This window comes from Pseudomonas arabinosi, assembly GCF_047758675.1.
GTDB lineage: Bacteria > Pseudomonadota > Gammaproteobacteria > Pseudomonadales > Pseudomonadaceae > Aquipseudomonas > Aquipseudomonas arabinosi.
On record NZ_CP180480.1, the window covers coordinates 2,955,351 to 3,007,729 of the forward strand.

Below are 52,379 nucleotides of genomic sequence, written 5' to 3' on the forward strand. Positions count from 1 at the left end.
AGCAGTTGGTTCGCGACGTGCGCATCACCCAGATCTACGAAGGCACCAACGGTATCCAGTCACTGGACCTGGCCGGGCGCAAAATCGTCGGCAGCGGCGGGGCGCTGTACCGGCTGTTCGCTTCGGAAATCCGCAACTTTACCGCCAATGCCTGCGCTGACCTCGGTGAGTTCACCAAACCGTTGAACGCCGCCGTCGACACCCTCGACGAACTGACCGCATGGCTGCTGGACCGAGCCCAGAACAACCCGAATGAAATCGGCGCGGCCTCGGTCGAGTACCTGCACGTGTTCGGTTACACCGCGTACGCCTACATGTGGGCGCGAATGGCCAAAACCGCCATGAGCACGCATTCCAAGGACGCTTTCTATGCCAGCAAACTGGCTACCGCGCGCTTCTACTTCGCCCGTCTGCTGCCACGTATCCACTCGTTGAGCGCGTCGGCCAAGGCTGGCAGCGAATGCCTCTATCAATTGGATGCAGAGCAGTTCTGAGCCCACGTAATAAGGACCGGGAACCACAACCATGATGGCGACAAAAATTATTCCGCCCGCCGACGGCGCCTATGCCTATCCCTTGTTGATCAAGCAACTGTTGCTGTCCGGCGTGCGCTACGAGCCAGGCCGGGAAATCGTGTATGCCGACAAACTGCGCTACAGCTACCAGACGCTCAACCAGCGGATCCGCCGGCTGGCCAACGCCTTGACCGCTGCCGGCGTCAAGGCCGGGGATACGGTGGCCCTGCTCGACTGGGACAGCCATCGTTACCTGGAATGCTTCTTTGCCGTACCGATGATCGGCGCGGTGCTGCACACCGTGAACATCCGTCTTTCGCCAGATCAGGTGCTCTTCACCATGAACCACGCCGAGGACGACCTGGTGCTGGTGCATGACGATTTTCTACCTCTGGTTGAACAGATTCAGGGGCAGCTCAAAACCGTCAAAGGCTACCTGCAGCTTACGGACGACACAGCCACTCACACGTCGTTACCGGTGCTGGGGGAATATGAAAATCTGTTGGCCGGGTCGGCCGACCAGTACGACTTTCCCGATTTCGATGAAAACTCCGTCGCGACCCTTTTCTACACGACGGGCACTACTGGCGCCCCCAAAGGCGTGTATTTCACCCACCGCCAATTGGTCTTGCACACCTTGAATGCCGTCGGCACTTTGGGCGTCTATCAGGGGTTGCCGCTGCTGCGCTCCGATGATGTCTACATGCCGATCACGCCGATGTTTCACGTGCACGCCTGGGGTGTGCCCTATGTCGCCACCCTGATGGGGATCAAACAGGTGTACCCCGGCCGCTACGAGCCCAACAGCCTGGTCAGGCTGTATCGAGAGGAGAAGGTCACGTTCTCCCATTGTGTGCCGACCATTTTGCAAATGATCCTGAATTGCGAGGAAGCGCAACGGACTCGTTTCGATGGCTGGAAAATGCTCCTGGGCGGCAGCGCGCTGACATTAGGTATTGCCAGCGAAGCGAGCGCCAAAGGGATTCAGGTGCACAGCGGTTACGGCATGTCGGAAACCTGCCCATTGCTGTGCCTGACTTACCTGCGTGACGAAGACCTCGATCAATCGACGAAAACCCAACTGGCCACCCGCATCAAGACGGGCACGCCAGTGCCGATGGTCGACCTGAAAATCATCGATGCCAATGGCAATGACGTTGCCCATGACGGCGAGTCCTTGGGCGAGATTGTGGTGCGCGCGCCCTGGCTGACCCAAGGCTATTTGAAGGAACCCGAAAAGGGCGCCGAGTTGTGGCACAACGGCTGGCTGCACACCGGCGACATGGCCTCTATCGACCCGTTGGGTGGAGTGGAAATCAAGGATCGCATCAAGGATGTGATCAAGACGGGCGGGGAGTGGATCAGCTCCCTGGAGCTGGAAAGCCTGATCAGCGAACACTCGGCCGTCATGTCGGTCGCGGTGGTGGGCATTGCGGACGAGCAATGGGGCGAACGGCCGATGGCGCTGGTAGTGTGCGAGCCTGGGCAGTATCTCGACCGCAAGATCCTGGAGACGCACCTTCAAGGATTTGTCGAGCGTGGCCGCATCAACAAATGGGCGATCCCCAAGCAGTTCAAGTTCGTCGCCGAGATTCCTAAAACCAGCGTCGGGAAGATTAATAAGAAGCTGATACGGGAAAGTGAACTGGGCTGAAAAAGGTGCGGCAGGTGCTACGTCAGCCCTGCCCACAGAGACAACTCATTACAGAAACCATATATGCGTTCCCGCAGATGCTCGAAAAGTCTCGGTAAGCAACTTACCCACCTTACGCCATAGTTAAGGGCTTTTATTGAAGGTTGGCGGTGGAGTCCAATCCCCAAAGCATTCTCGATCAGCCGCACAAGGATCTGCGTCGGGCGCGGGCGTCCGGGATGAGTCTGATACCAACCAGTACCGGCTCGGCCACCGCCATCGCCGAAATCTTTCCAGAGCTGCGTGGGCGCCTGAATGGTCACGCGGTACGGGTGCCGTTGGCCAACGCCTCGCTGACTGACTGTGTTTTCGAGGTCGAGCGAGCCACTACTGTCGAAGAGGTGAATCAACTCCTCAAGGACGCTTGCGAGAACGAGCTCAAAGACATCCTCGGTTTCGAGGAGCGTCCTTTGGTGTCCATCGACTACCGTACCGACCCGCGTTCATCAATCATTGATGCACTGTCGACCATGGTCATCAACGGTACCCAGGTCAAAGTACGACAACGAATGGGGCTATGCCAACCGCACCGTCGAACTGGCAAAAATGGTCGGTCTGGCAGACTAAGGAGCGGTCATGAAAGCGTTGTCGGCCCTTGCGCTGGAAGTGCGGCAGTACCTGCTCGTTACGGGCAACTACTGGGCCTTCACCCTCACCGATGGCGCTTTGCGCATGTTGGTGGTGCTGCACTTTCACGCGTTGGGCTACAGCCCGCTTCAAATCGCGGCATTGTTTTTGTTTTACGAACTCTTTGGTGTGATCACCAATTTAGTGGGTGGCTACCTCGGCGCCCGGCTGGGGCTGAACCGAACCATGAACATCGGGCTTGGCATCCAGGTCGTGGCGCTGCTGATGCTGACGGTTCCTGTCGCTTGGCTGACTATCCCTTGGGTGATGGGCGCGCAGGCACTGTCAGGAATTGCCAAAGACCTGAACAAGATGAGCGCGAAAAGCTCCATCAAGCTTTTGGTTCCTGATGGGCAGCAGGGCAAACTCTACAAGTGGGTGGCGATTCTCACCGGCTCGAAGAACGCGCTCAAGGGTGTCGGCTTCTTTCTTGGCGGAGCCTTGCTGGCATTGATCGGCTTCAAAGGCGCCTTGCTGGCCATGGCGGGTGTTCTGGCGCTGATCTGGATCAGCAGCTTGATCCTGTTAAAGAAGGACCTGGGTAAAGCGAAAGCCAAGCCCTGGTTTCGCGACATCCTTTCCAAAAGCCGGGCGATCAACATCCTCTCAGCAGCGCGGATGTTCCTGTTCGGCGCTCGCGATGTCTGGTTTGTGGTGGCCTTGCCGGTGTACCTGAGCAGCGTGTTCGGCTGGGACTTCTGGAAGGTCGGTGGATTTCTCGCAGCCTGGGTGATCGGCTACGGCATCGTGCAATCGTTCGCGCCGCGAATCACCGGCAAGAAAAGGGGGCATGTTCCTGACGGCCGCGCTGCGCTTCTGTGGGCGCTTGCTCTGGCAGGCCTGCCTGCAGCAATTGCTTTGGGACTGAACACCGGGTTGTCGCAACAAGGGGTGCTGTTAGGCGGATTGATGGTCTTCGGTGCGCTGTTTGCGGTGAACTCCTCGCTGCACAGCTACCTGATTGTGTCCTACGCCAAGGAAGACGGCGTATCGCTGGATGTGGGGTTTTATTACATGTCGAACGCTATGGGAAGGTTGATAGGCACGCTGCTTTCTGGCTGGGTTTATCAGGTGTATGGGCTGGAGGTTTGCTTGTGGATATCGAGCGCCTTCGTGCTGCTCGCAGCGCTGATTTCCGTTGCGTTGCCTCGGCACGCAACTCGCGATGGCCGTGTACATCAATAACGCGCCGACGGCTGCTTTTGGCCCTAGTCAATAACAGAGCCGGCGCTCGCAATATCACTCCCCATACGACTACTGTCTGTGCCAACAGCGCCTTGGGCTGCTGGCAAGGTTTGACTTTGGCTACTCGGTACATTTCTGATACGAAGGATATCTTCAAGTACCTCCTTGAAAATCGGAGCTGCAATCGCTCCCCCGAAGTAACCCTTGGCGGAGGGCTCATCTACCAATACAGCCATAATGAACTCAGGTGCGTTGGCCGGAGCGATACCCACGAACATGGCTCTGTAGGTATTGCTTTGATATCCGCCACCGGATGCCTTGCGAGAGGTCCCGCTTTTACCCGCAATGACATAACCTTCGATTGCTGCGCGTTTTCCGCCTGCTCCAGGTCCATCGACTGCTTGCACCAGCATGTCCAGAATACTGTTGGCGACTTCCGGGCTTATGACATTGCGGGGTGGCTGTGCCTCACCTTTGATTATCGATAATGGAACCAGGTTTCCATCATTTGCAAAGACGGTGTAAGCCTGAGCAAGTTGAGCCAGATTGACCGATAAACTGTATCCGTATGAAAGGCTTGCTGTGGCGATATCTGACCATACCCTTCTGGTTGGAACAGTCCCCACACTTTCCCCCGGAAAGTAGATCGAGGTGTTATCTCCGAATCCCAACTCAATCAGTAATCGCGAAATGGCTGCTCCTCCTGTCGGAATCGCGACCTTACTCATACCAACATTAGAAGAGCGCCGGATAATGCCCGGCAGGTCTAACTGATTGTCCCTGCCTACATCTCGAATCGTATGTCCATCAATTTTGACGAGGCCTGGTGCTATTTGAATGATGGCGTTCTTGTCAACTATGCCTGCTGTCAGAACGGCGGCCATGCTGAATGGCTTTATCACTGAGCCGGGTTCATATACATCAGTAAATACGCGGTTTCGGATGGCGTCCGCGCTAAAGCTTTTACGCGCATTTGGATTGAATGAGGGCATCGTGGACAATGCTAAAACCTCCCCTGTTTTGGCGTGTATAAGAATGGCACTTACCGACCGGGCTGCATTCTCCTTAAGTCCTTTCAATAATGCTTTTTCAACGTAGTACTGAAGAGTGGAGTCAATTGTTAAATATAGATCATCTCCAGGAATGATGGGCTTGTGCACAAGGATTTCGCTGGTGACTTGCTTGTGTAAGTTTAAGGTCAGTTCTTCTAGGCCGGCCCTGCCGGACAGTTGATGGTTATACAGTAACTCGATACCTTCAATGCCTTTCTGGTCAATGTTGGTAAAGCCTAATGTCTGAGCTAACATCGAAGACTGCGGGTAAAATCGTTTGTATTCCTGGCGCTCATAAATGCCGGGAATAGATAATTTTACTATCTTGCTTGCGACCTGCGGATCAACCCTTCTGGCTAGATAAGCGAAGGACTTGCCTTGGGTGTTCAAGCTCAAATGGTCAATCAGCGAGGCATCAATATCAAGATGTTCATTTAATATTATTGCCTGCTGCTTAGTTGGGGTGAACTGTTTAGGGTTTACCCACAAGGTGCTGACGGGTGTGGAAACCGCCAAGGGCTTATTGAACCGGTCAAATACAGTGCCACGGATGGGGGTGGTTTCAATAAGTCGCGTTGAGCGTTTGCGACCTTCGTTATTCAGAAATTCATGAGAGAAAATCGCAAGGTAAGTAATTCTCGCCGTAAGCACCATTGAAAGGGAGCAAAAAATAACTAAAACAATCGTAAATCTTGGATTTTGCCCTAGGAGACTCATACAACTTTCCTAATTTATACGTGCGGCAAAAAACCAGCTTAACTAACTTGGTATTATTTTGCTTGGTAATATCAAGAAACGATTTTTCATATACGGATTGATCTTCCTTACTACTTCGTAATGCCGTTCTCGCAGTCTGAATGAGGTCGGGGAGTCACGGCACGCCTCACTCAGAAGCGAGGGCATCCAGCACTGCATTCCACGGGTCGCGTCCTTCGGCGATCACGACTGACTCTTGGTGGAATCCTCACTGGTTCGTGTGAATTGATGCCTTGATCGGCCGTTTCCTAATGAGTAACGGCGCAAAAATTTTACGTTTTTTTTACGGTGATTTTTGTTACTCGCAACGATACTGGCCCGCGAAATTGACAATGATTTTATGCCTCGCAACCCTCACTTTCCTCGGTTTACCCTCAGATTTCCTTGGGCTGATCAATGCTGCTTTTTGGGGGAGTAGAAGGTAGTGCGGGTCGGTCGCAGGCCCTTCAGAAGGAGTGATCACTTGGCTGTGCAAGGACTACTGTCTTTATTACTCATTTGAATCTGATGGCAGTTTCAGTGAAGTCCACAACGGCCTTGAAATCTCACGGAATGCGTTTTCGGCCCTCAATATTCGAGACGTAGAAAGTGAGCGAAACAGCGACCCATGCAATTGAAGAACCCCATCGCAAAACCTCAGCGGTAGGACTGCTCGTCGCTGCTGTTGGGGTGGTGTACGGAGATATTGGCACCAGCCCCCTGTATACGCTTAAGGAAGTGTTTTCCGGTCACTACGGTGTTCAGGCCAACCACGATGGCGTGCTGGGCATTCTGTCGTTGATCTTCTGGTCGTTGATCTGGGTTGTCTCGATCAAGTACGTGCTGTTCATTCTCCGCGCCAACAACCAGGGCGAAGGCGGGATCATGGCGCTGACGGCATTGGCCCGTCGGGCGGCCGCCCCATATCCGTACATGAGTAAAGTACTCGTTCTGCTTGGCTTGTTCGGTGCGGCACTTTTTTACGGGGACAGCATGATCACCCCGGCTATTTCAGTGCTCTCTGCGGTTGAAGGACTACAGTTGGCGTTTGACGGAATAGAGCACTGGGTGGTGCCCTTGTCAGTGATCGTGCTGGTGGCGCTGTTCTTGATACAGAAACACGGCACGGCTCGCATCGGTATCCTGTTCGGCCCAGTGATGGTGCTGTGGTTTGTAGTGTTAGGTGCGCTGGGGATCTATGGCATTTTGCAGCGCCCGGAAGTACTGCAAGCGCTCAATCCATACTGGGGAGCGCATTTTTTTATCGCTCATCCGGGAGTCGGTGTGGCCATTCTTGGTGCGGTGGTGCTCGCGTTGACGGGTGCCGAAGCACTGTATGCCGACATGGGCCACTTCGGTCGCAAGCCCATTGCCCGCGCCTGGTTCATTTTGGTGTTGCCGGGGCTGGTACTCAATTATTTTGGCCAGGGCGCCTTGATCCTGGAGAACCCGGAGGCTGTGCGCAACCCGTTCTACCTGCTCGCGCCTGAATGGGCACTGTTGCCGATGGTCGCGCTCTCCACCCTGGCCACCATCATTGCTTCTCAAGCCGTGATCTCCGGCGCCTTCTCCCTGACCCACCAGGCCATCCAGCTTGGGTATGTCCCTCGCATGTTTATCCAGCACACTTCCAGCCAAGAGCAGGGGCAGATTTACATCGGCACGGTTAACTGGGCGTTGATGGTCGGTGTTGTGCTCCTAGTGATTGGCTTCGAATCGTCCAGTGCGTTGGCCGCCGCCTATGGGGTCGCTGTGACAGGCACTATGCTGATCACAACCATCCTGTCCTCGGCTGTCGTCCTGCTGTTATGGAAAACGCCGCGCTGGCTGGCCATTCCGATGCTGCTCGGTTTTCTGCTGGTAGACAGCCTGTACTTTGCGGCCAATGCACCGAAGATCTTCCAAGGCGGTGCGTTTCCGGTGATTGCTGGTATTGGCCTGTTCATTTTGATGACCACCTGGAAACGGGGCCGGAAGATCATGGTTGAACGGTTGGACGAAACTGCACTACCTCTACCACTGTTCATCAGTAGTATTCGTACGCAGCCTCCTCATCGCGTACAAGGCACGGCGGTGTTTCTGACGGCCAGGGCTGACGCTGTTCCGCATGCACTACTGCACAACCTGCTGCATAACCAGGTTTTGCATGAACAAGTGGTATTGCTCACCGTGGTGTCTGAAGACAGCCCTCGCGTGAGTGCTGAACGGCGGTTCGAGGTTGAAGCCTATGGTGAAGGCTTCTTCCGGGTCAGTCTGCACTTTGGTTTTATCGAGGAGCCCGATGTTCCTTTGGCGCTGAGTCTCTGTCACTTGTCTGAGCTGGATTTCAGTCCAATGCGAACGACCTATTTCCTCAGTCGAGAGACGGTGATTCCGACCAAACGCATAGGTATGGCCCGTTGGCGAGAGAGCCTGTTCGCGTTTTTGCTGAAGAACGCCAACAGCAACTTGAAATACTTCAAGTTGCCGCTGAATCGGGTGATTGAGTTGGGCACACAGGTCGAGATGTAGCGGTCACAGGCCGCTTACTCCGGTAACCCTATACTCAAGGAATAAAACGATACCCCACACCGGTTTCGGTGATGAGGTGTCGCGGCTGGGAAGGGTCTGCTTCGACTTTTTTACGCAGGCCTCCCATGAATACGCGAAGGTATGGCGTATCGGTGGTGTGCGATGGGCCCCACACAGCCTTGAGCAGTTGCTGATGCGTCAGGACGCGGTTCGGGTGTGAGCAAAGATGGACCAGCAGGCGATACTCCAGCGGTGTCAAATGCAGTGGGGCGCCGGAGCGCTCTACGACACGCCGCTCCATATCAATCCGCACCTCGCCAAAGGCCAGGATCGCATGGTTCTCGGTATCTTTTACGTGTCTGCGTAGCATTGCGCGGACACGAGCCAGCAGTTCTCCGGTGCCAAAAGGTTTCACCAGATAGTCATCGGCGCCGGTGTCCAGTGCGAGGATCTTGTCCGACTCCGCACCACGGGCAGACAACACAATAATCGGCACCTCTGACCAACTCCGTACATCCCGAATAAGGTCAACACCGTCGCCGTCGGGCAGTCCGAGGTCGAGCACGATCAGGTCCGGATGACGTGTCCCTGCATCGATAAGGCCTCGGTGAAAGGTATCGGCTTCATGCACCTCCAGGCCTTCGGCTTGCAGGGCCATTCGTACGAAACGTCGTATTTCCTTCTCATCTTCAATGATCAGGACGTGCAGCACCGATTCGGTCATGGTTGCTCCTCGCCTGTTTGCTCAGCAAAGGGATCAATGGGTGGTGGCTCCTCACGGGGTAGACGCAACGTGAAGCACGCACCGCCCTCTGGGCGTGTGACACCCAAAATGGTTCCTCCATGAGCCTTTGCGATGGCGCGACAGATGGCCAGGCCCAGCCCGACGCCGGGTATCGAGCTTTCCTTCTTGCCGCGCATGAATTTGCTGAAGATTGCCTCTTCGTGACCGTGCGGTAAACCGGGTCCTTCGTCGGCGACCCACAATTCGAAGTTGTCGGGCGTGGCCCTGGCGCCCAGTCCGATGGTGGTGCCTTGCGGTGTGTACTTGACGGCATTCTCGATCAGGTTGATGAGGACGCGTTCGATCAGTACCGCGTCGATCTGTACGGGAGGTAAATCATCGTCCAGAGCGACCTGCACCGAACGCCCGCCCAGAATCGGTTGGATGGCTCGCAGGGCGCTGCCCACCACGTCTTCGATGGGTTGCCACTGCCGATTCAACACCACTTTGCCGGATTCGAGGCGCGCCATGTCCAGCAGGTTGTTGACCAGCGTATTCATGCGCAGAGCCGATTCACCCACCGCCGTGGCGATCTCGGCGGCTTCGCCGGTCAGGGGGGGCTTGGTCAGTTTAAGCGCTTCGGCAAGCCCTACCAAAACGGATAATGGTGTTCTCAGGTCGTGGGAGATGGCCGAGAGCAGCGAGTTACGCAAGCGCTCGGACTCCATCTGCACGGTCGTGTCCTGGGCAATGTGGATGTAGTGAATCCGTTCGAGCGAGATGGCCAGCAATGACGCACAAGTGTCGAGCAGGCGTCGCTGTTCCGGCACCACCAGCCGGCTTGTGTCTCGCGGTTGCACGGCCAGTACTCCGCGTACCCGCATGGGAGCTGACAAGGGCAGATAAAGTGTTGAGCTTGAGGGCAGGGTATCGGTGCCATAGCCAGCTGGCTCGGTTTTATCGAAGGACCACTGGGCAATGGCAACATCCACTTGCGGTGCATCCCCGTTGATCAGCGGAGCTTGCAGTTTATTGTTGTCGTCAGCGACCAGCAGCGCTGACCTTGCACCAAACTCGGCGGAGAGGAAGTGTGCACTGATGTCGGCGACTTGCTCGGTCATCAGTGCGGCCGACAACAGGCGCGACATGTCGTACAGCGCCCGCATGCGGTCTTCGCGCCGTTGCGCCACACGTGCCTGGTAAGTCAGGCCGGCTGTCATTTGTCCGATGACCAGGGCCACCACGAGCATGACGCTGAAAGTCACCAGGTACTGGATATCGGCGAAGGCGAACGAAAAGCGCGGCGCCACAAAAAAGAAGTCAAATGCGGCCACTGACAAAAAAGCCGCCAGAATCGCTGGGCCGCGGCCAAAACGAACGGCGACAGCGACGACGGCCAGCAGGAATATCATGACGATATTGGCCTGTTCCAGAACGTGAGCCAGGGGCATGACCAGCAAGGTCGTCACCGTACAGAGGGCTACGCTCCAGAGATAGGACCGCCACATCACCGGAGTCTCGGTCTTCGTGACACTGGGCTCGGTTTGTGTTCGCTGGTCGGTTGGAAGAGAGACTTGAATCACGTCCAGGTCAGCGCCCTGAGCACCAATTTGATCCGCGAGTACCCGCTGCCAGAAACGACGACGAGGGTGTTCGTCGCGGCCCAGCACGACTTTGGAGAGATTGTGCTGCCGTGCGTACTTGACCAGCGTTTCGGCGATGTCCTGACCGGCCAGGGTCGAGATCTGCGCCCCCATGTCCTGGGCCAGCTTCAGGGTCGCCAGAACGCGACGGCGCTTCGTCTCGGGCAGACGCTGCAAGGCGGGGGTCTCGACATACACGGCATGCCAGGGCACGTTGAGCTGAGCGGCCAGACGAGCTGTCGAACGTACGGTTTTTTCGCCTTTTTCATGTGGGCCGATGCAGGCGAGCAGCGAATCGCGGGTGCCCCAGACGGGTTTGACTGCGCTGCTGATGCGGTATTGCAGCATCTCGCTGTCGACACGGTCGGCGGTACGACGCAGTGCCAGCTCACGCAAGGCGATGAGGTTGCCTTTGCGAAAGAAGTTCTGCACCGCGCGTTCGGCCTGATGGGCCAGATAGACTTTGCCTTCTTTGAGGCGTTGCAGCAGGTCGTCAGGCGGCAAGTCAACAATGACTACTTCATCCGCTGTGTCGAACACATGGTCGGGTACGGTCTCCCAGACGCGGATCCCGGTAATGCCGCCGACGATGTCATTCAGGCTTTCAAGATGTTGAACATTCATGGTGGACCAGACGTCGATACCGGCGCTGAGCAGCTCTTCTACGTCCTGCCAGCGTTTTGGATGGCGGGAACCGATGATGTTGGAGTGCGCCAGCTCGTCGATCAGGATCAGCTCGGGTTTGTGCAACAGCGCAGCGTCCAGATCGAATTCGGTCAGTGTACGGTTCTTGTCGATGACCTGTTTGAGCGGCAATTGTTCAAGCCCCGAGGTCAGCGCCTGGGTCTCGGAGCGACCATGGGTTTCGATCACGCCGATCAGTACATGGATGTTCTGTTGTTTCGCCGTTTGCGCGGCAACCAGCATCGCGTAAGTCTTGCCGACACCGGCACTGGCCCCGAAAAAAATCTTTAACCGACCGCGATTGGCTTGCGCTTCTGCTTCACGAATCTGGGCCAGTAGCTGGTCCGGATCAGGACGTTGTTCGGCCATCAAGCCCACCGTGTGTGAGTTGGTGCTCAGTGCGTGGCGTCGAGTGCCAGGTTCAGTTCCAGGACGTTGACGCGAGGCTCGCCAAGGAACCCAAACAGCATGCCTTCAGAGTGTTCGGCGATCAGTTGATGAACGCGTTCAATGGGCAGGCTGCGCACCCGCGAAATTCGACCCGCCTGATACAGGGCTGCGGCGATGCTGATATGCGGATCAAGACCGCTAGCCGAACTGTAGACCAGGTCGGCGGGCACCGTGGCGGTGTTCCCGGGATCGGCCGCACGCAAAGCCTCGAGGCGGCCCTTGATGGCGTCCGCCAGTGCCGGGTTCATAGGCCCCAGATTTGACCCCGATGATGCTGCCGCGTTGTAGGGCATGGGGCTGGTGGCAGACGGGCGACTCCAGAAATGCCGGGGATCGCTGAAGCCCTGACCGATCAACGACGAACCCACGGTTTTGCCATCCTTTTCGATCAGGCTGCCCGCGGCCTGAGAGGGGAACACCAGCCTGGCGATGCCGGTCGTGACCAGTGGATAGGCCAGGCCCGTGATCAACGACAGTGCAATCAGCAGGGTCAACGCCGGACGCAGCAGAGAAGCCATGACAGTGCTCCTTTAAGTCAGACCGACAGCAAACAGCACCATGTCGATCACTTTGATGCCGATGAATGGAACGATCACGCCACCCAGCCCATAGATCAGCAGGTTGCGGCGCAACAGCAGGGCCGCACCGACCGGGCGATACTTGACGCCTTTGAGCGCCAGGGGGATCAGGAAGATGATGATCAACGCGTTGAAGATTACCGCTGACAACACCGCTGAGTTCGGGCTGGTGAGGCCCATGATGTTGAGTGCCGCGAGCTGCGGGTACGTGGTGACGAAGGCTGCCGGTACGATGGCGAAATATTTGGCGATGTCGTTGGCAATCGAGAAGGTGGTCAGCGAACCACGGGTCATCAGCATTTGTTTGCCGGTTTCCACGACTTCGATCAACTTCGTCGGGTTGCTGTCCAGATCCACCATGTTGCCGGCTTCCTTGGCAGCCTGAGTTCCCGAGTTCATGGCTACGGCGACATCGGCCTGAGCCAGTGCCGGGGCGTCGTTGGTGCCGTCGCCAGTCATGGCAACCAGCCGACCTTCGGCCTGATAGCTGCGGATCAGTTCGAGCTTTTGTTCGGGCGTCGCCTCGGCCAGAAAGTCATCGACACCCGCTTCGGCGGCGATGGCCGCAGCGGTGACCCGGTTATCGCCGGTCACCATCACCGTCTTGATCCCCATGCGGCGCAGTTCGACGAAGCGCTCCTTGATGCCGCCCTTGACGATGTCCTTGAGTTCGATTACGCCCAGTACATTGGCCCCGTCGGCAACCACCAGTGGGGTGCTGCCCCGGCGCGCGACCTCTTCAATGCTGGTTTGCACCGCCTCGGGAAAGCTGCCGCCCAGACCCTGGACATGCTTGAGGATCGCCTCGCCAGCGCCCTTGCGTATTTGCCGCTCGCCCATGTTGACCCCGCTCATGCGCGTTTGCGCCGAAAAGTGCACGAAGTGGGCGTCCAGTGCGCCAATGTCGCGTTCCCGCAGATTGAAACGCTGCTTGGCCAATACGACGATGCTGCGTCCTTCGGGGGTTTCGTCGGCCAGGGAGGCCAATTGCGCCACATCCGCCAATTCGGCCTCCTTGTGCCCCGGCGCCGGTATAAATGCTGAGGCGTGACGGTTGCCCAGGGTGATCGTCCCGGTTTTGTCGAGCAACAGAACATCGACATCTCCGGCAGCTTCCACGGCTCGCCCGGACGTGGCGATGACGTTGGCCTCCATCATGCGGCTCATGCCTGCCACACCTACGGCCGACAACAATCCGGCAATGGTGGTTGGAATCAGGCATACCAGCAGTGAGATCAGGACAGTGATCGAAACCGGCATGCCGGCCTTCGTCACGGCCACACCAAACAACGAGAAGGGCAGCAGGGTTACTGTCACGCCGAGGAACACGATCGTCAGTGCGACCAATAAAATCGACAGGGCGATTTCATTCGGAGTCTTTTGCCGCTTGGCGTTCTCGACCATGGCAATCATGCGGTCGACGAAGGTTTCGCCGGGATTGGTGGTCACGCGGATGACGATCCAGTCCGACAGGACCCGAGTCCCGCCAGTCACCGCTGAGAAGTCGCCACCACATTCGCGTATCACCGGGGCAGACTCACCAGTGATGGCGGACTCATCCACCGAGGCGGCACCCTCAATCACCTCGCCGTCGGCGGGGATCACCGAGTCCGCCAAGTCGCCGGCTTCAACCACCACCACGTCGCCCTTGCACAGGTCGCTCGACTGAGCCAATTGCCACTCGGCGCCGTAATGAGGCTCGCGCAGTTTCTTGGCCCAGGTTTCCTTTTTCAGGTCGCGCAAAGACGCAGCTTGAGCCTTGCTTCGGCCTTCGGCCAGGGCCTCGGCAAAATTGGCGAACAACACGGTGAACCAGAGCCATAGGGCAATCGCAAGAATGAACCCGGTGCTGGCCTCACCCTTGCCGCTAAGGGCTTGTGCCCACAGAGCGGTGGTGATGATGGCGCCGATATAGACGACGAACATCACCGGGTTACGCCACTGGGTCCTGGGACTGAGTTTGCGCATGGATTCAACCATCGCAGGTCGTATGAGTTGGGGGTCGAACAAGGAGAACGCCTTGCGTGTCATGTTCGTGATCTCACTTGATCATGATGAAGTGTTCAACGACGGGACCCAGCGCGAGCGCCGGAACGTAGTTCAACAAGCCGACCAGCAACACGGTGCCGATCAGCAGCACCACGAACAGCATCCCGTGGGTGGGCATCGTGCCTCCGGTAACCGCCAGACGTTTCTTGGCGGCCAGGCTGCCGGCGACCGCAAGCACTGGCACGATGACGCCGAACCGGCCAAACCAGGTCATTAGGGCCAGCATCGTGTTGTAGAACGGTGTGTTGGCCGACAGGCCGGCGAACGCACTGCCGTTGTTGTTGGCCGCTGAGGTGAAGGCGTAGAGAATTTCCGAAAAGCCATGGACACCGGGATTGGCGATCCCCAGCCTGCCGGCCTCGGCCATGACGGCAATGGCTGTACCAAACAGCACCAGCAATGGCGTCACCAGAATCGCGATGGCGACCATCTTCATCTCGTAGGCTTCGATTTTCTTGCCCAGATACTCTGGCGTGCGGCCGATCATCAGGCCGGCGATAAACACTGCGAGGATGGCGAACACCAACATGCCGTAAAGGCCTGAGCCGGTGCCGCCGAACACCACCTCGCCCAGTTGCATGAGTATCAGCGGCACCGCACCGCCCAGCGGCGTAAACGAATCATGCATTGCGATAACAGCGCCGCACGACGCCGCCGTTGTCACCGCCGCAAACAGACTGGATGCACTGATGCCGAAGCGCAGTTCCTTGCCCTCCATGTTGCCCGCCGCCGTGTCGATACCCAGCGCCGAAAACTGCGGGTTGCCGAGTTGTTCGTAATGGGTGACCGCCACTACCGCGATCACGAAGATGATCGTCATGGTCGCCAGCAGCGCCCAGCCTTGGCGTATGTCACCGACGATGTGGCCGAAGACGAAACACAGCGCCGTCGGGATCAGGAAGATCGCCAGCAGCTGAAAGAAGTTCGTGACGGCGGAGGGGTTTTCATAAGGATGAGCCGAGTTGGCGTTGAAGAAACCGCCACCATTGGTGCCTAGCATCTTGATGGCTTCTTGTGAGGCTACAGGCCCCATGGCAATTGTCTGCTTGTCGGTACTGGCGGCCTTGGTCACCGGATTGCCCTGGGCATCGAGGACCGGCTGGCCGGCATCATTGAGTACCGGAGCCTGGTACTGCATGACCTCCAGCGTCGTGACTTCCTTGTACGGGTCAAGATTCTGGATCACGCCCTGGCTAACCAGAAACAGCGCAGAAATCAGCGACAGCGGAAGCAACACCCACAACGTGATGCGCGTGAGGTCGGTCCAGGCATTGCCGATGCTGTCCGCGCTGTGGCGCGCGAACCCGCGAATCAAGGCAACGGCCACCACTATGCCGGTGGCGGCAGACAGGAAGTTCTGAACCGTCAGCGCGAGCATCTGGGTCAGGTAACTCATCGTGGCTTCGCCGCTGTAGCCTTGCCAGTTGGTATTGGTGACGAAACTGGCGGCGGTATTGAACGAGGAATCTGGCGTTATGGCGCCAAACCCTTGGGGGTTAAATGGCAGAACACCTTGCAGCCGTTGCAGGGCATAAACGACCAGCAATCCCAGTGCGTTGAACAGCAGCAAGGCCAGGGCATACTGGAGCCAACTCATCTGCGTTTCAGGCTTGACGCCGGCCAAGCGATACAGCGGCGACTCAATGCGCGCACCGACGGTAAACCGGCCTTCCATCACGCGGGTTAGCCAAAGGCCAAGGGGCCAGGCCAGAATGCCGAGCGTCAGAAGAAAAGCCCCAAGCAGGACCCAGGCTTGAATAGTCACAGGAAGTCCTCCGGAAACAGCAGCGCGCAGACGAGATAAACCAGCAGCCCGGCCGCTATCAGGCTGCCAAATAGATAGAAGCCCGTCATGACCGCCTCCTGTTCAGCGCCGCACAGCCGCGCGCCAGTCCCACCAGGCTGATAAAAAATAGCGCTCCGAGTACTAAAAAGATGAAGTCCATGGCATTCCCTCCAGCAATGAAGGAAGCCTAGTTTGATGGCTAGTAAATTGTTAAAAGGATTGGGGGCGAAAGAATAAAGATCTTATAAAGACTCAGGATAGTGCGGTTAGATCAGATGTGTTGTTTAGTAATGGGCATTTTTCTTGGGCAGGTCTTCTCTTTGTCTCTTTTCTATAGGGTGTCTCTGCTTATTGATTTTGGTTGAGTGGTTGCTGCTCAAATACTCAAAAACAAAAGATGCAAATCCGAACAATCCAATAATTGAAATGATCATAATGCCCAAGTCCGAGCTGCTCATAATATTCTCCCGTCGAAATTTGTTTCGGAGGATAAGATATCTTTTGCAAAACTCAAGGTTCTCTACAGTTTCTTTACGTATTTATTATGAGTTATACGCAAATATACGGGTGCTTGGTTTGGCGCGTCTTTTGTATGTGTTTGGTCAATGTCGCAACTGGCCGGCTGACCCAAAGGGACACAGGCTCGCAGCTTGCTGTCGATGGCCATGTCGAATAGAGCAAGATCGCGGGTTCGCTCCGCAATCTGGTGCCTTACCCGGAAAGCCCAAATGTCTCTAAGCCGGAGTGGGGCTTTTTGCCCGACCAGCTTTCCCTTATTCCAAGGTTGGTGGCTGTAGGTAGCAGTAGTGTTGATAGCGTGTTCTCCATGTAAGGGAGCACGACGTTTTACCAGGGCGAGATGAGCTGCATTATTGAGCCGACAGTTATATCCATCGCGCTGAGCCTCCCGGCCGAGTGCAGGGACGTTGATGCAGCGATGAGAACTCGCTGGCCGGACGTACCGCGCGCGACGCTCTTTGCGGCGGACGCCGACCTGGTTCAGAGGAGCAATCATCTCGAAAAATCAGGCAGCGATGCTATTATCAAGTCTTGGCCTTATCGTTGCTTAATATCGGGCGTAGTCGCTGATGCTTATCTTTGAAGCCACGACCGGGTTTTGCCCGTTGCCAGTTACTTGTATTAAATAAGTCGAGAGACGGACGGCGAAATTTACAGTAGCCGCTAACAGCCCTGTGAGATTGAAACCTCCCGTTGCGACTAAGTTCGCTACGTCCAGTCATCGACCCGATGATGCCCGCCGCTCGACAGAAGTCGCAATTTGATCCCGAGCAATCTTGTCATTTTCCAAGGCTTAGGGCAGGGTCGATACCACTGACATCTCTGCCAAAGGAGTCACCCCATGTCAAAGCTATATCCCAGTATCGATCCTGAGGGGCTGGTCGAGTACTCAGTGGTCTACACCGACCGCTCGCTCAACCACATGTCGCAGTCATTTCAAGCCGTGATGAAGAACATTTCCAGGACCCTGAAACAGGTGTACAACGCCCAAGCTGTTGCGGTGGTCCCGGGCAGCGGCACATTCGGCATGGAAGCGGTGGCGCGACAGTTTGCCACCGACCAGCAATGCCTGGTGATACGCAACGGCTGGTTCAGTTATCGCTGGAGCCAGATCCTTGAGATGGGGAAAATCCCGGCGGCCACCACGGTGCTGAAAGCCCGACCGGTCGACACGGGTCGCCAGGCTGCCTACGCGCCACCCCCTCTGGACGAAGTGCTGGCAGCCATTGCGGCGCAGAAGCCGCAGATTGTCTTCGCCCCCCACGTTGAAACATCATCAGGGATTATCCTGCCCGACGAGTACCTGCGGGCCGTCGGCGACGCCGTGCATGCGGTAGGTGGTCTGTTCGTGCTGGACTGCATCGCCTCAGGCACGCTTTGGGTTGATATGCAGAAATGCGCAGTCGACCTGCTGATCAGCGCACCGCAGAAAGGCTGGAGCTCCTCTCCTTGCTGCGCCCTGGTGATGCTCAGTTCTTTGGCCCTCGAGCGCATCGAACAGACGCATAGCAGCAGCTTCGCCTGCGACCTGAAAAAGTGGCTTCAGATCATGCAGGCCTACGAACAGGGCGGACATGCCTACCATGCGACCATGCCCAGCGATTCCCTCGCGCGATTTAACGAAGTGATGAAAGAGACGCAAGCCTACGGTTTCGAAAAGGTCCGCGGCGAACAACAGGCTCTGGGCGATCGGGTGCGCGCAATGTTGACCGGCAAAGGCATCAAAAGCGTGGCCGCAGCCGGCTTTCAGGCCCCTGGCGTAGTGGTGAGCTACACCGATGATGCCGACATCAAGAACGGTAAGAAATTTGCCAGCCACGGCCTGCAGATCGCCGCCGGAGTGCCGTTGCAATGCGACGAGCCGGCCGACTTCCAGACTTTTCGCATCGGTCTGTTCGGACTCGAAAAGCTGCACAATATCGAGCGCACGGTCAGCACCCTCGAGCAGGCACTGGACGAGGTGATGGTTAACTAAGCCCTCATCGTGCCCGCAGCACATACCGGACTTGTGAATTCCAGGAAGGCATCCTGCCCTGGGCACTGCCGGCCCATGGCGCTGATCTTCGACGAATATGACGCTGGTCGCCCGGACGTCACGTTAGAACCATAAGGGAAAGCCCGTGCACGCGTCTTACTGACACGTGCACCCTTCAGCGCTATCAGAAAAGCTTTCCAACGAAGCCTTTCACGGGGCGGAGGATTGGCGGCTGAATGACTTGGATCGACTCAAAGCTGACGATGGCGACCAGTTGAATCCACAGCCGAAAGCTGCCTGTCGAGCACAGTCAAAGCACTCTACGCATCTTGTCTGGAGCAATTTGAGTTGAGCGGAACGTGGTGGTGTCGCAAGGGCAGGGTTGCGGAAATGACTGAAAAAATGCGGAAACGATCCAGAAATGATGCAACTGAATGCGTGGACCCCAGCAACGACAAAGCCCTGAATAATCAGGGCTTTGTCGGTACAAATATGGCGGAGGCGATGGGATTCGAACTCATGGACCTGTTACAGTCGACGGTTTTCAAGACCGCTATTTAAAGCCGCTGAATTCGGGGCTTGCAGCGATTTTTCGTTCCATTACTTTGGTTTTACAGCACCTCTACAGACCGCATTCTACAGGGGGCCTGCTTTGAGTTATGGAACGGGTTTTTCGGCTATTTTGACGGCCGGGCAATGGCGCCTACACGGCGATAAACGCGCTCGGTAATGTCGCCTTTGGTGTGCCCAAGAAGCAGACTCGCTTCGCCGACATCAGAGATTTCCGAAGCAGCCTTCGGCCTGATATCCCGGAACTGAAATCCACCGATCTTTGCTGCCAGCAGTTCGTCGCCGATCTCGATTGCGGCCAGCTTTGCTTTTTCGCGAGCAATGTCCCAACGCTTTCTCAGCATCGTCGCGGTCATCCGCTTGCCGTGACGACTGAGGATCAGGTAGTTCGAAACATGCCGAGCGTTGCGCTCGGTTATTTCAGCAATCAGTCGCCCCAGGCTATTCGCCTCGCCGCCAGCGGTCATCTGGATACGCAGCTTCTTGTGCGTCTTGTTCTGCTGCACCCCCAAATATCCCCCCTCTGCATCATCCTTCCGCATAACCAGGACATCTGCCGGGCGCTGCCCGGTGAGGTAGGCCAGGTCCATCGCGTCTTTCAGCTCTTGAGCTGCTTTCTTGTAAACCGCATCCCAAACCAAATCATTCGCGTAATAGTCCCGTGGCGTTTCCTTGTTTTTACGTACGCCCTGGCATGGGTTTTCCTTTGTCGTCAGCCCCCATTCCCGGGCGATATTGAAAACGTGGGAAAGGGTGGCGATCTCCCTATTCGCCCGAACCTTTGCCGTCCGTGCATCCCGGTACCCGGCAATCGTGGCCGGGGTAATCGAGTCGATGGGGGCGCTATCGAACATTGGTCGCAGTTGCTTGATCTCCGACAGGTTGTCCTTTTGAGTTCGCGGCGCCTTCTTCGAGACGATGTCGCGGATGTATCGGTCGAAGATGCCCTTCATGGTGCGTAGGTCGAGTGGTTTTTCCTTGGCTTCGAGTTCTGCCCATTTAATCCGGGCCTTGTCCAGATCTTTGCCCAACGGAATGTCTTTGCCCAGCAGGTCGCGGTAGTAATACGCGGTCCACACACCACCGCTTTTCCGCTTGCGGGAGCGCTGATACATCCGTGGGGGAAGGTGGTGATACTCGGTCTTGCGGGGGCGCATATCAGTTCACTCGCGAGAAGTCTGGCGTCCATGCCGGAGCTGCCGGCGGTGGGTTGGGGTCAGCGATGGTGGGGGAGATCATGCCCAGCTTCATGCGGGCATACATCCGGCCAACCAGAGGCCGCTTGCCGCGGCTTTCGACGAACACCCAATGGCGATCTGTTAGCCAGCGCCGCTGGTAGGCCCGGGCCTTGTAGCCGGTGAGAACCGCCAGCTCTTCGTCTGAGAGAATTTCGGTTTCCATAGCGATGCTCCCTGCCGCGCTTGGCGGCAGAAGGTGGGGAGGGGTTATTTGCGGCGCTGGAATTCAGTGCAACGGACGATCACGGTCTGACCGTCCCGGGCGAGCGCCGGCATGGTGCTGAAGGGAAGGTGACTGCAATTGCGGTGGGCGTGGACGCAGGAGCGACACATGCCGCCTTTCGGTTGGTGGGTCATCACCGCGGCCCCTTGTAGCAGTACACGTAGGCGAACCAGGCGAGGACGATCATGGCGTCACCTCTTTCTGATCCAGGTCCTCGGCGGCGATCATAAACGTCTCGATGTTCTTGACGCGGTAGAACGTGCAATCGCAATTCTTCCGGGCCCAAGCGTCGAGAAGGTCTTCAAGTTCTTGCTTGGCCATAGCACTAACGGTCGGAAAATCATCAGCCCACTCGCCGAGGTCGCTCGATGCCGCGTTATCGGCCATGGAGTCGATCACAGAGTCCGAATCCACAAACTCGGCTGGGTCCGCGTATTGGATTACGCCGCGCTGACACTCGTCACCGGCAGCAAGGTCGTCGTTTTGGCTGAGGAACGAGCACCAGTCAGCGGTCCAGTCCTCGCCATTTGTGGAGTAGGCGTAATCCTGCGATACCGGTCGTGCCCAATGCACATGCGGCCCGTCCTCTGTGTCGAAGATGCCCAGCAGGAACCATTCAGGGCCAGGCGATTCCGGCTCCCACCCAAGGCAGTGAGCAGCAGTGCCGTCGAAGTAGGGATGGCTGTCCAGATCGGAATCCATGCCCCAGTACTTCAATTCCAAGCCTTGCTCCTTGAGCCAGGCGTGATAAGGCGCCGGGTCTTCGCCGCCATCGAATGCCGGAATGCCCGGGTGCCACCAAAAACCGTTTTCATCGCGCACGGATTCAACGGGGCCGATCTGAGTTTCTACAGGCATGACTTCGTCCTTACCGCTATAGCGGCTGACTTTGAAGGGGGAGGGTTAATTTTTTACAGTGCAGTCTGATTTCAATTTCATAAGGCGTGCTTCATCATTCGCCTCAAATTGGATCTTTGAGGTGGTGCTGGATGAGTGGGTTTGAGTTTTTAGAGGATGTTGTAGGAGTCAATGATGACAACATTCGCTGTCATCCCTACAAGCACACCGTAAGAGGTCAAAAAGGAAAGTTCAGTTACAGCTTCGCAACTCACAATCGAGGTTTCATACCCGCGACTGCTGCAGAATTGATAGAGCTGATCGAGGATGGTCAGTTCGATGAAAAAGGAAAGATCAGAATGCTGCCGCTCGGCAGCAAAGACACGAAAAATAACGGAGCCATGCGAGTCCAGATATACAAGGGAAAGCCTAAGCCTTTTGGACTGAAAAACGAGTCAGTAAGGCCAACATGTCAATACTGGTGGGTGAATCACAAGCAAACCTACCGATCAGAGATCGAGGGTGGCTATGTCTGGTCACCTAAAGCAAACAGCAATGGCGCTCGGAATCAGACCTATCTGAACCTCACCTTAGTGTGTACAGGGGACATTGTGTTTTCTTACGCAGGAGCCGAGATTCGGGCAATCGGTGTGGTAACTGCTCAATACCAGGAGCAGCCAAAGCCTGAGGAGTTCGGCACTGCAGGCGGTAACTGGTCTGCCGACGGCTGGCTAGTCCCAGTTGAGTGGGTCGTGCTAGATCTGCCAATTTCACCGAAAAACCACTTGGACGCCATTGCTCCGTTACTCCCCTCAAAGAACTCCCCCTTGCAGAGCAACGGAAATGGTAATCAAAGCTGTTATTTGGCAAGTGTTTCTGTCGATCTGGGGGTGCTCGTATTAGAGCTGGCGCATCAGGATAGCCCTGTTTCTGTCGATCGCTTACTGGAGCTAGAGGACCATTCTCTGGAGGATGCGCAGCAAAAAGCTATTGAGCTGGACCAGAGCATACCTCCGACTGAGCGTGAGCAACTAACAAGGGCTCGAGTTGGGCAAGGCCTATTTCGCCAGCGCGTGCAGTCGGTTGAGAAAAGATGCAGGCTCACTGGCATTACCGATACTCGATTCCTGGTAGCCAGTCATATCAAGCCCTGGAAGAGTGGCGACAATAGTGAACGTCTTGATGGTCATAACGGCCTATTGTTAGCGCCCCACGTAGATAAACTGTTCGATCGTGGCTGGATTTCTTTTGAAGATAACGGCGACGTATTAGTTGAAGAGAGCGCTAGGGTTGTCGTTTCTTCGTGGGGCCTGGGTGATGCAACCAACGCAGGGACATTCACCAAAGAGCAGCAGGTATTTCTTCGCTACCACAGGGCCCAAGTTTTCAAAGGTTAGCAGGGGGTAGCAGTGCATGGTCGCGGCCTCAATGCCGCTGCAAACGCTTCCGTAAGTGATGGGCACAGTGGCACCTCGCCGGTATATTGCGTGAAGGTAAATTTATGAGGGATCTCCGATGCAGCTCTTCCACTACACGGACGTCAACGCCGTAAAATCTATTTTGGAAAAAAAGAGGTTATGGCTTACGGATGTTCGCTTTCTAAACGACACGCAAGAGATGCATGACGGCATTTCTAGCATTCTCGAGTATGTAAAGAATCAGTCGGAGAAGTTTCCAGGTCGCCATGAGTTTTTCGTGGATTCTGCCGAGTTTGTTATTGATAGCCTTGGCGGTAGGTCGGATTACAATCTTGATCGCCGGCCTGTATTCGTTTGCTCTTTCAGTCGTGCCGCTGACTTGCTTAGCCAGTGGCGAGCTTACGGTTCTTACGCAATTGAATTTGCAGACGATGCTATGCCGCCAGGACTTTTAGAGTGCGTTTATGATCCGGATGAAAAGCTGTCCAGAACGGCGAACGTAACACTAGATAGCTTGATGGCAATTGCGGGCGACAAGTTTAGAAATGATGGTTTTCTTGATCAGCCAGGTTACGAAGCATTTTCAAATCTCGTTGAATTGGCAGCTACGTTCAAACATAAAAGCTTTTCTGAGGAGCAAGAAGTTAGACTTATTGCTGGTCATGATATAGATCCAGACATGGATGACGGTTTGAAAATCGAATTTCGTTCTCGAGGTAATATTCTTATCCCTTATGTTGAGGTTGATATAACTCTGGAAAGCATAAAAGCAATTCATATTGGCCCTATGAGGGATCAAGAATTGGCTTACATTTCGCTGAAAGCATTTATCGACAAAGTCCATAGTGTTCGCCAAGTCACCAAACATAATTTCGGCCATGAAATAGAGATCATCAAATCATCCATTCCGTACCGTGCGCCGTAGCTAGCTAATAGCCTGCACGTCAAAGGCCGTCAGCCTGATAGGTACCTGTAGAATAGGCGATCTAGTTTTCTGGGTTGATCTAAATTTAAAGAAGGATGCTACGCCGGTGAATAAGATAGAGAGGTCGCAGCAGCGACGAAATATTTGGAAAATTGCGTTAGTTTTGTTTTTTGTTTTAGATATTTATATTGTGTTTTTTGCGTTTTTACTATGGGATACACCTTTGTCTGAGGTTGCGGGAAAGATCCGTGAAGGGGAATTTGGTGATAGCTTCGGCACACTCAACGTTTTATTTTCTGGGTTTGCATTTTCCGGCGTGATAATAACCATGCTCCTTCAGAGGAAAGACCTTGAAGAGACTCAGGGGCAAGCAGCTAAGCAGCAAATCGAATCTCATTTTTACAGTATGTTGGAGTTGCAGCAAAATCTCGTTCAAAGCTTTGACTTGAAACGAAATGGCGTTGTAATTATGGTCGGTCGAGATTGCTTTAAGTCGTGGTTGAGGTTTTTTAGGGCTGAATATGGACGTGGAAAAAATAGTCATGAGGCTCAGGTTGTTAGAGCTTATCGAGAATTGTGGTCTAGGTATCAAGGTGACTTGAGTGTGTATTTTAGGAGTCTTTACTCGGTATTCAGGTTTGTTTCAGAAAGTAATCATGCGGACAAAAAGAAACTTGGCGTAGTGGTTCGTTCTCTGTTGTCGGATTTTGAATTGGTTATTTTGTTTTATAATTGCGTTAACCCCAGAGGTATTAAGTTTCAAGAATATGCGTATGAGTTCGCGATTTTTGATAATCTAGACCACCGGATGCTCCTTAATCCCAGAGATGTCAAGCTTCTAAGCAAGGCTGCATACGGGGGGAATGAGGAGATTTTAGCGCTATTTGATGATGAGTTTATTTGAGCATTATACGTTGATACTAATCTCGCTCAGAGATCCAGACCAATTTGGCTGAACTGATTGATGTAAGTCGGGATCAGCCGGAGGCACTCGGTTCGGTGTGCGATGCGGCTCACTGCGGAGATCCAAGCCAGCGCACTTACTTCGCGTAGAGGTCGCCGGGTCGCCGGGTTGCCGGATAACACGACAATTCCTTCTAGCTCAAAAAAAACGCCGAGCAGCTCACGGTTCGCCTCATCGTCCATTTCATTCTTGTAGTACCGACCGCTCGCGGCACCCTAGCACTTGATGTCGTGCCTCGTACGCTGGCGTGATTCGTTGAGGTGGGGTATTTGTGTAAAGCCCGGCATGGGGCCGGATCAAGGAGATATCCGTGGACTGCGCACAAGTAGCAAATGTCGCGTCGCTCGTCGTTGGTTTGGCTTCGGCGGGACTCTGGGTAATTGCCGCAATCGTCAAAGCACCTGTGCCGCCAGAGTTTAAAGGCATGCCAGATGGTGATTATTGGAAGTGCGCCGTAATTGATGGTGGCGAGCTTTTTGGGACACTCCGCTTACAGGCAAAGTGGAACAGCAGAGCGGCATTCGCAGCGGCGGCAACGGTCTTGCTCCAGATTGCAGCCAACATGCTGGGTACGTGAACGTTAGGCTCGCCGCACTTTGAAGTGGAGCATCGCCCTGATGCTGTGGCAGTAATCCTGAAGGCGCTCATAGGCCTTGTATTTGGCCTGACCCCGAGTAGCCGCCCACACCCTGATCAGATCTTCTCGGGCCTCTCGGCTCCAGCTGAGATCATCCCAATCGTGGCTGAACGGCAGGACCAACCACTCTTTGAGCGGCAACGTTTCCGCCATCTCGCAGTACTGCATTTCATGCGTTGGGTGGTAGTTGCTGATCCGCTTCTTCGGGTCTTCATCCAGCACGACGCCGATGTAGTGACCTCGATCAGCCAGGATGACACCAGGCTTCCCGTAGGCGATGACTCGGCGGCCGACCTCGGCAGGCACCTGATAGTGCTGCCGGACGTATGCGCAGTTGTGGCTCATGGATTTCTCCAGGCAGGCGCCGCCCTCCGTGACCGGTGGTGGCAATTAGGTTTGGGTTGGGGTATTACGGGTGATCAATAATCAGGAAGGGCAGGAAATACTATGTATGCGGGTGAGGTTTCAGTGAACGCGATGACCGTATTCGGCATCGGGATTTCTACTCGACACGGAAAAGCATACGAACTCGCTGAAATGATAAATTTCTGTGTTGCGCTGGAAAGTCGAGGTATGCAAAAGAAGGTCATCAACGTGTTCTATGACTCGAACAGCTGTTGCTGCAACTTTGAACTGTGTCCATCTGTCGACCGATACGACGATTCGGAGCAAGAGATTCTTGATGCCGCCAAGGAAACTATCGGGCAGTTTGATTGGTTCGGTACGGTGAAGCATGGCGCACCGTTAGAGCGGGGCTAGCACTTCATCTCCTGGGTCTCGAGCCAATTCAGCCAAGCTTTCAAGGCGAAATGTCTGCGACACCTGCTCGCTCACAACAAAAGGTGTCGTGACACAGCGAAGCATCTGCGCCGCCGTTTCGAAGTCAGCGGCGATCACATTCCGCAGAAGGTTCTGATACACCTCCTGCTGGTTGTTGAAGTCGTGCTCTTTCATCAGGCGCTTGAGGTCCGACATGAACACGCCGGCCACCTCAACGTTGAATCGCCCGACTCCCTTCGCTGCATCGGCCGCTGCTTTCTTCTCGCGTTTCTTTCGCTGCTTGATGGCTTCCGCCGTCGGCTCCTGCTGTTCCTCGGCCATGGCCTGCCTCTTCAATTCCGTGGGCCGGTAGATCCAGCCATGTTTGTCTTCGGCGCTGGCGCACCTGTTTGATGATTACATAGTTTAGATTTTTGATTGCATCTGGGCACCAAAACACATCGCATGTATATTGCGCGGGGAATAAATTTATTCCAAAGAATGCCTATTAAAAATCGGAGTTGGCTCATGACGATTGAAAAACCAGATGTAAATAAAATTATGGACTCATTGACGCGTTATACTCCACCTTTGACACCGCCACCTCCACCACCATCTCCATATGTAAATGGCCTTTGGTATAATGGTAAGACTATTAAGATTGATGGTTGGGTTTTTGAGTCTTGCAGATTTGATAATTGCACTTTAATCGTTACTACGCCCCATTTTTCGCTCATAAATTGTTATTTGGATATTACGAATACAATAATGTATCAAGGTTCTATACTGAGTATAATTAAGTTATACAACCTTCGTTCTACTGCTGCTGTACCGCCAGATTTTTCGGCAATTCGCAATCCTGATGGTACCGTAACGGTAGGGGGTTGATATGGACGTCAAAGCAGCCGCAAATTTAAGTTTGGTCCCCAAAGGTGGGCAAATAGCGCCATTCATTTTGCTAGCGTTTTCAGCTATTTTTTTTGGAGTTGCAGTATGGCTTTCGATTGACGGTAAGCCATATATTTTGCCGCTATTAGGGGCAGTAGTTTTTTTTGTTGTCGGCTGTTTGTTTTGGTGGGTTTCTCATCGGAACGAAGCTCTTCAAAGATCTCATGCCTTTGAAATGAGTGTAGGAGGCGGGAAAAACGCTGTTGTGATCAGCGCAGATCCTCGATCGCTCCCTGCTCTCGACTACCTGAAAGACATACTCTCGCATTATTCTGCAATATTTCATAGAGAACCACTTCCAGAGGCAAGTGGAATCGTTGGGAAAGATGGTGTGCCAGTGCTGGGAAGTTCTGAACAGGCTAAAGACATAACAAGAAAGGCAAATCTCCAAGCGCAACAACAAGCTGACAATATGGCTCGCCAACTTGTGGAAACTCAAAATAGTGCAGAACTCGGTTCTTTTTCACCTATCGTTTCACAGAAGGCTGAGTGAGAACTAATGTGTTTTTTTAAATATATCAGAGGGCTCGTGAGTTGAGGGTGATGCCGTGGAAGCGGGCGATTCGGCGCAGAACAATGCGGCCGATACCGATCTGGTCGGCAATGGCGACCTGGGTCATGCCGGCCTTGGCCATCCGCCGGATGCACGGCACCAACTTCGCTTCCTCCTTGCGCCGATCCTCAAGGGTGGCGTCGGTGGTGGTAGCGAACTTGATGCCGTAAAGGCCGGCGATGTAATTGATGGTCCGGGTCGACTTGCCCAGGGCCTTTGCTGCGGTGCACACGCCGGCGCTGGTGAAGCCGCGAATAGCTTCAACCAGATCTGCGTCTACCGGCGGTACGGCCGATAGCAGATGGTCTGGGCAGGCCCTGACTGCATCGGTCACGACCTGCACCCGGCCGCCGGCGGACTCGAACTGGGCAATGGCTTGCTGCAGTTCGGCGGCGTTCATGCTGACTCCCTCGCTCTGCTTAACTCTGCCTTTCGGATCTCCTTGGCAGCCACCAGGGCAGGCTTGAGATTGTCGAAGCCCTGCACGATCGCTCGACCAGCGTTGTAGGCAGATTCCAGTGCCGCCATGTCCGGCGCTCTGGTTATGTCGGCGATGGCATCCACTAGCAGTTCCTTGGCGCGCTCTTCTGGACTTACACCAGAGTTCAGCCAGTCAAGTAGGCGTTTGCCTGTTTCCTCGCTGATCAGCTCAGGCTGGTCGAACAGCTTCGTCCGATCCTTGCTGGCCATGGCCGTGTGCCCGTCGTGAGTCAGGTCCAGCACCACTGTGAATTCGTAGTCGGTGCCATCGCGTTGCTCGGACTTCATTCCGAGTTTGAGGATCTTCTTGCCCTCACCCTGAACCGTTTCGGTCTTGCTGCGCATGGTGCAAATGATGTGCAGTGAGCTGGTCAGGATTTTGTCCGTCAGCTTCCGATGGCGCGGTGTGGTTTCATTCCAGGCGGCCCAGGTGTTTCCCTTGAATTTCTGGTGTGCCAGTTTCTCGTTGGATTCCAGGCAGCCGCCGGAGCCAGTCCACTCATGCGAGTAGCTGTCGATGATCAGCACGGTATATCCGGACTGCTCAGCATTCGAGATCGCGTCCACGTATCGTTCTGGCGAGTACGGTGCGTGCAGGTTCAAAACGTCGAAGTCGGCGATATCGGCATACAGTTCAGCACTGCCGCTTTCGGTGTCGATCACTGCGATTCGGCCGCCAAGGCCCATGGCGAGCAGCAGGGCGGAGTAGGTCTTGCCTGATCCTGATGGCCCAGCAAGTGCCAGCCGTAGCTTGGCCTGCTTGCGTTCGGCTTTCTTGAACATCGTGAGTTTCCTCAGATTGGTTGATTGTCCCACTGCTGCTGTATACGGCGGGCTTCGTCTTCGTACTCTTTGCGTTGCTCACCTGTGTATTTCTCAGGCGAGAAGGCACCGACCTGCATCCAGTCGAACTGGGCAGCCAAACGCGGGGATGTATACATGGAGGGCCTCGGTAGGCGACTGAACAATAAAAAGGCCTGGATTTGGCTTATGAAGTGCTTTGTTCATCCAGCACTAGCTTGTTGGTGATTAGGATTTTTAAACTTGGTAAATCGGTGTATAAAAGCCAGTTCACAACGGAGGTGGTAAATGGCTAAGAAGCAACATATTGGGCACTTCATAAAATTGCCCGACGAATACAAAGTAAGTACCAAGGACAAAGAGGGAGATGACTTCCGGATGCATGCCACGGGTATTTACATCACTTGGGATCACAGTCGGGCATGGCTTCAATACGCTGGGGAGCAAGCCGGCGAATCTCACGCTGTGATAGAGATACCTTCAGACCCTACCTATCTTCGTAAATTTGCTAGAGAACTAACCGCACTCGCTAAGAAAATCGAGCAGGGCTAGGTGCCTGATCAGATCTACATGTGGATCTGGAGCGTTATAGCGAAGTAGCCATACTCTGAGATGCCTCAGTAGGCGATGGAGACGGCGGGGATCTTGCGTTGGTGGATCAGGATGATGACGGTCTTGGCTACTTCCTCATTGATGCCGCCGGCAATCAGCGCCTTTTGTGCAGCAAGGCAGATGGTTTTCTTGTGCTCCTTGTCAGCCTCGCGCAGCCGTTCTTGACGAAGGATCTCGTCGGCCGCCGCTTCCTGCCGGGCGATCTCGTCCAGCCGAGCTTTTTCAACAGCGGCTGACTGGCGCTGATCAGCCTCCACGCGATCCCGTTGAGCCTTCTCTTGGGCAGCGATGCGATCGGCGTCAGCCTGCTTCAGCGCGCGGTCGGCCTCGGCCTTCTGATCAATCAGCGCTTGCTCACGCTTGGCGGCTGCCTCACGTTCGAGGCGGGCCTGTTCTTCGGCTTCGCGCTGGGCTTTCGCCACCGCCTCGCGGGCAATGGCGTCGTCACGCTCTTTCTGTTCACGCTCAGATTTCTCCGCATTGAACCGGGCGATCTCTGCCAGTTCGGCTTCGTGCTTCTGGCGTGCAACCAGCGCGGCGCGCAGCTTGGTTAGTGTTGAATCTTTGGTCAGCGCGGCATCGGCCTGAAACTCCTGCCAGCTTTCCCCGAGCTCGACCGCTTCAACCTTTGTCACTCGATCCGTCAGATCCTCGGAGGTAAGGCCATCGAGGTCGGAGGCGTGTGCGTGGATTCGGTCCAGCGCCTGGTTGTGCGCATCGATCCGCGCATCCTCGGCGGCCTGCCAGTCATCCAGCGGCTTGCGAACCTCCTTCTGCCACAGTTCCAATTTGTCCCACACCCGTTTGCGCTCGGCGTCGATCTTCTTCGGCACTTCCTTTTGTTCGGCTGACAGTTGTTTGCCGACGGCCTCTAGGGCAGTTTTGGATTTCGCAATTTTGTGTGCCATCGAGGCGTACGCGTCGCGACCCTTCTTGGTGGTCAGTTCCGGCAGAATCTTGTTGAAGTCGTCGATTTCGGAACGGATCTTTTGAAGCCAGGGTTCAAGGCCGTTTTCGGCGGTGAAGACGGCCAACGCCGTTTCCTTTGGCGGAACGACGGCAAGTTCGGTTTGTGCGGACACGATGAAATCCTTGCCGCGCCAGGCGCAGCCATGAAGATGTGGATTATTGAGTGACGCGGTCAGCAAGAGCACTGAGCAGCATAAGGAAAGCGAAGAGGGCGAGGACAGGCAGAGAGCCGCGCCAGATCAGCAGGCGCCGCGCCCGCTGGCGACTGGTCACCTGAACACCCGGTAAGTCATCTCGTGCGGCACTTGGCAGACGCTGTAGGCCATCAGAACGAATACCAGGCCAACGGTGAGAATCCAGTAGAAGGTCTTCACGACCGAACCCTCACCGCAATCCGGTGACCCTTCATGGTCGGCGCCAAGCGCTGCGGCAGGTTGACGACCAGCTCTTCGCGCTTGCGGCCGATCACCTCGTTGAAGGGCAGGCCAAATCCGAGCAGGATCAACTTCGATTCGATCTCGTCGAGCTGCTCGTCGATCAGTGATTTAACTGGTGGGGTGGTCATGCTGCAGCTCCTTGCTTGATCGATTCGTTGTAGGAGGCGTAGATCTGATCAATGCGCGCCCTGTATTGACGCTGCTCACCGTCGTCGATGACGCGTAGCAGGTAGGCGAGGGTGATGCACGACGTCGCCGCTGAACTGGCGTTTGGTTTGCCCAAGTCACGGATCATGTTGTTGATCTCACCTTCGATCCAGGTGACCGCCGTATCGTGGTCGCGTTGTTGAATACTCACGCTGGATCTCCTTTTGGCGGGCACACGATTTCCATTTGAGCCATTGCCAGGCCGATGCGGTGCTTCAAGCTTTTGCGCTCTTCAATTGCGCGGGCGGCACGTTCAGCCAGCACCTTGGTGCGCATCTGCTCGGCAGCTTCGTAGTCGTGGAACTCGTCGGGTTTCGCTTTCTTCTCGCGCCCCCAAGCGTCGTAGCGCCTATCCCACTCTCGGGCTTGCGCACCGTCTGCATAGCTTGTTGCCATGGTCGCCTCCAGAGTGGCGGGTATTGATCCAACAAAACTCGGCTGCACTCATCCGTTCCGCTGGTTGCCGTTGGGCGCGGAGGGGAGTGCATGCGGGTGGTGTCGGGGAGGGGGATTGATTACTAAAGAAACGAGTGGGTTCGGCCGATAGGTTCGCGTTGGCATTGATGCCAAATACTTGAGAACTGGAGTTTCAAATGTCGCTGAATAAAGCCCGCATTGGCATGCCCATCGCGGTCATTGCCTTCACTTATGCGTTGACAACCCAAGCTGCCAGCGACCACCAAATTTCCGTTGTTGCCGTCGCTACCCATCAGGTGTGCGCGAAGAAGCATCCAGAAGCTGACCTTTCTCTAGACCAATTTATAGCGCTGCATCAGCATATGTCGGACCAAATGGCGGATCACATCCGGGACATCGCCACTCAGCCGATGTACAAAGTGGAAGTAGAGCAGGCGGTTCAGCTTTTAAACACCAAGGCCGACCAAGATCTGCTGGAGGTCACCTGTGATAGCTATTATCGAAAAGTAACTAAGCGTTAATAGACAACAGTGTCGTCTGCATCCGTCTGCCCACTCAGTGAATGGGCAGAGGTGATGCTGTCAGTCATAAATGCCGTAGCTGAAATCGTCTTCGTCGCAGTCCACCAGAATCTTGGAGGCGCCGAAGTAGAGGGCGGCGAGCAGCTTTTCGAACTTCGATCTGAAACGCAGGGTTTGGCCAATCTTTTCGTTGTCGATGCGGGCGGCGTAGACGGTGCCGATTTCACGCCCTCTTTCATCCCGGTCCTTTCCGCGCTTATCAAACGAAATGTGAATCGCGTTATCCAGGTTGTACTCACTGCGTTCGCGGCTGCTATAGGGCGATTCTTCTTTTGGCTTCTTGTCGAAGTAGATGTGCAGGCCGCCGTATTCGGATTCTTGAAAACGAATGTCCGGCCGTTCCCAGCGCTCCTCTGCGGCACCTTCTTTATGGTCGTCGACAAACGCTTCTAGGAGGTCCTGCAGGCTTACCACCTCTGGCATCTGGTCCTTGGTGAGAACTTCGTCGATGGCTTCCTGAGCGCGCCGCACCATGTCGGCCTCTACGCCGCTGGTTTCCCACTGTTCCTTCAGCGCTTTGGCGATCATGTCGTTGTAGCGCGTCAGCTCGAAAACCGTAGCCAGATTGGCAGGCAGCGCCGCCTTGATGGACTCCTCGACCTGCTTGCCCATGTCGCCGTAACGACCAAAGCAGTTGTCGATCACCTTGGTGAACATGGTCTTCACATGCTCGTCGATGATTGCTGCCGGCTGATCACCTGCAGCAAATGCAGTGACTCGCTCAACCAGCAGCGCTTGAAGGGTTTGTTCGCTCATTTGATGCTCCGTGCTTGATCGGTTGTTTTCCCAATGCACCCGTCACCAGGTGCATCAGTGAAAAATTCCGTTTCTCCACCACGCGCATCGCCGGATTCATATCTCTGGCCGTCGTCGCACATTTCGTGTTCGGTGCTGGTACGGCTGGCTTGCGTGGTTTCGCGTACTCACATCTGGTGAGCACGGCCAGTTCCAGAGCTGGCGTGGCATCGACTATTTGTTGCTCGCACTTACCGGCTGAAACCCGGGGTAGTCGATGGCGAGGATCCTGAGCTGTTAAAGAGCGGCGGATCTCTCGACCCTTCGCGGCTGGCCCCTGATTGGGTGCCGGTTGCGATGGAGTGAATATGTACCAACGGTTCACAGTTGTAAAGTACCAAAAGTACATATTTTTCCTTTGAGCACAAAAAAGCCCGCGCTTGGCGGGCTTCGATCCAGATTCTTTTATTTGTTCATGGCGCACGGCCACCATTGGTCGCCCAGAGTGCCATCATACTGAACGGTCCCTGTAACCTGACCTCTACTCCCATAGACCACCATTAGGGGCTCCAATGAGAGAGGCACAGCGAAGACTGGCCATGACCGCCTGGCGTGAGCTATTCGCACTGGCTGGAAGTCAAATGGACGCAGAGGTTAAGTACTTCGGGTTGTTGAGGCGGGCTGACGCCATGGAGCGGGCCGATCTGATCACCAGCGACCAGTGGCGCAAGCTTGTCCAGCAGGCAGGAGCATCACTTGCCAGCACTGCGGAGTGCATGGGCGGACCAGGGTAGGGCGGAACGAAAAAGCCCGGCGCTAGGCCGTAATGCTGTTCACTTAAGCATTTGAATCCTCGCCGGGCTTCTTCGAAAATCCGATGCCAGACCTCTGGCATCGGATTTTTTATGTCTGTTCAACAGGACTTGCTCGACCTCGGCGACCTTTTTAACTTCTGTGACTTGAGCACTTTCACTCAAAATATTCCCATCGAGTGGGTCGCATCTGCGCTGGATTTGTCCAGCCAGGCCACTATCCGGCGGCGTCGCTTGCCTGCCGACCAAGTGCTCTGGCTGGTGCTCGGAATGGCATTGTTTCGCGACGAACCTGTTCATGAAGTCGCCCGGCGTTTGAACATCTGCGCCCAAGGTCTGGCTTCTGACCATCTGTTGGCCCGTAGCGGTGTGACCGAGGCCCGCAAGCGGCTTGGGGCCGACCCGGTTGAGTGGTTGTTTCGCAAAACTGGCACTCAATGGGGCGCGCAGCGCTATCCCGATGATGCCTGGCAGGACTTGCAAGTATTTGCGGTCGATGGTGCGCTTCTGCACACGCCGGATACACCTGAGTTGCGAGACCATTTCGGTTCTGGAAACACCTCGACCGACCGCCAGACTCCCTTTCCCATGCTGCGCCTGGTGGCGCTGATGAATGTGCGTTCGCACCTGATCCTGGATGCACAACTTAGCCCTTACCGACGCAGCGAAATGCGTCTGGCCGATGAGTTTTTGCAGAAGATTCCCGACCACTCCGTGACGCTGTTCGATAAGGGATTCTGGAGCGCCGATCTCATGCTCAGCCTGAGCGGCGACGGCAATCACCGCCACTGGCTGATTCCGGCAAAAAAGGGATTGGTTTGCGAGGAGGTAGCCCGTTACAACCACAACGATCGTTTGGTGCGTATGAAAGTGTCGCCGCAAGCCAGAAAGCGAAATCCGACTCTTCCTACACACTGGGAGGCGCGTGAAGTCAGTTATGAAATTCAAGGTAAAGTAAAAACAATCATGACATCGTTGCCGGCCAAGACCTACAGCACAAAGGCCGTTGCCGTGTTGTATCAAGAACGCTGGGAAATCGAATTGGGCTTCAGGGATATCAAAAGCTCAATGCAACAGAACGCAGTGACCTTGCGCAGCAAAAAAGTCGACCTGATCTACCAGGAAGTATGGGGGCTGTTGCTGGCTTACAACGTGATTCGCCGGGAGGCGAGTCAGGCAGCAGTGGCGTTTGGCCGAGCGCCGTCGGACATCCGATTCAAGCCGGCTTGCCAGTACATCGCCGTGCAGTTGATCGTGATGGCTGCGGCCAATCCCGTTTCGGCGACGGGTAGACGGTTAGCAGAACTAAGAAAAGGCGTTGCCGGGCTGTTTCTGGATCACCGCCCAAGGCCTTCAAGGCCAAGGACGGTGAAAATTTCAAAAACCCGATTTCCGGTGGACCGTAAGGCTGCTCCGCTTAAGTGAACAGCATTACGGCGCTAGGCCGGGCTCTTTATGCACGTGGCCAAATCCCTTTGGCTGACTGCATTATTTTGAATAGATGTCGTGCGGCTACGGCCAAGCAACAGTCTGTGATGAGGGATCACCCTTGTGCATACCCGCTAATTCAAGTTCTGCTTCTGCGCGGGTGTAATGACAAAACTGTCCTGCCGTCTGTTTTTTAGTAAAGAGGCCGCCCTTGGTTTGTGCCATGCAATTATACGTGTCCGACTCACATGAAATTACGCCATTGTCGAATTCCCCCCAGGCGCCGGGCTGCACTTGCTTAACTTTTGCAATGTAGCTTTTTAGGGATGCCAGCATGGCAGTGCTGCTACCGTCGTAATCATGTTTTTCTTGTATTGGGCTGATAACAGCTCCGTACGTGTTCTCTATCGCCAGGTATGCCAAGCAAAAGTTTCTCGTTTTTTCTGGTTTGGAAGTTTCTGCCTGCAGCGTCTGAACGGGAAGTGGAGGTGCGATTGCTGAAGAAGTCTGGAATGCTAAAGTCGGCAGTGGATTTGCTGGTCCGGCCACCTCGGTATTAGCTACCATAAATTTGGTGTCACGCCTTAACTTCAAATTCTGCACCGATCCAATAGGTGCATGGCCTAATACTGTACGTAGATCGATGGCATTCCTTATAGGCTTGCCATTTACTTCCGTGATGACATCGCCGACTTTAATTCCTGCTTTGTCCGCGGAGCCTTTTGGAGCAACGGAAAGCACCATCGCCCCCTCAGCAGGAATTTTGTACATCGCCACATACCTTGGATCTACATTATCCATGCTGATTCCAATACGCCCTCCAACCCAGGTAGACGGAGGGCACTTTTTCTCGCTCATCGCTTTGCTTCTTGCTGCAATTCTGGCTTGAGCTATCTGCTGACCCTCGATGTCATTGGCCTTTTTTCTACCATCCAGGCGCTCGTAAGCAAATACAACGGCAACTTCAAGGTAATCGCAGGATTCATTGCGGTATGCGTCAGGCACTTCTGCAGCGATTATTGTTGCAGCGGTTGTCGGAACTGCTGCGCTGGCCCCCGGGACCGTAGGTACGGCAACTGACGAGGGGTAGGGCGAAGAGCCCGTTTCCGAATCGTCAGAAAGGAGTGGCGCAACTAGCATAACGCCAACGTAACCTGCTACCCCGGCAACCGCCAGGCCCGAATCACCGGTCGCCGCCCCGCCCACCAACATGCCCATCGCGGCCAACTCACTCAAGCCCCCATCGGAAGAGCAGCCACTGATGCTTGAAAAGCACGAGGTCATAACCAAATAGCGGGCTGACTTTGAGATGTGTGCGAGCATTAAAATCCCCTGGAAGATGAACGATACGTGCTCGTACCGATAGGCATCATGGCTAATGCTCTCATGCCCTAAAAGAGGCATCGGCTGCCATGAGAAAAAGGTTAATGAGGGCTCCTGAAAGGACATGTCGCACGTCGGAAAGCGAGTTCATGGAGCAAATCGGATGGGGTAGCCCGGCGCTGTACTTAGCTATGGCCAGCCAACAATTTTCATTGACGAGTCGTTCTTCTGCGACCGTTTAAGCTGTGCATCTGCATCAGCTCGAGAAACATAACAAATCAATCCCACATCTTGCTTCGCCGCATCGTTGGTTTTCGGTTTCATCTGGTAGATGAATGCGTTCTGCATCTTGATCGTATCTGAATACTCAAAATCCCCCCAGATACCAGGTTGGGATTGCTTCACCTTTTCAACATAGCTGTTTAACCGTGTCTGAAAAACAGACCCAGTCCTATCGGTATCGTTTATTTCAATTACTGGACTGCAGGTCGATCCGCGCTCTTCTCCGACAGTCAGGTACGCGTAACAGTAATTCGTATTGCTCGCAGGTTTAGCAGGCTCGGGGATGGGCGCTCTTACGGGTTGTGGTGCAACTGCCAAGGAGGGAGCCGCGGGGGTGGCAGCGGTTGGTGATAACGCGGAAGATGGAGTAGCTGTTTTTGCATCGTCATCCCCAGACATAGACGCCGCGAACATCAGCCCCGTGCCGACCGCAGCTGCAGCCAACAAGGTCCCCGAATCCATACTCGCCGCCCCTACTACAAGGCCTACTACGGCTAACTCTCCTACTCCGCCATCGGAAGCACACCCACCGATACCTGAAAAGCAAGATGCGATGGCCAAACAACGGGCTGACTTCGAGACGTGTACGAGCATTGATGCCCCCTGGGCGATGGCGATACGCTCTCGTACCTGCGGGCATAATGGCAATTCGCCTTGATTTTGTACATCGCGAAAACTGGCTAATCGGAACTATGTCTGGAACCGTCGTTAGGAGGGGAGGAGTGACCGAATCGCAGGCAAAGAAAAGCCCGCGATGGGGAGCGCGGGCAAAAGGCTTCATTAGGAGCTGCAGTCAGCATAGGCTGCGGCCCGTGAAAAACTTGTGAAAGCCCAAAACGAAAAAGCCCGGCGCTAGGCCGGGCTCTTTATGCACGTGGCCAAATCCATTTGGCTGACCGCATTGTGCTTGGTAGGTGTGACGAAGGCGTTACAGGGTAGAGACAACAAGCCCGGCGCTGGGCCAGGCTTGGATTTCACGCAGCGGCGCTTTCCTGAAAGGGGAGCTGAAGCTCCTCAACGTCATATGTGAAGTCGAGAACTATCTGTATTGGCTCTTGAGAGCGATCTTTTGTGTTGTACACATCAACATCTGTTTTCAGTTGATAGCAATCACCTACAATTTGCTGCCTACGCTGAGCGAAAGATCTCACAAAGTGTTCTCGAGGTGCTAATTCGTCATCCATATCAGCCCAAAGCGAAAGGGTTTTGTCGCCTTTTTTCGATCTGACAGCATGTTTTGCTCTGTAGCGCTGACCATTCTGGTTGGTCCTGTACTCTTCACGAAAAGCTTGAGAAATATCTGAAGCAATCGCGTCAATAATTGTTTTGGTGTTTGGTTTGTGTAGTCCATTCTTGTATGCCCATGCTGCAATCGCGTGAGCGTCAATCAGGCCATCATCACCGACTTCTTTTTTGTACCTTTCAAGATACAGTTTTATCTGGTTGGAATAAGCAGTCATAAGTACCCCTTCAGCTTGAAAGTGATCCCCAGCCATCGGCATCAGCCGAAGGCAAGACAAAGCTTCTTACTTTTACTTGATGCTTTCTAAGGAAGTCATGGCGCTCAAGCTTTCTCTGGAGCTGACCTACAACTATCCCAGGGTGGACTTTAATTCTTTGTGCGAACAAAATGACCTTTTGCTCTGAGAAGTATGGCTGAACGCGAGAAACAAAGTCGTTAAGCTGTTTTACTGGAACGCAAAATTCTTGCGCTGCCCCGTTGGCAAGTTTCTCGCACTCGTCTAGTTCGCCATCAGCAGACCCTAAATCGAGGTCTACTATCGGCGTATCGGAGTGCCGTCCATCTTCCCTTAGAACGTGCTCAATCTCGTGCCGCAGTACAAACCAAAAATTATCTATTCTGTCGTAACGAAGGGTCATGCCTATCACAGGCTTGTCCTCCGATAACCAGAAGCAGGCGCCATCTATTTTTGAACCAGATATAGCCTCGACAAACACAAGTCGAACGCCGGCTTCCGCAAGGAGTCTTGGTACGTGTCGAATTTCTTCAGCGGACAGCAGTAAATTTTTTAAACTTTCTACGGCAGCTAGCAATTTCTCTTTTTTATAAGAGGTAATGACCTGCCTGTCGGCCATGAGCCTTACACGAAAAAGCCATGCAAGCTGAAGAGAAGTAACATCTAAAGCAACATCGGTTTTCTTTGCGTAGTGAGTCAGACTTGGATGGTCTTGTAGTGTGGGAATGTTGAAAAAATCACAAAACCGTTGCTCAAGAACATCTAGATTTTCACTTGCCTGAATCCAACCGCGTCTAAGCATTTCCCGCACGGGGAATTTGCTGTACAAATTAGCCTTTCTAGCGACACTACTGTGTTCTGTTTTAACTTTAGAGAGCTGGTATTGACTCTCTAAACTCATCCAGTACTCAGCAGATGTTCCGAAAGCCTCGGCAAGCCCTTTCGCTGTTTCAGGCGTTACGGCTCGCTTCCCAGCGATCAGCTCACTAATAAGACGCGGCGGGCGGTCCAGAATGTCTGCAAGTTCTTGCTGGCTCCACTCTCGCGCTTCCAGCTCTTCCCGCAGGAACTCTCCTGGCGGAAATACTTCAGCAGGCACGCGTGCGCTCATAATAATAACTCTCCTGTCAGTGATAGTCGGCTATTTCAACGATTCCGATGACTTTGCAGGGGTGATTTCCTCTGATTTCCAGAATTAGACGCCACTGTAGATTTAGTCTGATCGAATGCTGGCCTTCTCTGCTTCCTTTCAATTTTTCACAGTGCAGCGACTTCACTGCGTATAGATCTCTCTCATCACTAAACGCACGAATTTGCTGCATACGCCTTCGGAAGGCGCGGACTACGTCCTGTGAATGACCTGCTGTGAATCTAGCTTCAACCTCAAGTCTATCCAGGTCTTCATCGTCGAATTCAACGTCCATGGCGCTACTCTAGATCAAGGCGTAAAAAGCGTCAAGTGACGTCATTACACCTAGTGTAAAGATGGTGTTCCGATCAATCAAGCCGGATCGTCCCTGTCTCGCATAATCCTTCCCGCCTTCACCTCATCAGCGTAAGCGGTCAGCCTGCCATCGCGATTCTCAGTGCTACCGCGGCCTCAAGCAGCTTATTCGCCTGATTCGACACAGCCGTCGCCAAGACATCATTTCCAGCGTCCTTCAGCATTGCAGCCAAATCGAGCAGCTTCCCAACCTCGGTCTCAACGACGCGAACGGATTCGGTTATCTGGTATTGAAGTGAGTGCGCCATGCCATCAATCCTCGTTCCAGACCGGCTTGGATCCCCGTGGCAAGGGTGATTCGCTGTACCTCTAATGATTGTCGCGACATCTGTTAACCGGGTTAACCCTAAGCTTGGCGTGCCTACAGATCGCCGCCGCGCCAGATGACACGACCGAGGATGCGGTGTTCGTGGATCTCGCCATCAGGCAGCACCTGATCGCCGTGATTAATTTTGTCTGGGTTGTCGCTTCGAATGATCCAGCCGTCGATATCCGACTCGATCAGGCGCTTCACGATCGTGCCCTTGGTCTGACTGAACATCACAAATATCTGGCCATCGACAGGATCGACGCGCGACTCGTCAACCAGCAGAACATCGTGGTCATTGATCGTTGGCCACATGCTGTCGCCATCCGCGTAGATGACTTTCAAGCTCTTTGGGTTGACGCCTTTGATTCGCAGCCATTCGCGCTTAAAGGCAAGAGTGCCTCGAAGTTCGATGTGTGGGTTTTCATGCCCGATACCAGCAGAAGCCATCGCCGTGTACTGGGGGATAAAAGCGTATTTCTCATCGCTTACCACACCATCACTTTCGTTCGACGCGAATGGAAGGATGTCTGCACTAGCAGTCTCGGGGTGGGCAGAAGGCTCACCTTCGCGCATTTCGCCGCGGCCATATTCAAGCCACTCAACACGAACCTTCAGCGCGGTAGCGATGGCGAGCATTTTTGCGCCGCCAGGCATTGACTCGCCATTCATCCATTTACTGGTGGCTTTAGGCGTGACGCCGGCCATTTTCGCAAGGCGAGCGCCTGCGCCCCATTCGGGTATCTCGTTGGCCGCTAAAGCCCTTTTAAGGCGAGCGACGAAAGCAATGCGCAATTCTTCTATCTGAACCATAGGTTCAATATCGCACGCGCTTGCATGTACTTTCAGTTCCGACATAATATGTACTGTAAGTTCATAATTGACCCGGAGGCCTTATGCGGCCGCTCAAGAAATCGATAGATGACGCTGGCGGCGTGCCAGTGGTTGCGCTGGCCTGCGGGAAGTCGCCTCGGGCCGTTTACAAGTGGCTGACTGCTGATTGCCTGCCACGCACCGAATACACCGGCGAGACGCGCTATGCGGAGCGGATTGCTGCTTTGGCTGCCGCCAAGGGAAAGCCATTCGAGCCGTCTTGGCTGCTCGCTGAAGCCCACCCAAAGAAAGCCGCCGCCTAACCCAGTCCAGTCACACCGACCCCGGAAGTGAACCAATGGCCTACGACAACAAGTCGCACCGCAACACCCATCAGCTGAAGTCGCGCCTGAATGACGCCGCCTACGCCGACCTCATTACCGAGGCAGTCGAACGCAAGATTCAGCCGGGCGCATTGGTTCGAGATCTCACTCTGGCGGCTTTGCAGTTCAAGCGGGATTACGGGTACTTCCCTCTGCTTGACGACAACGAGCTGGATGGCTTTCCGGCGCTGGGTGAACTGGCTCGCGAGCTGAAGATTCAACCTGGCGCACTGGCGCGTGAACTCATTCGATCAGCCCTGCAAGCCAAGCGAGAGCAGGACGCTAACCAGATCAACGACAAAAAGCTCAGAGCCTGACCAGGCCACGGAGGAGGCGCAAATGCCTGCAATACATGAAGTAGGGCAGTACACGCAGGACGAGAAGGACGGGCTTGAACAGTGGGCTGACGAGGTCGGTATTGGTATGGATCAGTTGGCCGACCGAATCCTGCAGATGACAGAACGAGCGGTCGAGCGTCGCAGTGCTGCTCGCCTCGCAGCAGATAAAGCCACTTTGCGAGACCGTCTCTCTGCTCATTTCGCACAAGTGGCACAGGCAGACAACGTGATTTCGATTTTTCCCGTGAGGTAACGGTCCGGCCCCTTATTAGGGGCCAGCTTGGCAGTGATTGGGCCAAGCGGGGCTGGCACCTAATAAGGGGCCAAGTAGAAAAAAGGGTCATGGGTTCATCCCTGATCAGTTGATGAACGAATCATGAATGTTGTTGAGCAAAGGAAAAACTAGACGATGAAGTCGCCAGTGCTAGAAACCCGCAGAGCAGCAGTGATTGCAGCCGCCAATGCCGTCTCGGGCGGGCTTCCTTGCGCCGCTGCATTTCTTGGAGAAGAGAACTTCAAGCGCTTCAAGAACCGGATCTATGAGTCGGCAGGCGTCAAGCCACTTACTGACGATGAGGTTTGCGTACTCGAAACCGAATCTAAGACCTCCTTCCTTCCCGACTACCTCTGCGCCATGTACGGCGGCGTATTCGTTCGCCTACCAGAGGCCGGGCAGCTCGACAACGTCGATCTGTATCAGCGCGCACTGGCTGCATCTTCCCAGCGCGGAGAGCTTGACCACATGGTCGCCATGGCACTGGAAGACGGCGAGATCGACGCCGCAGAAGCCAAGAAGATTCGCGCACTGCATACCAAATACCTGTCGGCCAGCCTTGAGGCTGTGGCGGCAGTGATCGAGTTACACAAGGCCCGCACCTAAATCGCAGGCACAAAAAAGCCAGGTTCGTGGCCTGGCTCATTGCTACTTCAGCGAGGCAATAATGAATACACAATCCATCCCCGTCAATAACTCAGCCAATGTCGCGACACGTTTTGTTAATTCCGAAAACGTGTCGCGCCTCAAATCTCGTTCTCAGGGAGTCAAGCAATGACCCCCGACAACATCATCCAGCTGAACAGCAGCAGGGGATTCACCCGTATGGACAACAGCCTGATGGAGGCTTTGGCTACGGTTGACCTGCCAGCGCGCGAACTGCGCGTTCTCATGGCCATTGCACGGCAGACCATTGGCTATCAACTCGAAACCAAGCGCCTGACTGCCGACGATATCGGCAAGCAGACCAACATGCGCCGAGACGTCACGTCGAAAGCGATCAGTCATCTCCTTGAGCGTCGAATCATTTTCCGGGTAGGGGGAAGCCGAGGTGATATCGGGATTTCCCATATTCGCGAGTGGTCCTTCTATGAGGAAAAACCTGTAAGTCTCACTGAGACCAAAACGTCTCACTCAGCCCAAATCGTCTCACTGAGACCAGATACGAGTGAGACCAAAACGGCAACTTGCCTTCTTTATGGAAAGAAAGAACCCCTATTAACTCTTCCTTCGGAAGAGATTAATCCGCCCCAAGAGCAACCGGAACAACCGAAGCCTGATCGCAAGGCTCCGTTCGGCATGACCCAGCTGCTGGCCGACAACCCGCACAACGTCCCTGAGCAACTGCTGGCCGACTGGCTAACCCAGCGCAAGGCCAAGCGCGCCGCCGTCACCGCCACCGTCTGGTCAACCGTCAACGCTGAGCTGGCCAAGTGCGTAGAAGCTGGAATCACGGCGTCCGACGCAATCACCGAAGCGCTAACTTCTGGGTGGCAAGGGTTCAAGGCGTCCTGGGTGATCAAGCGTATGGCCGAGTCGGCCCCGGCCCCGGTCGTTAAGTCCCGTCACACCGGCTTCGCTGATCGCAACTACACCGACGGACTGATCCAGCGGGAGGACGGTAGTTATGCGTTCTGAGCCGGTACAAACGACTCCTGAGTTTCCACCAGGAACTCGCATCCAGCCCGCCGACTGTGACACCCACGGTGAGTTCGAGCAGAAGATCTTCTCGGTCATCGGCCGCGAGCTGAAGACCGGTTGCCCCGAGTGTTCCCGCATTGCCCAAGAAGCGACGGATGAGTCCGAGCGCCAGAGTAAGGCGCTGATGCTCCGCATGGCCGTGGAGCGCAAGCTTGGCTCGGCGCTGATCCCGAAGCGCTTTGCTGGCAAAACCTTCGAAGGCTACGTGGTCACCACCGCCGAGCAGCACAAGGCGCTGAATACCTGCCGCCGGTACGCCGCTGAGTTCTCGCAGATCGCCGAGTCGGGCCGTTGTCTGTTGCTGCTGGGCCAGCCTGGCACTGGCAAAACTCACCTGTCCGTGGCGATCGCGAACGAGATCATGGCCCGGTCGAGCGCTACCGCTGTGTACCGCACTGTCGGGTCGGTCTTGCAGGCAATCCGTGCCACCTACGACCGGACCAGCGAGCAGAGCGAAAGCCAGATTCTGTCGAGCCTCGTCAGTCCTTCGTTGCTGATCCTCGACGAGATCGGCGTCAGCAAGGAAAAGCCCAGCGACTTCGAACTGACCACGTTGTTCGCAATCATCAACGGCCGGTACGAGGAGCAGCGCCCGACGGTCATCGTTTCGAACCTGGATGCCAAGGCATTGCCGGCCGCGATCGGCGAGCGGTGTGCGGATCGTCTGCGGGAGGGCGGGGTGATCGTCATTCCTTTCGAGTGGGAATCTCAGCGCGGCAAGGAGGGTTTCTGATGATTCCTAAATCCGCAAACACACTGGCCTGCACCTTTGCCGGTTTCGCCATCGACGTGTTCTGCGTCCTGATCACAATGGCGGTGACGGCATGAGCGACAAGATCAGCGTAAACAGCCAGGCCAAGCTCACCGAGGCCATCACGAGCCTGACCACCATGTACCGCGACAAGAAGTTCGTCGTGGTCTCCCTGCGCCCGGGGAAGGACCGCACGCTCGATCAGAACTCTCTGTGGTTTGGGATGTACAAGCGAATCGCCGAGATGACCCAGATCGGCGACGCGGCCGATGCCCGGCGCTACTGCAAGCTGCATTTTGGTGTGCAGATCCTGCTCAACGAGGACTCAGGGTTTCAAGCAGCGTGGTACCGAGTCATGCGTCATCTGCCCTACGAGGAGAAGCTGGCCATGATGGGTGAATGCAAGCTGTTCGGCCCTGACGGATTTCCGGTGACCAGCCTGTTCAACCGCGCCCAGGGTGTCCAGTACACCGACCGCATCGCCGGGTTCTTCACCGGCCAGGGCGTGGTCTTCACCGATTTGCTCAGCAAGGAAGCCGCATGAAGCGCACTCCACTACAGCGGAAAACTCCGCTCACGTCGGGCGGCCCGCGCCGGAAGCGCTGCCCGACCTGCCGAGTGATGTTCACGCCTGGGAGCGACTCCCAAGCCGTATGCGGGGAGATCGAGTGCGCCATTGCTCACGGGCAGTCAGAGAAGGGCCGGGAAACCACGCGCAAAGCCCTGGCGGATGTCGAACGCCGCGAGATCAAGGTCCGCAAGGAGAAGCTGAAGAGTCGGGCGGAGCACCTCAAGGACACGCAGACCGCCTTCAACGCCTGGGTGCGTGAGCGCGACTCTGAGCTGCCTTGCATCAGTTGCGGCCGGCACCACCAAGGTAAGTACGACGCAGGGCATTACCGGACCGTTGGGAGCAACCCTGCGCTGCGCTTCGAGCCGCTGAACTGTCACCGCCAATGCTCGCCGTGCAACACCCGGCTGTCCGGGAACATCGTGAATTACCGCATCGCGCTGGTTAAGCGGATTGGCGTCGAGCAGGTCGACTGGCTGGAAGGCCCGCATGAGCCGAAGAAGTACACCGTCGAAGATCTGAAGGCGATGACCGCCGACTACCGGGCAAAAACAAGAGAGCTGAAGGGGAGAGCGGCATGACATATCGCAACGTGGTATCCGCTGTAGTTCGGGCGCTCGCCGCCGAAACCATCAACTCTGCCGGTGGCTGTGACTTTGAGCCAAAGGTGCAGTGCGCCAAGCAGAAGGGGGAGATCGTCGGCAAGGAGGCAGCGTTCCTCACCGACTGCTGGGTGTTTGGCCGGCTGCACAAGTCGCTGTCTGCTACGCACTGGCGGGCACTGGTGGCGAAGTACTCTACCCACGACGAACGCAAGCATGGGGCGATCCTTGAGCTGATCAAGACGACACAATCGCCAGCGCCGCAACGCTTCCGTGAGTGCGCAGTTCTGACCTGGGCGATCCCGCAAGTGGCGGGTACAGAGGGCAAACGCTCCGCCGCTGTCCTGCCTGCTGCCTGGTACGACATCACCAACTGGGACAACGATGGCAAGCCGGAATCAACCCGATACCGGTGGCGCTCCAACATCCGCAAGGCGTTGGATGACCGGGTGAACGAGGCGCTAACCGCCGCTCAGGAGTTGTTGGATTCAGAGGGCCTGATCGAAAGTTTCGCGGCGTAGCAAATAGCCATTGCATTGAGTGAGAAAGTGAGAGAGTATTTACCCATCCTGTCAATCCTGCGCGTTAGGGATTAACACTGAAAGCCCGGCCATTGAGTCGGGCTTTTTGTTGGAAAATGAGCGGCTTGTATGGCACTTTGATTTCTCCCTCAAATGGAGATTGAAGATGTCGGAATTCAAAGAGCTTTCCCAACGCTATGCTGAGTGCCGAGCTGCCAATTCAGACCAGCTTCGCCGGCTTGTGGGGCAAGCCCGCCAATTCGCGCTGGCTCTCGAGGATTATCTCGGGCTGCCAGCGAAGACTTGGACTAACAATCAAGAAGGTAACGAAATGGCCTACGTTCGCGTAGGGCAGGGCCAGTCTCAGAATTTTGAGGAGAAATATCCTCACGAGTTTAGTAGCCTCAATGGCGTTGTGGATTTTTCCGTATCGGTCACTTTGGAAAGCGCCCCAAGTCAGTATCCAAAAACGCACCATATTTTTCAGTTCGCAGTTGCCGCAATTGAAGGCGGATACGAATTCACCTCCAAAGACTTTGGCGGTTCGTTCAAAGTGGGTGCTGCTGAGGACGCGTTTCATGCCTACGAGCAGCTTTGTGCCGCCGTTGTTAACACGCTTAAAAATAGCTACGACGTGAGCAAGATTCACTAACAGTCAGTATCCTGATAAGTCCGCGTATTACGGGTTTTGCTTTCTAACCTTCAATGAGCCTCAGCATTTGCTGGGGCTTTTTCGTTTTCGGCCCCACCACACCCATCGCTCCGAGCTGGGAGTGCTGTTGGAGTCGGATTTATCAATCTCCCCAAGAGGGAGTCATTGGATTCTCAATCATGCCGGACAGACCTGAGAGCTGGGCCAAGTTCTGGGAGGCAATGAGCAATCCACTCCTACAGGGCGCAATTATGGCGATCCTCATCTCCCTCTTGCGCGTGCTGTACGACGCCAAAGAAACCAGCAAGCGCCGAATCATCTTCGAGGCGCTGATCTGCGGAGGCTTGAGCCTGTCAGCCAGTAGCGTTATCGCGTGGATGGAGTGGCCCTCGAATCTTTCAGTTGCTGCCGGCGGGGCCATTGGCTTCCTTGGCGTGACAGCCATCCGCGAGATGGTGACCCGCTTCTTGGGTCGCAAGGTTGATTCGCTATGAAGGCGTTCGCTGCTGCAGCAATCATCGCGCTCGTTGCCTGCCTGTTGCTGGGTATCCAGCACTACCAGGTCATTGCGCTTGAGGGGCAGGTGACGATCGAGGCCAAGGGCAAGCAGGACGCCGTCGACGCCAACAAAGAAAGCCAGGCGACGATCACCACCCTTCGCGACGAAGCAAAACGCAACGCCGCCTACACCGCCGACCTCAACAAGCGAATCAGGGTCAGCGAAGACAAAGCCAAAAAGGCGAGGAAAGACTTTGAAGACCTCAAGCGCAACAGCAAGCCTGTTCGTGATTGGGCTGCTCAGCCTCTGCCTGACGGCCTGCGCGGGAAAGCCGGCAGTGGTAACAAAGACCCAGGCCCTAAGAATTGAAGCGCCCGAACTGATCCCCTGTGAGCGGGTAGACCCTGACGAGTCTGACCTTCGCCTCAACGGTGATGTGTGGGAACTCAAGGATCAGGCGATCAAGCTGCTCGACACGTGCGCCGACCAGGTCGACGCCCAGATCAAGCGTAGTCAAAGTAGATAGGTCGCGACACGTTTCGCGAATCATCAAATCGTGTCGCGAATTACTTCGGCTACTTTCTCGAAGCGAAGCACGCTTGCAGGGATTGTTGATGTAGACGTATCGACTCGCTTAATTCTGCCCTGCGTTTGTCCGAAAAGCCTCGAGAGTCAGCTAAGTCTAGGGTCGATTCGGTCGTATAAATTGTCATACTGATAGATTCGCATTGGTCGTTTTGGATAGCTGCAAGCTTCCCCTGAGTGGAGGAAAGGAGAATGTCTCGTTGCGCGACGGCTTCCCGCCACTTTACGAGTAAATCACTGAGCTCATCGTTGCTCTTTTGGAGCTCCAATGTCCGATTTTTCTCTGAGTCCAACGAACTTTTGAGCTGCCCATAATCGATTCCACCCATAACGAGCGCAGTTAGCCCGCTACCAATTAATGCTGCAAGCGGCACCGCCACAACCAGTTTCGAGACTGTTGACCAAAACTTACTTTGTCCTGGTTGCTGTTGGCTTTCCATGTCCTTCCCCTTGAGCAAATTATCCATTTTTAAAGGGTTGGGGAGCAAATGCAACTTGTGGATATCCATTCCTTGCTCCCGAACTAATGACCTTATGGGGATTCCGACCCCAAAAAGTAAGTTGGGGTGAGCCGAATGACGGTGAAGGTACTGGAGTTCAAGCGTGAAGGCTGGCGAGACGCGGTCAGCACGCTGCGCAAGATCGCTGATGACCTGGAATCGGGTGAGCGTGAAGCCTGTTCGGTCGGTGTGATTGGTATGCGCACTGAAAGCGGTCGCATCGAGGTGTTCGGGTTTGGCCCGATGGCTGACGGCATGCAGTCGCTTGCGCTGTTCCGATTGGGCGAGCAGAAGCTGATTGAAATCATCCTGGAAGAAGCGGAGGGGTAGGTGTGCCGCAGTTCAGTCCGGTCCCACCAAGTGTCTGATCTACGTTGCGAGATCAATTGCCGTTCTCGTTGCCAGGGCAAGTCCTTTGCTCAATGCATCGTTAGCCAGTGATTTTATGGCATCGACCATCCCGCTCTTTGCTGCTGTCTGCAGGCTCGAGCCAATGCTCTCTCCTGAAAGTGTTGATGGGGTAGCCTTCAGCGCCTCCAATGCTTTCGCGGTTAAGGTGCAACCGAGAAACATATTGTTGGCATTTGAAGCCTCTTCATAAAACGATACGTAGCCTGACTTGATAAGCCACAACACTGTTGCGGAAAAGAATTCACCCTGCGCCATGAATTGGTCGAGTCCTTCTTCGCTTTCGATTGGATCGACGACGATTGCGTCGGTAAAAGCCTCATCGATTAGGTCGACGGTCATCGGAAAAGCTTCGTATAACTCGGCAAATATGCGCCCAGTTAGCTGATCAAAACGCTCTATGTTGGTCATGAGTCGGCCTGTTGTTGTTGAGTAGGTCACTCATTACCCGTAGGCGGCATCTATTACAAGGATCAAATGACTCATGGACAGGCCTCAGCCTCCGGTGTCACTGCTTGAGCTGTCCGAGTTGTCCGGCTTCGGTATCCGCCTGACCCCAGCACCCGATGTCTGGGAGTGGCTCCAAGCCGAGATCCTTGCCGACACTGGCAGCATTCATAACGAAGACCATGCCCATCTAGTGGATGCAGATATCCGGGTCATGTGGGCGTCCTCACACTTCGAGAAACAAGGCCGCACAGTCCTGGGCCAGGCCGAACAGGTAGCGTTCCGCGCTGGTGGCTGGCAGAAAGCCCGGATGGAGCAGCAAATGCGCGATTGGTTCGGCGATGTGCCGGCCTTCATCATCACCCTGGCTGCCGATTACTGCTCTCAGTGCAGCGACACCGACTTCTGCGCCTTGGTCGAGCATGAGCTGTATCACCTGGCTCACGCCAAAGACAAATACGGTCAGCCAGCCTTCACCAAGGAAGGCGCACCCAAGATCGAGATGCGTGGCCACGACGTCGAAGAGTTCGTCGGTGTGGTCCGTCGCTACGGTGCGAGTCCTGACGTTCAGGCATTGGTGGACGCTGCAAACAGTCCTGCCGAGGTGGGGAAATTGAACATATCGAGGGCCTGCGGAACCTGTCTGCTCAAGTCGGCCTGATTCTGGACAGGCATTGGACGGATGAGAATTTATGGCTGCCCTTCAAAATGACGTGAAGGCCTTTATCGTTCAGGCCCTGGCGTGCTTCGACACGCCGTCACAGGTTGTTGAGGCTGTCCAGAAAGAATATGGGGTGTCGATCACCCGCCAGCAGGTTGAAACACACGATCCCACGAAGACCTCAGGGAAGTGCCTGGCAAAACGCTGGGTGACGATGTTCGAAGACACCCGCAAGCGTTTTCGCGAAGAGACGGCGGAGATCCCGATCGCCAACCGCGCCTACCGCCTGCGCGCCATGAACCGCTTCGTGGAGAAGGCCGAGACGATGAAGAACATCGGCCTGGCTATGCAGATTCTGGAGCAGGCCGCGAAAGAAACCGGCGACATGTACGTCAATCGCAACCGAAAGGAAGAGCCTGACGACGAGCCGGCAATCACGACCCGCATTCAGGTCGACGTGGTGGATGCGAGGAAGCCGAATGCCGAGCCTTAATGTTCCGCAGGCTCACTTCCTCACGCTACCCCATAAATTCCGCGCATTCGTTGCAGGGTTCGGCTCAGGCAAAACCTGGGTTGGATGCTCGGCGCTGTGCAAGCACTTCATGGAGTGGCCCGGCGTCAACGCGGGCTACTTCGCACCGACTTACCCGCAGATCCGGGACATCTTCTATCCAACAGTGGAGGAGGTGGCCCATGACTGGGGGCTGAAGACCAAGATCAACCAGGCGAACCATGAGGTTCACATCTACAGCGGCCGGCAGTATCGCGGCACTGTGATTTGCCGGTCGATGGAGAAGCCGCAGACCATCGTCGGTTTCAAGATCGGCCATGCGCTGGTGGATGAGCTGGACGTGCTGACGTCTATCAAGGCGCAGCAAGCCTGGCGCAAGATCATCGCCCGGATGCGCTACAACCTGCCCGGGCTGAAGAACGGGGTGGACGTAACAACGACACCGGAAGGCTTCAAGTTCGTCTTTCTCCAGTTCGTGAAGCAGTTACGCGACAAGCCAAAGCTGAATGAGATGTACGGCCTGGTGCAGGCGAGCACGTTCGACAACGAACTGAACCTGCCAAGCGACTACATCGAATCGCTGATGGACTCGTATCCGCCTCAACTGATCCTCGCGTACTTGAACGGCCAGTTCGTCAACCTGACGTCCGGATCGATCTACCACACGTACGACCGCAAGCTGAATCAGTGCTTCGACACTGTGCAGCCTGGCGAGCCGCTGTTCATCGGCATGGACTTCAACGTTGGCAAGATGGCGGCGATCACTCACGTCAAGCGCGATCAGGGTCTACCCCGCGCGGTCGATGAGCTGATGGATGGCTACGACACACCAGACATGATCCGCCGCATCAAGGAGCGCTACTGGGAGCACACCGGCAACGACTACAAGAAGACCTGCGAGATCCGAATTTACCCGGACGCCTCCGGTGATTCGCGAAAGTCGGTCAACGCCAGCGTCACCGATATCGCCATGCTCAAGCAGGCCGGCTTCACGGTCATCGCGCCAGCAGCCAACCCGCCTGTAAAGGACAGGATCAACGCCATGAACGCCATGTTCTGCAACGCGCAGGGCGAACGGCGATACCTGATCAACCCGTTCACATGCCCGACTTACGCCGACGGCCTTGAGCAGCAAATCTGGGCTCCCAACGGAGAGCCGGACAAGAGCCAGGGCAACGACCACGCCAACGACGGCGGCGGTTACTTCATTCACCGCGAGTACCCGATCGTTAAGCCGGTCACCTCAATGAAAATGGGAGTCGCCCGATGACGGACGTCACTTTTACCCGTCCCGAGTACAAGGCGGCGCAGTACCGGTGGCGCTTGGTGCGCGACGTCTGCAAGGGTTCGGAAACCATTAAGACTGCCGGTGATCAGTACCTGCCTCGACCGAATGCCACGGACGCCAGCAAGGACAACAAGGATCGCTACGACGCGTACAAGAAGCGCGCCGTCTTCTACAACGCCACGGGCCGGACGAAGCACAGTCTGGTGGGGGCGGTGTTCCGCACCTGGCCAACGCTGACCGTCCCCGGCGCACTCGACTACGTGGCGAAGGATATCGACGGGCAGGGCGTAAGCGTCTACCAACAATCGCAATCGGTCATCGGGCATCTGCTCGAAGTCGGCCGCCACGGGTTACTGGTGGATTACGCGGCTGTGGTGGCCGGCTCGGTGAGCAAGGCAGACGAACAAGCAGGTCGAGCCCGGGCGAACATTGCCAGCTACCCGGCCGAGGCGATCATCAATTGGAAGACGCGCCAAGTCGGCGGCCAGCATCTGCTGTGCCTTGTCGTTCTGCGCGAGACGGTCGATGTCGACACCGATGACGGGTTTGGCAGCGAACAGGTTGTTCAATTCCGAGTGCTGCGTCTGGATGCCGCCGGCGTCTACACGCAGGAAGTGTGGGAAGAGGGCTCCAGCGAAACGGCAATGATCATCGCGCCCTTCACTCCACTGAATGGACTCGGCCAGCCGTGGCGGGTGATCCC

At 55.3% G+C, this 52,379-nt stretch carries 63 protein-coding genes and 2 pseudogenes (2 of these 65 cut by a window edge); 33 read left to right on the top strand and 32 right to left on the bottom strand.

Annotated elements, in window-relative coordinates; all coding sequences use genetic code 11:
- The 4 genes and pseudogenes from ACMXYJ_RS13835 to arsJ form a co-directional block, all read left to right on the top strand.
- Positions 1-494, top strand: partial view of an acyl-CoA dehydrogenase C-terminal domain-containing protein gene (locus ACMXYJ_RS13835; protein WP_415760258.1) — the 3' end only. 1,285 nt of this gene lie to the left of the window's left edge; 494 of the gene's 1,779 nt are visible here — the last part of the coding sequence; its start codon lies off the left edge, out of view; it ends in the stop codon at positions 492-494.
- Positions 495-525: 31 nt separating this feature from the next.
- Positions 526-2,169, top strand: coding sequence for a fatty acid--CoA ligase (locus tag ACMXYJ_RS13840; protein ID WP_415760259.1), 1,644 nt, complete (start codon positions 526-528; stop codon positions 2,167-2,169).
- A 155-nt stretch (positions 2,170-2,324) separates the two neighbouring features.
- Positions 2,325-2,775 (top strand): annotated as a pseudogene (locus ACMXYJ_RS13845) (type I glyceraldehyde-3-phosphate dehydrogenase); the annotation flags it as partial.
- Between the two features lie 9 nt (positions 2,776-2,784).
- Positions 2,785-4,020, top strand: a complete 1,236-nt coding sequence (gene arsJ / locus ACMXYJ_RS13850) for an organoarsenical effux MFS transporter ArsJ (protein ID WP_415760260.1) — start codon at positions 2,785-2,787, stop codon at positions 4,018-4,020.
- 23 nt (positions 4,021-4,043) lie between these two features.
- Here the strand turns inward: arsJ and ACMXYJ_RS13855 are convergent, their stop codons facing one another.
- Positions 4,044-5,789 (bottom strand): peptidoglycan D,D-transpeptidase FtsI family protein, encoded by a 1,746-nt coding sequence (locus tag ACMXYJ_RS13855; RefSeq protein ID WP_415760261.1) that lies wholly within the window; start codon positions 5,787-5,789, stop codon positions 4,044-4,046.
- Positions 5,790-6,416: 627 nt separating this feature from the next.
- Here ACMXYJ_RS13855 and ACMXYJ_RS13860 point away from each other — a divergent pair.
- Positions 6,417-8,318, top strand: coding sequence for a potassium transporter Kup (locus tag ACMXYJ_RS13860; RefSeq protein ID WP_415760262.1), 1,902 nt, complete (start codon positions 6,417-6,419; stop codon positions 8,316-8,318).
- A gap of 34 nt (positions 8,319-8,352) precedes the next feature.
- Here ACMXYJ_RS13860 and ACMXYJ_RS13865 read toward each other — a convergent pair whose 3' ends face one another.
- From ACMXYJ_RS13865 to ACMXYJ_RS13895, 7 genes and pseudogenes are all read right to left on the bottom strand, one after another.
- Positions 8,353-9,042 carry a response regulator gene (locus ACMXYJ_RS13865; RefSeq protein ID WP_415760263.1) on the bottom strand — a complete coding sequence of 230 codons (690 nt, stop codon included), beginning with the start codon at positions 9,040-9,042 and terminating at the stop codon, positions 8,353-8,355.
- A complete protein-coding gene (gene kdpD, locus ACMXYJ_RS13870) occupies positions 9,039-11,738 on the bottom strand; it encodes a two-component system sensor histidine kinase KdpD (RefSeq protein WP_415760264.1) in 2,700 nt (899 codons plus the stop codon). The genes ACMXYJ_RS13865 and kdpD overlap by 4 nt, the downstream gene beginning before the upstream one ends.
- Before the next feature lie 26 nt (positions 11,739-11,764).
- Positions 11,765-12,337, bottom strand: a complete 573-nt coding sequence (kdpC, locus tag ACMXYJ_RS13875; RefSeq protein WP_415760265.1) for a potassium-transporting ATPase subunit KdpC — start codon at positions 12,335-12,337, stop codon at positions 11,765-11,767.
- 12 nt (positions 12,338-12,349) lie between these two features.
- A complete protein-coding gene (gene kdpB / locus ACMXYJ_RS13880) occupies positions 12,350-14,428 on the bottom strand; it encodes a potassium-transporting ATPase subunit KdpB (RefSeq protein WP_415760266.1) in 2,079 nt (692 codons plus the stop codon).
- A 10-nt stretch (positions 14,429-14,438) separates the two neighbouring features.
- On the bottom strand, positions 14,439-16,211 hold the full coding sequence (gene kdpA / locus ACMXYJ_RS13885) for a potassium-transporting ATPase subunit KdpA (protein WP_415760267.1): 1,773 nt from the start codon (positions 16,209-16,211) through the stop codon (positions 14,439-14,441).
- Positions 16,208-16,300 (bottom strand): K(+)-transporting ATPase subunit F, encoded by a 93-nt coding sequence (kdpF, locus tag ACMXYJ_RS13890; RefSeq protein ID WP_349294113.1) that lies wholly within the window; start codon positions 16,298-16,300, stop codon positions 16,208-16,210. Before kdpF ends, kdpA begins: the two co-directional genes overlap by 4 nt.
- A 569-nt stretch (positions 16,301-16,869) precedes the next feature.
- A pseudogene (locus ACMXYJ_RS13895) lies at positions 16,870-17,046 on the bottom strand (integrase); the annotation flags it as partial.
- Positions 17,047-17,592: 546 nt separating this feature from the next.
- On the opposite strand from ACMXYJ_RS13895, the gene ACMXYJ_RS13900 reads away from it, so the two are divergent.
- Positions 17,593-18,726 carry an aminotransferase class V-fold PLP-dependent enzyme gene (locus ACMXYJ_RS13900; RefSeq protein WP_415760268.1) on the top strand — a complete coding sequence of 378 codons (1,134 nt, stop codon included), beginning with the start codon at positions 17,593-17,595 and terminating at the stop codon, positions 18,724-18,726.
- 677 nt (positions 18,727-19,403) lie between these two features.
- On the opposite strand, the gene ACMXYJ_RS13905 is transcribed toward ACMXYJ_RS13900, so the two are convergent.
- The 4 genes from ACMXYJ_RS13905 to ACMXYJ_RS13920 are packed head-to-tail and all read right to left on the bottom strand — an operon-like array spanning position 19,404 to position 21,615.
- Positions 19,404-20,453 (bottom strand): tyrosine-type recombinase/integrase, encoded by a 1,050-nt coding sequence (locus ACMXYJ_RS13905; RefSeq protein ID WP_415760269.1) that lies wholly within the window; start codon positions 20,451-20,453, stop codon positions 19,404-19,406.
- A 1-nt stretch (position 20,454) separates the two neighbouring features.
- Positions 20,455-20,697, bottom strand: a complete 243-nt coding sequence (locus ACMXYJ_RS13910) for a DUF4224 domain-containing protein (protein ID WP_415760270.1) — start codon at positions 20,695-20,697, stop codon at positions 20,455-20,457.
- 44 nt (positions 20,698-20,741) lie between these two features.
- Positions 20,742-20,891, bottom strand: a complete 150-nt coding sequence (locus ACMXYJ_RS13915; protein WP_415760271.1) for a hypothetical protein — start codon at positions 20,889-20,891, stop codon at positions 20,742-20,744.
- A 49-nt stretch (positions 20,892-20,940) separates the two neighbouring features.
- Positions 20,941-21,615: a hypothetical protein gene (locus tag ACMXYJ_RS13920; protein WP_415760272.1), complete on the bottom strand. Its 675-nt coding sequence runs from the start codon at positions 21,613-21,615 to the stop codon at positions 20,941-20,943.
- Between the two features lie 131 nt (positions 21,616-21,746).
- On the opposite strand from ACMXYJ_RS13920, the gene ACMXYJ_RS13925 reads away from it, so the two are divergent.
- The 3 genes from ACMXYJ_RS13925 to ACMXYJ_RS13935 all read left to right on the top strand — a co-directional run bounded on the left by ACMXYJ_RS13925 (position 21,747) and on the right by ACMXYJ_RS13935 (position 24,841).
- Positions 21,747-22,991, top strand: a complete 1,245-nt coding sequence (locus tag ACMXYJ_RS13925) for an HNH endonuclease (RefSeq protein ID WP_415760273.1) — start codon at positions 21,747-21,749, stop codon at positions 22,989-22,991.
- Positions 22,992-23,109: 118 nt separating this feature from the next.
- Positions 23,110-23,937 (top strand): DUF2971 domain-containing protein, encoded by an 828-nt coding sequence (locus ACMXYJ_RS13930; RefSeq protein WP_415760274.1) that lies wholly within the window; start codon positions 23,110-23,112, stop codon positions 23,935-23,937.
- Between the two features lie 106 nt (positions 23,938-24,043).
- Complete coding sequence (locus tag ACMXYJ_RS13935; protein WP_415760275.1) at positions 24,044-24,841, top strand: putative phage abortive infection protein; 798 nt, start codon at positions 24,044-24,046, stop codon at positions 24,839-24,841.
- Positions 24,842-24,867: 26 nt separating this feature from the next.
- Here the strand turns inward: ACMXYJ_RS13935 and ACMXYJ_RS13940 are convergent, their stop codons facing one another.
- Positions 24,868-25,083, bottom strand: coding sequence for a hypothetical protein (locus ACMXYJ_RS13940; protein ID WP_415760276.1), 216 nt, complete (start codon positions 25,081-25,083; stop codon positions 24,868-24,870).
- A 128-nt stretch (positions 25,084-25,211) separates the two neighbouring features.
- Here ACMXYJ_RS13940 and ACMXYJ_RS13945 point away from each other — a divergent pair, with 128 nt between their 5' ends.
- Complete coding sequence (locus tag ACMXYJ_RS13945; protein WP_415760277.1) at positions 25,212-25,478, top strand: hypothetical protein; 267 nt, start codon at positions 25,212-25,214, stop codon at positions 25,476-25,478.
- Positions 25,479-25,481: 3 nt separating this feature from the next.
- Here the strand turns inward: ACMXYJ_RS13945 and ACMXYJ_RS13950 are convergent, their stop codons facing one another.
- The gene (locus ACMXYJ_RS13950; protein WP_415760278.1) at positions 25,482-25,883 is read right to left on the bottom strand and encodes a hypothetical protein; all 402 of its coding nucleotides are present in this window, start codon (positions 25,881-25,883) and stop codon (positions 25,482-25,484) included.
- Between the two features lie 102 nt (positions 25,884-25,985).
- On the opposite strand from ACMXYJ_RS13950, the gene ACMXYJ_RS13955 reads away from it, so the two are divergent.
- Positions 25,986-26,297, top strand: a complete 312-nt coding sequence (locus tag ACMXYJ_RS13955) for a hypothetical protein (protein WP_415760279.1) — start codon at positions 25,986-25,988, stop codon at positions 26,295-26,297.
- On the opposite strand, the gene ACMXYJ_RS13960 is transcribed toward ACMXYJ_RS13955, so the two are convergent.
- Entirely contained in the window at positions 26,283-26,639 is a 357-nt protein-coding gene (locus tag ACMXYJ_RS13960; RefSeq protein WP_415760280.1) for a hypothetical protein, read from the bottom strand. The genes ACMXYJ_RS13955 and ACMXYJ_RS13960 overlap by 15 nt on opposite strands.
- A gap of 186 nt (positions 26,640-26,825) precedes the next feature.
- Here ACMXYJ_RS13960 and ACMXYJ_RS13965 point away from each other — a divergent pair, with 186 nt between their 5' ends.
- Both ACMXYJ_RS13965 and ACMXYJ_RS13970 read left to right on the top strand, forming a co-directional pair.
- The gene (locus tag ACMXYJ_RS13965) at positions 26,826-27,185 is read left to right on the top strand and encodes a hypothetical protein (RefSeq protein ID WP_415760281.1); all 360 of its coding nucleotides are present in this window, start codon (positions 26,826-26,828) and stop codon (positions 27,183-27,185) included.
- Position 27,186: 1 nt separating this feature from the next.
- Positions 27,187-27,738 carry a hypothetical protein gene (locus ACMXYJ_RS13970; protein ID WP_415760282.1) on the top strand — a complete coding sequence of 184 codons (552 nt, stop codon included), beginning with the start codon at positions 27,187-27,189 and terminating at the stop codon, positions 27,736-27,738.
- A 25-nt stretch (positions 27,739-27,763) separates the two neighbouring features.
- Here ACMXYJ_RS13970 and ACMXYJ_RS13975 read toward each other — a convergent pair whose 3' ends face one another.
- Genes ACMXYJ_RS13975 through ACMXYJ_RS13985 form a run of 3 tightly spaced genes read right to left on the bottom strand, consistent with a single transcriptional unit; the run spans position 27,764 to position 29,219 of the window.
- The gene (locus tag ACMXYJ_RS13975; RefSeq protein ID WP_415760283.1) at positions 27,764-28,198 is read right to left on the bottom strand and encodes a hypothetical protein; all 435 of its coding nucleotides are present in this window, start codon (positions 28,196-28,198) and stop codon (positions 27,764-27,766) included.
- Complete coding sequence (locus tag ACMXYJ_RS13980; protein ID WP_415760284.1) at positions 28,195-29,061, bottom strand: ATP-binding protein; 867 nt, start codon at positions 29,059-29,061, stop codon at positions 28,195-28,197. The genes ACMXYJ_RS13975 and ACMXYJ_RS13980 overlap by 4 nt, the downstream gene beginning before the upstream one ends.
- 11 nt (positions 29,062-29,072) lie before the next feature.
- Positions 29,073-29,219: a hypothetical protein gene (locus tag ACMXYJ_RS13985; protein WP_415760285.1), complete on the bottom strand. Its 147-nt coding sequence runs from the start codon at positions 29,217-29,219 to the stop codon at positions 29,073-29,075.
- A 148-nt stretch (positions 29,220-29,367) separates the two neighbouring features.
- On the opposite strand from ACMXYJ_RS13985, the gene ACMXYJ_RS13990 reads away from it, so the two are divergent.
- On the top strand, positions 29,368-29,631 hold the full coding sequence (locus ACMXYJ_RS13990) for a hypothetical protein (RefSeq protein ID WP_415760286.1): 264 nt from the start codon (positions 29,368-29,370) through the stop codon (positions 29,629-29,631).
- 65 nt (positions 29,632-29,696) lie between these two features.
- Here ACMXYJ_RS13990 and ACMXYJ_RS13995 read toward each other — a convergent pair whose 3' ends face one another.
- The 4 genes from ACMXYJ_RS13995 to ACMXYJ_RS14010 all read right to left on the bottom strand — a co-directional run bounded on the left by ACMXYJ_RS13995 (position 29,697) and on the right by ACMXYJ_RS14010 (position 31,700).
- Positions 29,697-30,773 carry a hypothetical protein gene (locus ACMXYJ_RS13995; protein ID WP_415760287.1) on the bottom strand — a complete coding sequence of 359 codons (1,077 nt, stop codon included), beginning with the start codon at positions 30,771-30,773 and terminating at the stop codon, positions 29,697-29,699.
- 257 nt (positions 30,774-31,030) lie between these two features.
- Positions 31,031-31,225, bottom strand: coding sequence for a hypothetical protein (locus tag ACMXYJ_RS14000; RefSeq protein WP_415760288.1), 195 nt, complete (start codon positions 31,223-31,225; stop codon positions 31,031-31,033).
- On the bottom strand, positions 31,222-31,455 hold the full coding sequence (locus ACMXYJ_RS14005) for a hypothetical protein (RefSeq protein ID WP_415760289.1): 234 nt from the start codon (positions 31,453-31,455) through the stop codon (positions 31,222-31,224). Before ACMXYJ_RS14005 ends, ACMXYJ_RS14000 begins: the two co-directional genes overlap by 4 nt.
- Complete coding sequence (locus ACMXYJ_RS14010; protein WP_415760290.1) at positions 31,452-31,700, bottom strand: hypothetical protein; 249 nt, start codon at positions 31,698-31,700, stop codon at positions 31,452-31,454. Before ACMXYJ_RS14010 ends, ACMXYJ_RS14005 begins: the two co-directional genes overlap by 4 nt.
- Positions 31,701-31,897: 197 nt before the next feature.
- Between ACMXYJ_RS14010 and ACMXYJ_RS14015 the strand changes: the two genes are divergently transcribed.
- The gene (locus ACMXYJ_RS14015; RefSeq protein WP_415760291.1) at positions 31,898-32,242 is read left to right on the top strand and encodes a hypothetical protein; all 345 of its coding nucleotides are present in this window, start codon (positions 31,898-31,900) and stop codon (positions 32,240-32,242) included.
- Positions 32,243-32,302: 60 nt separating this feature from the next.
- Here the strand turns inward: ACMXYJ_RS14015 and ACMXYJ_RS14020 are convergent, their stop codons facing one another.
- Positions 32,303-33,058 (bottom strand): hypothetical protein, encoded by a 756-nt coding sequence (locus ACMXYJ_RS14020; RefSeq protein ID WP_415760292.1) that lies wholly within the window; start codon positions 33,056-33,058, stop codon positions 32,303-32,305.
- A gap of 884 nt (positions 33,059-33,942) precedes the next feature.
- Here ACMXYJ_RS14020 and ACMXYJ_RS14025 point away from each other — a divergent pair.
- Positions 33,943-35,274, top strand: coding sequence for an IS4 family transposase (locus ACMXYJ_RS14025; protein WP_415756706.1), 1,332 nt, complete (start codon positions 33,943-33,945; stop codon positions 35,272-35,274).
- A gap of 87 nt (positions 35,275-35,361) precedes the next feature.
- On the opposite strand, the gene ACMXYJ_RS14030 is transcribed toward ACMXYJ_RS14025, so the two are convergent.
- The 7 genes from ACMXYJ_RS14030 to ACMXYJ_RS14060 all read right to left on the bottom strand — a co-directional run bounded on the left by ACMXYJ_RS14030 (position 35,362) and on the right by ACMXYJ_RS14060 (position 40,984).
- Positions 35,362-36,726, bottom strand: a complete 1,365-nt coding sequence (locus tag ACMXYJ_RS14030) for a PDZ domain-containing protein (protein WP_415760293.1) — start codon at positions 36,724-36,726, stop codon at positions 35,362-35,364.
- A gap of 63 nt (positions 36,727-36,789) precedes the next feature.
- The gene (locus ACMXYJ_RS14035; protein ID WP_415760294.1) at positions 36,790-37,344 is read right to left on the bottom strand and encodes a hypothetical protein; all 555 of its coding nucleotides are present in this window, start codon (positions 37,342-37,344) and stop codon (positions 36,790-36,792) included.
- A 512-nt stretch (positions 37,345-37,856) separates the two neighbouring features.
- Positions 37,857-38,342, bottom strand: a complete 486-nt coding sequence (locus tag ACMXYJ_RS14040; protein WP_415760295.1) for a hypothetical protein — start codon at positions 38,340-38,342, stop codon at positions 37,857-37,859.
- Between the two features lie 10 nt (positions 38,343-38,352).
- A complete protein-coding gene (locus ACMXYJ_RS14045; protein WP_415760296.1) occupies positions 38,353-39,471 on the bottom strand; it encodes a HigA family addiction module antitoxin in 1,119 nt (372 codons plus the stop codon).
- Positions 39,472-39,487: 16 nt separating this feature from the next.
- A complete protein-coding gene (locus ACMXYJ_RS14050) occupies positions 39,488-39,784 on the bottom strand; it encodes a type II toxin-antitoxin system RelE/ParE family toxin (RefSeq protein WP_415760297.1) in 297 nt (98 codons plus the stop codon).
- Positions 39,785-39,923: 139 nt separating this feature from the next.
- Entirely contained in the window at positions 39,924-40,112 is a 189-nt protein-coding gene (locus ACMXYJ_RS14055; RefSeq protein ID WP_415760298.1) for a hypothetical protein, read from the bottom strand.
- Between the two features lie 113 nt (positions 40,113-40,225).
- Positions 40,226-40,984, bottom strand: coding sequence for a S24 family peptidase (locus ACMXYJ_RS14060; RefSeq protein WP_415760722.1), 759 nt, complete (start codon positions 40,982-40,984; stop codon positions 40,226-40,228).
- 83 nt (positions 40,985-41,067) lie between these two features.
- Between ACMXYJ_RS14060 and ACMXYJ_RS14065 the strand changes: the two genes are divergently transcribed.
- From ACMXYJ_RS14065 to ACMXYJ_RS14120, 12 genes are all read left to right on the top strand, one after another.
- Positions 41,068-41,307 carry a hypothetical protein gene (locus ACMXYJ_RS14065; RefSeq protein ID WP_415760299.1) on the top strand — a complete coding sequence of 80 codons (240 nt, stop codon included), beginning with the start codon at positions 41,068-41,070 and terminating at the stop codon, positions 41,305-41,307.
- A gap of 35 nt (positions 41,308-41,342) precedes the next feature.
- Positions 41,343-41,684, top strand: coding sequence for a hypothetical protein (locus tag ACMXYJ_RS14070; protein WP_415760300.1), 342 nt, complete (start codon positions 41,343-41,345; stop codon positions 41,682-41,684).
- A 22-nt stretch (positions 41,685-41,706) separates the two neighbouring features.
- Positions 41,707-41,958 (top strand): hypothetical protein, encoded by a 252-nt coding sequence (locus ACMXYJ_RS14075; RefSeq protein ID WP_415760301.1) that lies wholly within the window; start codon positions 41,707-41,709, stop codon positions 41,956-41,958.
- A gap of 156 nt (positions 41,959-42,114) precedes the next feature.
- Positions 42,115-42,585 (top strand): YmfL family putative regulatory protein, encoded by a 471-nt coding sequence (locus ACMXYJ_RS14080; RefSeq protein ID WP_415760302.1) that lies wholly within the window; start codon positions 42,115-42,117, stop codon positions 42,583-42,585.
- 168 nt (positions 42,586-42,753) lie between these two features.
- A complete protein-coding gene (locus ACMXYJ_RS14085; RefSeq protein WP_415760303.1) occupies positions 42,754-43,617 on the top strand; it encodes a replication protein in 864 nt (287 codons plus the stop codon).
- Positions 43,607-44,413 carry an ATP-binding protein gene (locus ACMXYJ_RS14090; protein ID WP_415760304.1) on the top strand — a complete coding sequence of 269 codons (807 nt, stop codon included), beginning with the start codon at positions 43,607-43,609 and terminating at the stop codon, positions 44,411-44,413. Before ACMXYJ_RS14085 ends, ACMXYJ_RS14090 begins: the two co-directional genes overlap by 11 nt.
- A 91-nt stretch (positions 44,414-44,504) precedes the next feature.
- Entirely contained in the window at positions 44,505-44,975 is a 471-nt protein-coding gene (locus ACMXYJ_RS14095) for a hypothetical protein (protein WP_415760305.1), read from the top strand.
- Positions 44,972-45,583: a recombination protein NinG gene (locus ACMXYJ_RS14100; RefSeq protein ID WP_415760306.1), complete on the top strand. Its 612-nt coding sequence runs from the start codon at positions 44,972-44,974 to the stop codon at positions 45,581-45,583. Before ACMXYJ_RS14095 ends, ACMXYJ_RS14100 begins: the two co-directional genes overlap by 4 nt.
- Positions 45,580-46,125, top strand: coding sequence for a hypothetical protein (locus tag ACMXYJ_RS14105; protein WP_415760307.1), 546 nt, complete (start codon positions 45,580-45,582; stop codon positions 46,123-46,125). Before ACMXYJ_RS14100 ends, ACMXYJ_RS14105 begins: the two co-directional genes overlap by 4 nt.
- 166 nt (positions 46,126-46,291) lie before the next feature.
- Complete coding sequence (locus tag ACMXYJ_RS14110; RefSeq protein WP_415760308.1) at positions 46,292-46,777, top strand: hypothetical protein; 486 nt, start codon at positions 46,292-46,294, stop codon at positions 46,775-46,777.
- A 179-nt stretch (positions 46,778-46,956) separates the two neighbouring features.
- Positions 46,957-47,271 (top strand): phage holin, lambda family, encoded by a 315-nt coding sequence (locus ACMXYJ_RS14115; protein ID WP_046047667.1) that lies wholly within the window; start codon positions 46,957-46,959, stop codon positions 47,269-47,271.
- Positions 47,268-47,645, top strand: a complete 378-nt coding sequence (locus ACMXYJ_RS14120) for a hypothetical protein (RefSeq protein WP_415760309.1) — start codon at positions 47,268-47,270, stop codon at positions 47,643-47,645. Before ACMXYJ_RS14115 ends, ACMXYJ_RS14120 begins: the two co-directional genes overlap by 4 nt.
- Before the next feature lie 206 nt (positions 47,646-47,851).
- On the opposite strand, the gene ACMXYJ_RS14125 is transcribed toward ACMXYJ_RS14120, so the two are convergent.
- Positions 47,852-48,370, bottom strand: a complete 519-nt coding sequence (locus ACMXYJ_RS14125; RefSeq protein ID WP_415760310.1) for a hypothetical protein — start codon at positions 48,368-48,370, stop codon at positions 47,852-47,854.
- A gap of 66 nt (positions 48,371-48,436) precedes the next feature.
- On the opposite strand from ACMXYJ_RS14125, the gene ACMXYJ_RS14130 reads away from it, so the two are divergent.
- Positions 48,437-48,691, top strand: coding sequence for a hypothetical protein (locus ACMXYJ_RS14130; RefSeq protein WP_415760311.1), 255 nt, complete (start codon positions 48,437-48,439; stop codon positions 48,689-48,691).
- A 39-nt stretch (positions 48,692-48,730) separates the two neighbouring features.
- Here ACMXYJ_RS14130 and ACMXYJ_RS14135 read toward each other — a convergent pair whose 3' ends face one another.
- The gene (locus ACMXYJ_RS14135) at positions 48,731-49,180 is read right to left on the bottom strand and encodes a hypothetical protein (protein ID WP_415760312.1); all 450 of its coding nucleotides are present in this window, start codon (positions 49,178-49,180) and stop codon (positions 48,731-48,733) included.
- Positions 49,181-49,253: 73 nt separating this feature from the next.
- On the opposite strand from ACMXYJ_RS14135, the gene ACMXYJ_RS14140 reads away from it, so the two are divergent.
- The 4 genes in view from ACMXYJ_RS14140 to ACMXYJ_RS14155 are tightly spaced (at most 31 nt apart) and all read left to right on the top strand, a layout consistent with a single transcriptional unit that may run on beyond the window.
- On the top strand, positions 49,254-49,877 hold the full coding sequence (locus ACMXYJ_RS14140; protein ID WP_415760313.1) for a putative metallopeptidase: 624 nt from the start codon (positions 49,254-49,256) through the stop codon (positions 49,875-49,877).
- Between the two features lie 31 nt (positions 49,878-49,908).
- Positions 49,909-50,370: a DUF2280 domain-containing protein gene (locus tag ACMXYJ_RS14145; protein WP_415760314.1), complete on the top strand. Its 462-nt coding sequence runs from the start codon at positions 49,909-49,911 to the stop codon at positions 50,368-50,370.
- Positions 50,357-51,658, top strand: a complete 1,302-nt coding sequence (locus ACMXYJ_RS14150) for a terminase large subunit domain-containing protein (protein WP_415760315.1) — start codon at positions 50,357-50,359, stop codon at positions 51,656-51,658. Before ACMXYJ_RS14145 ends, ACMXYJ_RS14150 begins: the two co-directional genes overlap by 14 nt.
- A protein-coding gene (locus ACMXYJ_RS14155; RefSeq protein WP_415760316.1) for a DUF4055 domain-containing protein crosses the window boundary here: on the top strand, positions 51,655-52,379 show its beginning. The gene runs 736 nt beyond the window's last position; 725 of the gene's 1,461 nt are visible here — the first part of the coding sequence; its start codon is at positions 51,655-51,657; the stop codon falls past the right edge of the window. Before ACMXYJ_RS14150 ends, ACMXYJ_RS14155 begins: the two co-directional genes overlap by 4 nt.

What these genes read in the sequence shown, in the direction of transcription:
- ACMXYJ_RS13840 (WP_415760259.1), top strand. Translation starts at nt 526, where the DNA reads ATGATGGCGACAAAAATTATTCCGCCCGCCGACGGCGCCTATGCCTAT.
- arsJ (WP_415760260.1), top strand. Translation starts at nt 2,785, where the DNA reads ATGAAAGCGTTGTCGGCCCTTGCGCTGGAAGTGCGGCAGTACCTGCTC.
- ACMXYJ_RS13855 (WP_415760261.1), bottom strand. Translation starts at nt 5,789, where the DNA reads ATGAGTCTCCTAGGGCAAAATCCAAGATTTACGATTGTTTTAGTTATT.
- ACMXYJ_RS13865 (WP_415760263.1), bottom strand. Translation starts at nt 9,042, where the DNA reads ATGACCGAATCGGTGCTGCACGTCCTGATCATTGAAGATGAGAAGGAA.
- kdpD (WP_415760264.1), bottom strand. Translation starts at nt 11,738, where the DNA reads ATGGCCGAACAACGTCCTGATCCGGACCAGCTACTGGCCCAGATTCGT.
- kdpC (WP_415760265.1), bottom strand. Translation starts at nt 12,337, where the DNA reads ATGGCTTCTCTGCTGCGTCCGGCGTTGACCCTGCTGATTGCACTGTCG.
- kdpB (WP_415760266.1), bottom strand. Translation starts at nt 14,428, where the DNA reads ATGACACGCAAGGCGTTCTCCTTGTTCGACCCCCAACTCATACGACCT.
- kdpF (WP_349294113.1), bottom strand. Translation starts at nt 16,300, where the DNA reads ATGACGGGCTTCTATCTATTTGGCAGCCTGATAGCGGCCGGGCTGCTG.
- ACMXYJ_RS13900 (WP_415760268.1), top strand. Translation starts at nt 17,593, where the DNA reads ATGTCAAAGCTATATCCCAGTATCGATCCTGAGGGGCTGGTCGAGTAC.
- ACMXYJ_RS13905 (WP_415760269.1), bottom strand. Translation starts at nt 20,453, where the DNA reads ATGCGCCCCCGCAAGACCGAGTATCACCACCTTCCCCCACGGATGTAT.
- ACMXYJ_RS13910 (WP_415760270.1), bottom strand. Translation starts at nt 20,697, where the DNA reads ATGGAAACCGAAATTCTCTCAGACGAAGAGCTGGCGGTTCTCACCGGC.
- ACMXYJ_RS13915 (WP_415760271.1), bottom strand. Translation starts at nt 20,891, where the DNA reads ATGACCCACCAACCGAAAGGCGGCATGTGTCGCTCCTGCGTCCACGCC.
- ACMXYJ_RS13920 (WP_415760272.1), bottom strand. Translation starts at nt 21,615, where the DNA reads ATGCCTGTAGAAACTCAGATCGGCCCCGTTGAATCCGTGCGCGATGAA.
- ACMXYJ_RS13925 (WP_415760273.1), top strand. Translation starts at nt 21,747, where the DNA reads ATGAGTGGGTTTGAGTTTTTAGAGGATGTTGTAGGAGTCAATGATGAC.
- ACMXYJ_RS13930 (WP_415760274.1), top strand. Translation starts at nt 23,110, where the DNA reads ATGCAGCTCTTCCACTACACGGACGTCAACGCCGTAAAATCTATTTTG.
- ACMXYJ_RS13940 (WP_415760276.1), bottom strand. Translation starts at nt 25,083, where the DNA reads ATGGACGATGAGGCGAACCGTGAGCTGCTCGGCGTTTTTTTTGAGCTA.
- ACMXYJ_RS13950 (WP_415760278.1), bottom strand. Translation starts at nt 25,883, where the DNA reads ATGAGCCACAACTGCGCATACGTCCGGCAGCACTATCAGGTGCCTGCC.
- ACMXYJ_RS13955 (WP_415760279.1), top strand. Translation starts at nt 25,986, where the DNA reads ATGTATGCGGGTGAGGTTTCAGTGAACGCGATGACCGTATTCGGCATC.
- ACMXYJ_RS13960 (WP_415760280.1), bottom strand. Translation starts at nt 26,639, where the DNA reads ATGGCCGAGGAACAGCAGGAGCCGACGGCGGAAGCCATCAAGCAGCGA.
- ACMXYJ_RS13965 (WP_415760281.1), top strand. Translation starts at nt 26,826, where the DNA reads ATGACGATTGAAAAACCAGATGTAAATAAAATTATGGACTCATTGACG.
- ACMXYJ_RS13970 (WP_415760282.1), top strand. Translation starts at nt 27,187, where the DNA reads ATGGACGTCAAAGCAGCCGCAAATTTAAGTTTGGTCCCCAAAGGTGGG.
- ACMXYJ_RS13975 (WP_415760283.1), bottom strand. Translation starts at nt 28,198, where the DNA reads ATGAACGCCGCCGAACTGCAGCAAGCCATTGCCCAGTTCGAGTCCGCC.
- ACMXYJ_RS13980 (WP_415760284.1), bottom strand. Translation starts at nt 29,061, where the DNA reads ATGTTCAAGAAAGCCGAACGCAAGCAGGCCAAGCTACGGCTGGCACTT.
- ACMXYJ_RS13985 (WP_415760285.1), bottom strand. Translation starts at nt 29,219, where the DNA reads ATGTATACATCCCCGCGTTTGGCTGCCCAGTTCGACTGGATGCAGGTC.
- ACMXYJ_RS13990 (WP_415760286.1), top strand. Translation starts at nt 29,368, where the DNA reads ATGGCTAAGAAGCAACATATTGGGCACTTCATAAAATTGCCCGACGAA.
- ACMXYJ_RS14000 (WP_415760288.1), bottom strand. Translation starts at nt 31,225, where the DNA reads ATGACCACCCCACCAGTTAAATCACTGATCGACGAGCAGCTCGACGAG.
- ACMXYJ_RS14010 (WP_415760290.1), bottom strand. Translation starts at nt 31,700, where the DNA reads ATGGCAACAAGCTATGCAGACGGTGCGCAAGCCCGAGAGTGGGATAGG.
- ACMXYJ_RS14015 (WP_415760291.1), top strand. Translation starts at nt 31,898, where the DNA reads ATGTCGCTGAATAAAGCCCGCATTGGCATGCCCATCGCGGTCATTGCC.
- ACMXYJ_RS14020 (WP_415760292.1), bottom strand. Translation starts at nt 33,058, where the DNA reads ATGAGCGAACAAACCCTTCAAGCGCTGCTGGTTGAGCGAGTCACTGCA.
- ACMXYJ_RS14025 (WP_415756706.1), top strand. Translation starts at nt 33,943, where the DNA reads ATGTCTGTTCAACAGGACTTGCTCGACCTCGGCGACCTTTTTAACTTC.
- ACMXYJ_RS14030 (WP_415760293.1), bottom strand. Translation starts at nt 36,726, where the DNA reads ATGTCCTTTCAGGAGCCCTCATTAACCTTTTTCTCATGGCAGCCGATG.
- ACMXYJ_RS14035 (WP_415760294.1), bottom strand. Translation starts at nt 37,344, where the DNA reads ATGGATTCGGGGACCTTGTTGGCTGCAGCTGCGGTCGGCACGGGGCTG.
- ACMXYJ_RS14040 (WP_415760295.1), bottom strand. Translation starts at nt 38,342, where the DNA reads ATGACTGCTTATTCCAACCAGATAAAACTGTATCTTGAAAGGTACAAA.
- ACMXYJ_RS14045 (WP_415760296.1), bottom strand. Translation starts at nt 39,471, where the DNA reads ATGAGCGCACGCGTGCCTGCTGAAGTATTTCCGCCAGGAGAGTTCCTG.
- ACMXYJ_RS14050 (WP_415760297.1), bottom strand. Translation starts at nt 39,784, where the DNA reads ATGGACGTTGAATTCGACGATGAAGACCTGGATAGACTTGAGGTTGAA.
- ACMXYJ_RS14055 (WP_415760298.1), bottom strand. Translation starts at nt 40,112, where the DNA reads ATGGCGCACTCACTTCAATACCAGATAACCGAATCCGTTCGCGTCGTT.
- ACMXYJ_RS14060 (WP_415760722.1), bottom strand. Translation starts at nt 40,984, where the DNA reads ATGGTTCAGATAGAAGAATTGCGCATTGCTTTCGTCGCTCGCCTTAAA.
- ACMXYJ_RS14065 (WP_415760299.1), top strand. Translation starts at nt 41,068, where the DNA reads ATGCGGCCGCTCAAGAAATCGATAGATGACGCTGGCGGCGTGCCAGTG.
- ACMXYJ_RS14070 (WP_415760300.1), top strand. Translation starts at nt 41,343, where the DNA reads ATGGCCTACGACAACAAGTCGCACCGCAACACCCATCAGCTGAAGTCG.
- ACMXYJ_RS14075 (WP_415760301.1), top strand. Translation starts at nt 41,707, where the DNA reads ATGCCTGCAATACATGAAGTAGGGCAGTACACGCAGGACGAGAAGGAC.
- ACMXYJ_RS14080 (WP_415760302.1), top strand. Translation starts at nt 42,115, where the DNA reads ATGAAGTCGCCAGTGCTAGAAACCCGCAGAGCAGCAGTGATTGCAGCC.
- ACMXYJ_RS14085 (WP_415760303.1), top strand. Translation starts at nt 42,754, where the DNA reads ATGACCCCCGACAACATCATCCAGCTGAACAGCAGCAGGGGATTCACC.
- ACMXYJ_RS14090 (WP_415760304.1), top strand. Translation starts at nt 43,607, where the DNA reads ATGCGTTCTGAGCCGGTACAAACGACTCCTGAGTTTCCACCAGGAACT.
- ACMXYJ_RS14095 (WP_415760305.1), top strand. Translation starts at nt 44,505, where the DNA reads ATGAGCGACAAGATCAGCGTAAACAGCCAGGCCAAGCTCACCGAGGCC.
- ACMXYJ_RS14100 (WP_415760306.1), top strand. Translation starts at nt 44,972, where the DNA reads ATGAAGCGCACTCCACTACAGCGGAAAACTCCGCTCACGTCGGGCGGC.
- ACMXYJ_RS14105 (WP_415760307.1), top strand. Translation starts at nt 45,580, where the DNA reads ATGACATATCGCAACGTGGTATCCGCTGTAGTTCGGGCGCTCGCCGCC.
- ACMXYJ_RS14110 (WP_415760308.1), top strand. Translation starts at nt 46,292, where the DNA reads ATGTCGGAATTCAAAGAGCTTTCCCAACGCTATGCTGAGTGCCGAGCT.
- ACMXYJ_RS14115 (WP_046047667.1), top strand. Translation starts at nt 46,957, where the DNA reads ATGCCGGACAGACCTGAGAGCTGGGCCAAGTTCTGGGAGGCAATGAGC.
- ACMXYJ_RS14120 (WP_415760309.1), top strand. Translation starts at nt 47,268, where the DNA reads ATGAAGGCGTTCGCTGCTGCAGCAATCATCGCGCTCGTTGCCTGCCTG.
- ACMXYJ_RS14125 (WP_415760310.1), bottom strand. Translation starts at nt 48,370, where the DNA reads ATGGATATCCACAAGTTGCATTTGCTCCCCAACCCTTTAAAAATGGAT.
- ACMXYJ_RS14130 (WP_415760311.1), top strand. Translation starts at nt 48,437, where the DNA reads ATGACGGTGAAGGTACTGGAGTTCAAGCGTGAAGGCTGGCGAGACGCG.
- ACMXYJ_RS14135 (WP_415760312.1), bottom strand. Translation starts at nt 49,180, where the DNA reads ATGACCAACATAGAGCGTTTTGATCAGCTAACTGGGCGCATATTTGCC.
- ACMXYJ_RS14140 (WP_415760313.1), top strand. Translation starts at nt 49,254, where the DNA reads ATGGACAGGCCTCAGCCTCCGGTGTCACTGCTTGAGCTGTCCGAGTTG.
- ACMXYJ_RS14145 (WP_415760314.1), top strand. Translation starts at nt 49,909, where the DNA reads ATGGCTGCCCTTCAAAATGACGTGAAGGCCTTTATCGTTCAGGCCCTG.
- ACMXYJ_RS14150 (WP_415760315.1), top strand. Translation starts at nt 50,357, where the DNA reads ATGCCGAGCCTTAATGTTCCGCAGGCTCACTTCCTCACGCTACCCCAT.